The 57177-nt window shown below is 56.2% G+C and carries 50 protein-coding genes and 3 pseudogenes (1 of these 53 only partly in view); 29 read left to right on the forward strand and 24 right to left on the reverse strand.

Features of this window, described 5'->3' with window-relative positions; genetic code table 11:
* The 4 genes from BLX89_RS22440 to BLX89_RS22455 all read left to right on the forward strand — a co-directional run.
* Nucleotides 1-307: integrase core domain-containing protein (locus BLX89_RS22440; protein ID WP_245292914.1), on the forward strand; the 307-nt coding region annotated here is incomplete at both ends.
* 2413 nt (nucleotides 308-2720) lie between these two features.
* A complete protein-coding gene (locus tag BLX89_RS22445; RefSeq protein WP_075293196.1) occupies nucleotides 2721-3617 on the forward strand; it encodes an NAD(P)/FAD-dependent oxidoreductase in 897 nt (298 codons plus the stop codon).
* 131 nt (nucleotides 3618-3748) lie between these two features.
* Nucleotides 3749-4369: an NADH-quinone oxidoreductase subunit C gene (locus BLX89_RS22450; RefSeq protein ID WP_075293244.1), complete on the forward strand. Its 621-nt coding sequence runs from the start codon at nucleotides 3749-3751 to the stop codon at nucleotides 4367-4369.
* Nucleotides 4366-5556, forward strand: coding sequence for an NADH-quinone oxidoreductase subunit D (locus BLX89_RS22455; RefSeq protein ID WP_075293197.1), 1191 nt, complete (start codon nucleotides 4366-4368; stop codon nucleotides 5554-5556). The genes BLX89_RS22450 and BLX89_RS22455 overlap by 4 nt, the downstream gene beginning before the upstream one ends.
* Nucleotides 5557-5907: 351 nt before the next feature.
* Here BLX89_RS22455 and BLX89_RS25525 read toward each other — a convergent pair whose 3' ends face one another.
* Together BLX89_RS25525 and BLX89_RS22465 are read right to left on the reverse strand one after the other, a co-directional pair.
* Nucleotides 5908-6135: a DUF6894 family protein gene (locus BLX89_RS25525; RefSeq protein ID WP_075293198.1), complete on the reverse strand. Its 228-nt coding sequence runs from the start codon at nucleotides 6133-6135 to the stop codon at nucleotides 5908-5910.
* Between the two features lie 115 nt (nucleotides 6136-6250).
* Nucleotides 6251-6775, reverse strand: a complete 525-nt coding sequence (locus tag BLX89_RS22465) for a DUF892 family protein (protein WP_342587615.1) — start codon at nucleotides 6773-6775, stop codon at nucleotides 6251-6253.
* A 470-nt stretch (nucleotides 6776-7245) separates the two neighbouring features.
* Between BLX89_RS22465 and BLX89_RS25530 the strand changes: the two are divergent.
* A pseudogene (locus BLX89_RS25530) lies at nucleotides 7246-7443 on the forward strand (hypothetical protein); the annotation flags it as partial.
* Between the two features lie 32 nt (nucleotides 7444-7475).
* On the opposite strand, the pseudogene BLX89_RS22475 reads toward BLX89_RS25530, so the two are convergent.
* The 3 genes and pseudogenes from BLX89_RS22475 to BLX89_RS22490 all read right to left on the reverse strand — a co-directional run bounded on the left by BLX89_RS22475 (nucleotide 7476) and on the right by BLX89_RS22490 (nucleotide 10068).
* A pseudogene (locus BLX89_RS22475) lies at nucleotides 7476-8601 on the reverse strand (IS3 family transposase).
* A gap of 217 nt (nucleotides 8602-8818) precedes the next feature.
* Nucleotides 8819-9052 (reverse strand): annotated as a pseudogene (locus tag BLX89_RS25535) (hypothetical protein); the annotation flags it as partial.
* 191 nt (nucleotides 9053-9243) lie between these two features.
* Complete coding sequence (locus tag BLX89_RS22490; RefSeq protein WP_075293201.1) at nucleotides 9244-10068, reverse strand: manganese catalase family protein; 825 nt, start codon at nucleotides 10066-10068, stop codon at nucleotides 9244-9246.
* 244 nt (nucleotides 10069-10312) lie between these two features.
* On the opposite strand from BLX89_RS22490, the gene BLX89_RS22495 reads away from it, so the two are divergent.
* Nucleotides 10313-11119, forward strand: a complete 807-nt coding sequence (locus BLX89_RS22495; protein ID WP_075293202.1) for a DUF2243 domain-containing protein — start codon at nucleotides 10313-10315, stop codon at nucleotides 11117-11119.
* Nucleotides 11120-11154: 35 nt separating this feature from the next.
* Here the strand turns inward: BLX89_RS22495 and BLX89_RS22500 are convergent, their stop codons facing one another.
* Nucleotides 11155-11367 carry a hypothetical protein gene (locus BLX89_RS22500; RefSeq protein ID WP_075293203.1) on the reverse strand — a complete coding sequence of 71 codons (213 nt, stop codon included), beginning with the start codon at nucleotides 11365-11367 and terminating at the stop codon, nucleotides 11155-11157.
* A gap of 461 nt (nucleotides 11368-11828) precedes the next feature.
* On the opposite strand from BLX89_RS22500, the gene malQ reads away from it, so the two are divergent.
* The 4 genes from malQ to BLX89_RS25425 all read left to right on the forward strand — a co-directional run bounded on the left by malQ (nucleotide 11829) and on the right by BLX89_RS25425 (nucleotide 16131).
* Nucleotides 11829-13679 carry a 4-alpha-glucanotransferase gene (gene malQ, locus BLX89_RS22505; protein WP_075293204.1) on the forward strand — a complete coding sequence of 617 codons (1851 nt, stop codon included), beginning with the start codon at nucleotides 11829-11831 and terminating at the stop codon, nucleotides 13677-13679.
* A 197-nt stretch (nucleotides 13680-13876) separates the two neighbouring features.
* Nucleotides 13877-14638 carry a histidine phosphatase family protein gene (locus BLX89_RS22510; RefSeq protein WP_075293205.1) on the forward strand — a complete coding sequence of 254 codons (762 nt, stop codon included), beginning with the start codon at nucleotides 13877-13879 and terminating at the stop codon, nucleotides 14636-14638.
* Complete coding sequence (locus BLX89_RS22515; RefSeq protein ID WP_075293206.1) at nucleotides 14635-15513, forward strand: NAD(P)H-hydrate dehydratase; 879 nt, start codon at nucleotides 14635-14637, stop codon at nucleotides 15511-15513. Before BLX89_RS22510 ends, BLX89_RS22515 begins: the two co-directional genes overlap by 4 nt.
* Nucleotides 15514-15894: 381 nt before the next feature.
* Nucleotides 15895-16131, forward strand: a complete 237-nt coding sequence (locus BLX89_RS25425) for a DUF1801 domain-containing protein (protein WP_342587616.1) — start codon at nucleotides 15895-15897, stop codon at nucleotides 16129-16131.
* Nucleotides 16132-16441: 310 nt separating this feature from the next.
* Here BLX89_RS25425 and BLX89_RS22525 read toward each other — a convergent pair whose 3' ends face one another.
* The 3 genes from BLX89_RS22525 to BLX89_RS22535 form a co-directional block, all read right to left on the reverse strand.
* Nucleotides 16442-17134: a patatin-like phospholipase family protein gene (locus BLX89_RS22525; protein WP_342587617.1), complete on the reverse strand. Its 693-nt coding sequence runs from the start codon at nucleotides 17132-17134 to the stop codon at nucleotides 16442-16444.
* A complete protein-coding gene (locus BLX89_RS22530; RefSeq protein ID WP_075293208.1) occupies nucleotides 17068-17451 on the reverse strand; it encodes a patatin-like phospholipase family protein in 384 nt (127 codons plus the stop codon). Before BLX89_RS22530 ends, BLX89_RS22525 begins: the two co-directional genes overlap by 67 nt.
* Nucleotides 17452-17703: 252 nt before the next feature.
* Nucleotides 17704-18234 (reverse strand): DUF4142 domain-containing protein, encoded by a 531-nt coding sequence (locus BLX89_RS22535; protein ID WP_075293209.1) that lies wholly within the window; start codon nucleotides 18232-18234, stop codon nucleotides 17704-17706.
* Between the two features lie 849 nt (nucleotides 18235-19083).
* Here BLX89_RS22535 and BLX89_RS22540 point away from each other — a divergent pair.
* Nucleotides 19084-21033 (forward strand): PBP1A family penicillin-binding protein, encoded by a 1950-nt coding sequence (locus tag BLX89_RS22540; RefSeq protein WP_143523732.1) that lies wholly within the window; start codon nucleotides 19084-19086, stop codon nucleotides 21031-21033.
* Between the two features lie 227 nt (nucleotides 21034-21260).
* Entirely contained in the window at nucleotides 21261-22352 is a 1092-nt protein-coding gene (locus tag BLX89_RS22545) for a cache domain-containing protein (RefSeq protein ID WP_075293211.1), read from the forward strand.
* A gap of 2 nt (nucleotides 22353-22354) precedes the next feature.
* Here BLX89_RS22545 and BLX89_RS22550 read toward each other — a convergent pair whose 3' ends face one another.
* The 3 genes from BLX89_RS22550 to BLX89_RS22560 all read right to left on the reverse strand — a co-directional run bounded on the left by BLX89_RS22550 (nucleotide 22355) and on the right by BLX89_RS22560 (nucleotide 26713).
* Nucleotides 22355-24328 carry a glycosyltransferase gene (locus BLX89_RS22550; RefSeq protein ID WP_075293212.1) on the reverse strand — a complete coding sequence of 658 codons (1974 nt, stop codon included), beginning with the start codon at nucleotides 24326-24328 and terminating at the stop codon, nucleotides 22355-22357.
* 1 nt (nucleotide 24329) lies between these two features.
* The gene (locus tag BLX89_RS22555) at nucleotides 24330-25523 is read right to left on the reverse strand and encodes an HlyD family secretion protein (protein ID WP_075293213.1); all 1194 of its coding nucleotides are present in this window, start codon (nucleotides 25521-25523) and stop codon (nucleotides 24330-24332) included.
* Between the two features lie 248 nt (nucleotides 25524-25771).
* Nucleotides 25772-26713, reverse strand: a complete 942-nt coding sequence (locus BLX89_RS22560) for a GlxA family transcriptional regulator (protein ID WP_075293214.1) — start codon at nucleotides 26711-26713, stop codon at nucleotides 25772-25774.
* A 123-nt stretch (nucleotides 26714-26836) separates the two neighbouring features.
* Here BLX89_RS22560 and BLX89_RS22565 point away from each other — a divergent pair, with 123 nt between their 5' ends.
* The 3 genes from BLX89_RS22565 to BLX89_RS22575 all read left to right on the forward strand — a co-directional run bounded on the left by BLX89_RS22565 (nucleotide 26837) and on the right by BLX89_RS22575 (nucleotide 29109).
* Nucleotides 26837-27631: an SDR family NAD(P)-dependent oxidoreductase gene (locus BLX89_RS22565; protein WP_075293215.1), complete on the forward strand. Its 795-nt coding sequence runs from the start codon at nucleotides 26837-26839 to the stop codon at nucleotides 27629-27631.
* Between the two features lie 38 nt (nucleotides 27632-27669).
* Nucleotides 27670-28434: an SDR family oxidoreductase gene (locus BLX89_RS22570; protein WP_075293216.1), complete on the forward strand. Its 765-nt coding sequence runs from the start codon at nucleotides 27670-27672 to the stop codon at nucleotides 28432-28434.
* A gap of 210 nt (nucleotides 28435-28644) precedes the next feature.
* Entirely contained in the window at nucleotides 28645-29109 is a 465-nt protein-coding gene (locus BLX89_RS22575; protein WP_075293245.1) for an MgtC/SapB family protein, read from the forward strand.
* Nucleotides 29110-29173: 64 nt separating this feature from the next.
* Here BLX89_RS22575 and BLX89_RS22580 read toward each other — a convergent pair whose 3' ends face one another.
* Genes BLX89_RS22580 through BLX89_RS22590 form a run of 3 tightly spaced genes read right to left on the reverse strand, consistent with a single transcriptional unit; the run spans nucleotide 29174 to nucleotide 31526 of the window.
* The gene (locus tag BLX89_RS22580; RefSeq protein ID WP_075293217.1) at nucleotides 29174-30514 is read right to left on the reverse strand and encodes a sensor histidine kinase; all 1341 of its coding nucleotides are present in this window, start codon (nucleotides 30512-30514) and stop codon (nucleotides 29174-29176) included.
* Nucleotides 30511-31176, reverse strand: coding sequence for a response regulator transcription factor (locus BLX89_RS22585; RefSeq protein ID WP_075293218.1), 666 nt, complete (start codon nucleotides 31174-31176; stop codon nucleotides 30511-30513). Before BLX89_RS22585 ends, BLX89_RS22580 begins: the two co-directional genes overlap by 4 nt.
* Complete coding sequence (locus BLX89_RS22590; protein ID WP_075293219.1) at nucleotides 31176-31526, reverse strand: PepSY domain-containing protein; 351 nt, start codon at nucleotides 31524-31526, stop codon at nucleotides 31176-31178. Before BLX89_RS22590 ends, BLX89_RS22585 begins: the two co-directional genes overlap by 1 nt.
* A 158-nt stretch (nucleotides 31527-31684) precedes the next feature.
* Here BLX89_RS22590 and BLX89_RS25390 point away from each other — a divergent pair, with 158 nt between their 5' ends.
* The 3 genes from BLX89_RS25390 (at nucleotide 31685) to BLX89_RS22605 (ending at nucleotide 34872) form a co-directional block, all read left to right on the forward strand.
* On the forward strand, nucleotides 31685-32674 hold the full coding sequence (locus BLX89_RS25390) for a calcium-binding protein (protein ID WP_075293220.1): 990 nt from the start codon (nucleotides 31685-31687) through the stop codon (nucleotides 32672-32674).
* 132 nt (nucleotides 32675-32806) lie between these two features.
* Nucleotides 32807-33229, forward strand: coding sequence for a fused DSP-PTPase phosphatase/NAD kinase-like protein (locus tag BLX89_RS22600; protein WP_075293221.1), 423 nt, complete (start codon nucleotides 32807-32809; stop codon nucleotides 33227-33229).
* Nucleotides 33230-33723: 494 nt separating this feature from the next.
* The gene (locus BLX89_RS22605) at nucleotides 33724-34872 is read left to right on the forward strand and encodes an HPP family protein (RefSeq protein ID WP_075293222.1); all 1149 of its coding nucleotides are present in this window, start codon (nucleotides 33724-33726) and stop codon (nucleotides 34870-34872) included.
* A gap of 515 nt (nucleotides 34873-35387) precedes the next feature.
* Here the strand turns inward: BLX89_RS22605 and sdhD are convergent.
* From sdhD to BLX89_RS22625, 4 genes are all read right to left on the reverse strand, one after another.
* The gene (gene sdhD / locus BLX89_RS22610) at nucleotides 35388-35765 is read right to left on the reverse strand and encodes a succinate dehydrogenase, hydrophobic membrane anchor protein (RefSeq protein ID WP_158025996.1); all 378 of its coding nucleotides are present in this window, start codon (nucleotides 35763-35765) and stop codon (nucleotides 35388-35390) included.
* Nucleotides 35766-36928: 1163 nt separating this feature from the next.
* Nucleotides 36929-37954 carry a Gfo/Idh/MocA family protein gene (locus BLX89_RS22615; RefSeq protein ID WP_075293224.1) on the reverse strand — a complete coding sequence of 342 codons (1026 nt, stop codon included), beginning with the start codon at nucleotides 37952-37954 and terminating at the stop codon, nucleotides 36929-36931.
* Nucleotides 37951-38940 (reverse strand): MDR/zinc-dependent alcohol dehydrogenase-like family protein, encoded by a 990-nt coding sequence (locus tag BLX89_RS22620; protein ID WP_075293225.1) that lies wholly within the window; start codon nucleotides 38938-38940, stop codon nucleotides 37951-37953. Before BLX89_RS22620 ends, BLX89_RS22615 begins: the two co-directional genes overlap by 4 nt.
* Before the next feature lie 133 nt (nucleotides 38941-39073).
* Entirely contained in the window at nucleotides 39074-39631 is a 558-nt protein-coding gene (locus BLX89_RS22625) for a DUF1003 domain-containing protein (RefSeq protein WP_075293226.1), read from the reverse strand.
* A 171-nt stretch (nucleotides 39632-39802) separates the two neighbouring features.
* On the opposite strand from BLX89_RS22625, the gene BLX89_RS22630 reads away from it, so the two are divergent.
* The 11 genes from BLX89_RS22630 to BLX89_RS22685 all read left to right on the forward strand — a co-directional run bounded on the left by BLX89_RS22630 (nucleotide 39803) and on the right by BLX89_RS22685 (nucleotide 53820).
* Nucleotides 39803-40909 carry an NAD-dependent epimerase/dehydratase family protein gene (locus BLX89_RS22630; RefSeq protein ID WP_075293227.1) on the forward strand — a complete coding sequence of 369 codons (1107 nt, stop codon included), beginning with the start codon at nucleotides 39803-39805 and terminating at the stop codon, nucleotides 40907-40909.
* Nucleotides 40906-42948 carry an NAD-dependent epimerase/dehydratase family protein gene (locus BLX89_RS22635; RefSeq protein ID WP_075293228.1) on the forward strand — a complete coding sequence of 681 codons (2043 nt, stop codon included), beginning with the start codon at nucleotides 40906-40908 and terminating at the stop codon, nucleotides 42946-42948. The genes BLX89_RS22630 and BLX89_RS22635 overlap by 4 nt, the downstream gene beginning before the upstream one ends.
* Nucleotides 42945-44054: a glycosyltransferase family 4 protein gene (locus BLX89_RS22640; RefSeq protein WP_245292913.1), complete on the forward strand. Its 1110-nt coding sequence runs from the start codon at nucleotides 42945-42947 to the stop codon at nucleotides 44052-44054. Before BLX89_RS22635 ends, BLX89_RS22640 begins: the two co-directional genes overlap by 4 nt.
* Before the next feature lie 2 nt (nucleotides 44055-44056).
* A complete protein-coding gene (locus BLX89_RS22645; protein ID WP_075293247.1) occupies nucleotides 44057-45187 on the forward strand; it encodes a CgeB family protein in 1131 nt (376 codons plus the stop codon).
* Nucleotides 45184-46275 (forward strand): CgeB family protein, encoded by a 1092-nt coding sequence (locus tag BLX89_RS22650; RefSeq protein WP_075293229.1) that lies wholly within the window; start codon nucleotides 45184-45186, stop codon nucleotides 46273-46275. The genes BLX89_RS22645 and BLX89_RS22650 overlap by 4 nt, the downstream gene beginning before the upstream one ends.
* Nucleotides 46272-47387 (forward strand): CgeB family protein, encoded by a 1116-nt coding sequence (locus BLX89_RS22655; RefSeq protein ID WP_075293230.1) that lies wholly within the window; start codon nucleotides 46272-46274, stop codon nucleotides 47385-47387. Before BLX89_RS22650 ends, BLX89_RS22655 begins: the two co-directional genes overlap by 4 nt.
* Before the next feature lie 11 nt (nucleotides 47388-47398).
* Nucleotides 47399-48439, forward strand: a complete 1041-nt coding sequence (locus tag BLX89_RS22660; RefSeq protein ID WP_083637867.1) for a UDP-glucuronic acid decarboxylase family protein — start codon at nucleotides 47399-47401, stop codon at nucleotides 48437-48439.
* A 1-nt stretch (nucleotide 48440) separates the two neighbouring features.
* Complete coding sequence (locus tag BLX89_RS22665; RefSeq protein ID WP_075293231.1) at nucleotides 48441-49244, forward strand: TIGR04290 family methyltransferase; 804 nt, start codon at nucleotides 48441-48443, stop codon at nucleotides 49242-49244.
* 451 nt (nucleotides 49245-49695) lie between these two features.
* Complete coding sequence (locus BLX89_RS22675; RefSeq protein WP_075293233.1) at nucleotides 49696-50355, forward strand: ABC transporter ATP-binding protein; 660 nt, start codon at nucleotides 49696-49698, stop codon at nucleotides 50353-50355.
* A complete protein-coding gene (locus BLX89_RS22680) occupies nucleotides 50352-52760 on the forward strand; it encodes an ABC transporter permease (protein ID WP_075293234.1) in 2409 nt (802 codons plus the stop codon). Before BLX89_RS22675 ends, BLX89_RS22680 begins: the two co-directional genes overlap by 4 nt.
* On the forward strand, nucleotides 52750-53820 hold the full coding sequence (locus BLX89_RS22685; RefSeq protein WP_075293235.1) for a lipocalin-like domain-containing protein: 1071 nt from the start codon (nucleotides 52750-52752) through the stop codon (nucleotides 53818-53820). The genes BLX89_RS22680 and BLX89_RS22685 overlap by 11 nt, the downstream gene beginning before the upstream one ends.
* A gap of 86 nt (nucleotides 53821-53906) precedes the next feature.
* Here the strand turns inward: BLX89_RS22685 and BLX89_RS22690 are convergent, their stop codons facing one another.
* The 5 genes from BLX89_RS22690 to chrA all read right to left on the reverse strand — a co-directional run.
* Entirely contained in the window at nucleotides 53907-54152 is a 246-nt protein-coding gene (locus BLX89_RS22690) for a DUF982 domain-containing protein (RefSeq protein ID WP_075293236.1), read from the reverse strand.
* Nucleotides 54153-54578: 426 nt separating this feature from the next.
* On the reverse strand, nucleotides 54579-55583 hold the full coding sequence (locus tag BLX89_RS22695) for a DUF3618 domain-containing protein (protein ID WP_075293237.1): 1005 nt from the start codon (nucleotides 55581-55583) through the stop codon (nucleotides 54579-54581).
* Nucleotides 55583-55999 (reverse strand): phage holin family protein, encoded by a 417-nt coding sequence (locus tag BLX89_RS22700; protein WP_075293238.1) that lies wholly within the window; start codon nucleotides 55997-55999, stop codon nucleotides 55583-55585. The genes BLX89_RS22695 and BLX89_RS22700 overlap by 1 nt, the downstream gene beginning before the upstream one ends.
* Nucleotides 55992-56549, reverse strand: coding sequence for a nutrient deprivation-induced protein (locus tag BLX89_RS22705; RefSeq protein ID WP_075293239.1), 558 nt, complete (start codon nucleotides 56547-56549; stop codon nucleotides 55992-55994). Before BLX89_RS22705 ends, BLX89_RS22700 begins: the two co-directional genes overlap by 8 nt.
* A gap of 142 nt (nucleotides 56550-56691) precedes the next feature.
* On the reverse strand, nucleotides 56692-57177 hold the end of the coding sequence (chrA, locus tag BLX89_RS22710; protein ID WP_075293248.1) for a chromate efflux transporter. The gene runs 921 nt beyond the window's last position; only the last 486 of its 1407 coding nucleotides appear in the window; its start codon lies off the right edge, out of view; its stop codon occupies nucleotides 56692-56694.

Here is a 57177-nt window from a genome sequence, read left to right on the forward strand (position 1 = left end):
AAATCCACACCGTGCTGACCGACAACGGCACTCATTTCACCGACCCAACCGGCGATGGCTGGACGCCTGATGACATCAAAGCCATGCGCAAGGACAACGTGCCCTTTCGTTGCCATTCTTTCGAGATGGCTTGCGCTGATCTTGATATCGCGCATCGTTTGACCAAACCCCGCCATCCCTGGACCAACGGTCAGGTCGAGCGAATGAACCGCACCATCAAGGATGCGACCGTCAAACGCTTCCACTACGACGACCATGATCAGCTACGCAGGCATTTGACCGACTTTATCGATGCCTACAATTTCGGNCGGAGAAGATCAATGTGAAGCATGAATACGCGAAGCTCAAGAAACAGGCGCTCCGTGTGCAAAATGTGGCGAATGGGGGTCTAGAGCGCGTCCGTTTTACTCGCGTCATATCCGCACGATTTGAGATTGTTGGCGCATTCTTGTCCGACCAAATCAACAATCGGGGATGGAATCAGAATTCAGCAGCCAGGAATCCTCAACGCGATCCCGCGTTCAATTTCAGCACTGGACGTAGCGCGTTAGATGTTCTTGCCAGTGCTGCTGTGGTGGGATTGGCTACGTTTGGCACTTACACACTTGCACGTCGGCGAGGTAAAATATCCGGGAACTTTAGAGCGATCGGCTTGTTGAAAAGGCTCACCTCCGAGGTGAGCGCTGGAGGGTTCGCCAGCGCAGCAGCTAGGTCTCCGGCGAGGCCTAGCTGCTTTCTATAGGTGGTGGGTAAGCGACTGTTAATAAAGCAACCAGCGCCTAAGCGTTCCCCTCGGAATCGACAGCCTTTTGGTCTGCAAAAGAAAAATACCCGTCGACGTCATTGCTGGGCGAGCACGGTGTCTCCCGATCGATGTCATTCCTACGGGTGCGGCTTGTATTATTCCGTCAGGTTATTAGCACTTCACTCACAGCATCGTTTTCCATCTCCGGCATCATGGCACTGTTTGCGAACTCGAATGTAGCAATCAAAGCTACAGCTGACGCTACAGGCGTGTGAACCCAGATCTAAGTCTGACTTGTCATTTTCCGTCGTATATCGAGAAATCCGTCAACATGTTCTTAGGCAAGGGGTTGGGTCGTTGTTGTGTGACGGCTCGGGTTTTCCGCCTAACTATACGCTTAACTCTCGTTTCACGCCGACGGCGAGGGTTTTGTAAGGCACCGTCTACAGGGTATTGGTTCAATTGAAACGAGGACCCCTCAAATAATAGGATTAACGCGACGGCATATTTAGAAGACTTTGCTATGTGCTGTGGCTCGAATCAGCTCCCGCCGTCTGACATTGGTTCGTCGCTACAGCATCCGGTGCCCCGCCGGGAAAACAGCCACCCTGCGTTGTCCCCGCGCAGGGTGGCTCTTATCGGCAAGTCACATCGGCGGCTGGCGAGTAGCTTAGTCAGGCTTGTTTTGCCGCTCGCGCTCCAGCCTCAACGCTCGCAGTCGATCAGTTTTCTCCTTCGCGGTACGAGCGTCCCTTTCTGCCTGTTGCATAGCAGCAGCCTTCGATGTTTCAAAATCGCCTAGCGGAGATGCACCGCGTTTGCGGGTGGTCTGAGTGTTTTGCATGCACTGAAAGATAGAGCCTGCCTAAATGGCGGCTAGATCGGTTCACGATGGCGGCATAAGTTGGTACGCTACAAGACGGGAAGCAAATGGACTGGCACGGTAAAAGCCGGAACTAATGCCGCACACGTGACAATGCGCAGGCACGACACCTATTCTCAGGGCTGACTTTCGCTAGATCGCCGGTGCAGCATGTGGATTGGCGACGCTGAGCTTCTCAGACTGAGGAGCCATTTGACACAGGATCTTTTGCGCCGAGATGTATTAGCTGACCGGTTTCTTCTTTGCTTTACCCTTTACTCCGCCTCTTCACACGCTTCACCCTCGGCGACTTCATGAGGTTTGAGGCCCTTTATTGGCCAGCCTTTGGGATGCACCGACGGCCCGTCTACCGGGTGGTAATAAGAAGGAATTCGATCTCGCCGCTCGGGCCGGCTCGAATACAAACGGCTGCGGATTGTTCGACATGCGATGTTAGCATTAGCTTCGCGTGCATGCTTTAAGCGCGCAAAATGGGATTGTTGCGACTTTATCCAAAGAGCATGCGCCACACGTCGATTCCTGGCAAGAGCAGCACGAATGTCCACCTCATGAAGTGAGGCCAATAGCTTCATGATCCCCGGATATGTCGGCGCGGTGCGCCTCTCATAGAACCGAGCAATTTGCCTTGAAACTGACACGAGCCACTATTCTATTTTTTGCGTACTACTATTTCCTTTTCGGGCCCTTACCGTGTGCACGCGCCCTTGCCTTGATCCGCGGTGCTTTTGCCCGGCCGGCAGAAACGGGGACGTCGGATCGGTCAGCGCGCCTGCCCCCGACACTTAATTGACGACTCATACAGCGCGCGCAGTGTCCTAGCCCCTACCGCGAGGCGCGAGCCATTCGCGCGGTGCGGAAAGGGGCTATCTGGTTCTTGTCTGGCTTTCCGATTTTTGCCGCCGGTCTCCTCGCCACCGCATGGCTCATGACTACGCACTCCACGTGGTAAACCTGGGCGCATCTGACTCGAAACGTTTGCCCCAATCCTTTTTGACAATGGGAACACCCCGCGAGAGTGATTGTTACCGGTCCCATCATCCGAGAAGTTTAACGGACGGACATCAGTTGTACTATCCAGGTCGTACCCAAAGAATGGATTGCGTTGTTATCGGCGGCGGACCAGCCGGGTTATCGGCCGCAATCTACCTGGCGCGGTATCGCTTATCCGTGACTGTGTTCGATGACGGAACGGGGAGAGCTGCAACCATTCCAATAACGCATAACTATGCCGGTTTTCCTGGTGGCGTCAGCGGTGCCGAACTGCTTACGCGGATGGGTCTGCAGGCGATGACCTACGGCGCCGAAATCCGGTACGAGACCGTCGAGGCCTTGGCTCGCGAAGGCGATGGATTTACCGTGTCATATGGCGACGTCAACGTGCTGGCTCGAACTGTGCTGATCGCGACTGGAGTGAAAAACCACCGCCCCGACATGCCCGAAAATCTACATGATGAAGCGGTCCACCGAGGCCTCATCCGTTACTGCCCAGTGTGCGATGGCTTTGAGGTTACGGACAAGCGCGTAGCGGTTATTGGACAGGGCGGTAAAGCGTTCATGGAAGCCGTATTTCTCAGAAGTTTTACGCGCCATGTAACGTTACTTTCACCCGGATACCACGATCTAGCGCCGGAACAACTGGCCCGCCTGCGAGAATTAGGAATACGCGTTGATACAGGGACTTTGGATTTCAAAGTTGAAGAAGACCTCATATGCATACGGACGCTCAAGAACTCACCTTGTTTCGATGCGGTTTATCCCGCGTTGGGGTCGAATGTTCGGTCGAAACTTGCGTCAAGTGTCGGGGCAAAGCTCTCGCCGGAGGGATGCATCTGTGTCGATGATCATCAGAGAACGGATGTGCGAGGTCTTTATGCCGCAGGAGACGTGGTGATCGGTCTCGACCAGATAAGTCACGCCATTGGACAGGCTGGCGTTGCCGCAACCGCGATCAGGAACGATCTATGTGAGGTCTCACCGCTCTTGCGTTGAATCGAGCCAATAGGATTCGGCGCGTCGGGACATTGATTTCTCTTCTGCGGTTCAAGGTTGAAGCAAACACAATTCAACCAGGGAACAAAATGTTCGTTGCCTTGTTCGCACATCTTCACGAGGGGCACGACATGAGCAATCTGCAGAAGCTGTTGCAGGAACTACAAGCCGACTACTCGCAACTATTCCGATCCAGTTCCATCCGGTTTGGCGAGTTGACGGTAGTGACCGACGTTGATCACATCATCCCGCTCTTGAAAAATCTGCGCGATGATGAGCGCTTTCGTTTCATTTGTCTGCTGGATGTTTGCGGAGTCGATTGGCCCGAGAGAAAAATGCGTTTTGAGGTCGCCTACCATCTTCTGTCACCGTATCGTAACGAGCGCATACGGTTAAAGCTGCAAACAGATGAGGAGACCGCTGTTCCGTCCGCTTGTGAGGTCTTCCCGGCAGCCGACTGGTTCGAGCGCGAAGCTTGGGACATGTACGGAATACTCTTTACTGGGCACCCGGACCTCAGGCGAATCCTCACCGATTATGGGTTTGACGGTCATCCTCTGCGGAAGGACTTCCCATTAACTGGCTATGTTGAGGTCCGATACGATGACGCGCAGAAGCGCGTTGTCTACGAACCAGTAGAGCTCAAACAAGAGTACCGTCATTTTGACTTTCTTTCGCCTTGGGAGGGGACGGCAGCGTTGCTGCCAGGCGATGAAAAATCAGACGAGCCGTCCGGCCGAGGTGCGGTGTGATGGAGCATCAGATCCGGAATTTCAACATCAACTTTGGCCCTCAACATCCGGCCGCGCACGGCGTTCTACGTCTGGTCCTGGAACTCAATGGCGAACTTGTTGAACGGGTCGATCCCCACATAGGTCTGCTTCACCGGGGCACGGAAAAATTAATCGAGGCGAAAACTTACTTACAAGCTTTGCCATATTTCGACCGGCTCGACTATGTCGCTCCGATGTGCCAGGAGCACGGATACTGCCTCGCGGTTGAGAAGCTATTGCAGCTCGAGGTTCCCAAACGCGGTCAATTAATACGCGTCTTATACGCTGAAATTAGCCGCCTGCTTTCTCACCTGCTCAATGTCACGACCCAGGCGATGGATGTCGGTGCTCTTACACCCCCTTTATGGGGCTTTGAAGAGCGGGAAAAACTCATGGTTTTTTACGAGCGAGCGTCCGGCTCCAGGATGCACGCAGCTTACTTTCGCCCCGGCGGCGTTCACCAGGATGTCCCAGAGCAACTGCTTCAGGATATCGCGCGCTGGTGCGAGACATTCCCAAAGGTGCTCGATGACATTGATAACCTGATTACGGAAAACCGCATCTTCAAGCAACGCAATGTAGATATCGGTGTCATCTCTTTGGCGGACGCCTGGGCGAGAGGTTTCTCCGGTGTTCTTATCCGAGGCTCAGGAGCCGCGTGGGATCTGAGGCGCGCTCAACCCTATGAATGCTACTCAGAGCTCGAATTCGATATCCCTGTCGGAAAAAACGGCGATTGCTATGATCGTTACGTAATACGCATGATTGAGATGCGGCAGTCGATCAATATAATGCAGCAGTGTCTCGAACGCCTGCTGTCAACAGAGAAAATTGGTCCAGTATCTGCGCTCAACGGGAAAGTTGTCCCACCAAAACGGGGAGAGATGAAACGCTCGATGGAGGCCCTGATCCATCATTTCAAACTGTATACGGAAGGATTTCACGTTCCAGAAGGAGAGGCGTATGCCGCGGTGGAGGCTCCCAAAGGCGAGTTTGGCGTCTATTTGATCGCGGACGGCACCAATAGCCCTTACCGATGCAAAATAAGAGCGCCAGGTTTCGCTCACCTGCAAGCGATGGATTTCATGACGAGAGGACACCAGCTTGCGGACGTGTCTGCAATTTTGGGCTCCCTTGACATCGTATTTGGCGAAGTTGACCGATAGAACGCCGTCCGTCTGCAAGAGAAATTGAGGAACAAATGCAAAATAAAAGTGTTGTCACCAAATTCGTCACCTAGAGTACCACATTTAGGCTTAGCGATGTCGGCGGGCGAGAGGGCGGTCGATTTCCACCCTGATAACGGGTGATTGGAAAAGAGTGTGATCGCGTTTGTGAATGACGGTTACATTGATTGCGGCGTTACCAGCTAACCCGCAAGCCTAGCTGCGAAGCCTCCTTCGATGTTACAGTACGCTGAAGCTACTTCTCATCCGATCGACATTTCGCCCGATATTGGCTCTTTTGCTGAGATACTTTGACAGCGCGCTTAGGTTTCTCCTCGATTGAAGCATTCCTCACCAAACCGCCGCGATGACAGACACTTGAAAAATGGTTCGGCCGCTTATGTCCTGTGCTTTGACACTAAGTCCGAACGTGTCTGAAGTTGTGGGGCAGGCGATAAGATCTTTAACCAGAATCTGTTTCGCTTCTTCCAGCACTTGGCTTTCGCTCGCGACGTATCGTCCGATCCTGTCGTGGTGGTAACAATAGCCATCGCTTCGATGGAAATAAACGAATGGCATCACTGTTCCAGTGAATCTCGGAAGGAGCGGCGCCTGCGTGGACCGAACCAGAGGAGAAGAACGACTGCTACGATAGGCGCCGCGCCGCCAGTTAGGAACAACAGGTCCGTCAGTGTCATTCCGTTAGACCTTTGCAGTTTCGCCGGCAGATCTCAGCGAGAGGAACTTCAAGGTAACATCCGACGGGTGTTGTTCGATCCAGGCGCCCATCTTTTTCCTTTTCGTCGAGATTGGCGCGGAGCGCAGTGGACGATGCCGAAAAGCCACCTTGTTCGGCGACAGTGAGAAGTGATCTGGAAGCAGCGATCTCGACCTGCTCGAATGCGAAGTTCGCAAACGAGTATTTCAAGATTTCGTCGGCGGCCACGGTTTGCCCCGTTGCCGCCGTCGCGCTAGTCAGTGACAGTGCCACATCTTTGAGGGCCGAGCGATCTTCTGCGAAGTCGCTGAGCAGTTGATTCAATCGCGCGATTTGGGTTTCGGTCTTGTGAATGTGCTGGTCGAGCCTGGTAGCGTCTTCCGGGTAATTCTCTATTCTGCTGACCTGAGGCTTTATGATCGAAAGGGCGTGGTTTTCTATCGCGTGCGCATTCTTCAACCCGGTAACGAAAATCGAGCGTACAGTACCTTCCGCGTTCATCACAGCTCCTTGCATTTATGAGCTTGCCCAACCGGGCTGCCTAAGCGAGGTTCCCGGTATCGCGAAATTATCTGAATGAGCGAAGTATTTTTTGGATGTTGTTTATGCTCGAGACACGCGCTTCGATTTCATAGCACTCGCGCATGGCAGCGGAGCTGTTCCCTAAACGATGTCGCCCCACGCGGCTCAGCTCCCATTGCCTAATACCAACACTGCTAACCTCAATCTTGCCCAGTGAATTTCAATCAGCGCCAGAGATTGCTCTGCTCGTCGGAGGGCGTTGGTTTCGTTTCCGCGTATGGTGCTTCTCCTTTTACTGCTCACATGGTGATCGCACCGAAAAGTCTGCGAACGGAGCCTTCATTGAAGTTTCGAAGCCCGGCCTTAATAACGGGAACATTGGAAGTGAACCTTGGTTGGGTACCGCGCCAGGGCAAACCGCCTTCGCCTAGGTTATTCAGGAGAATTGCATGAAATTCTATGTGTGCGCTTCCGCGACTGCAGTCGCTTTAACGCTTGCGGGGTGCTCGGCAACCGAGTTGCAGCCAATTCCGGGCAGCATCACCTAAAATGGCCAGCCGCGGACCAAACTGACTAAATCTCCAGTCGGAAGCACTTTTGAGCACCGGTTTCGTGACCCTCGTGGGGACCAGTATGTCGAGACCTATGAATAGCCCCGAGTTTCGTAGACACCCTCGGGTTAGATTTTCTGCTGCTTCTCGAACTCGATGGGTGACAGCATCCCGTTCCTGGCGTGCTTGCGTTTCGGGTTGTAGAACATCTCGATGTAATCGAACACGTCCTGGCGAGCTTCATCGCGTGAACGGTAGACGTTGCGGCGTATCCGCTCTCGCTTCAGAAGATTGAAGAAGCGCTCGGCCACCGCGTTGTCATGGCAGTTGCCGCGTCGGCTCATCGAGTGAACCAGATTGTGGTGCTTGAGGAACGAGGCCCAGTCCATGCTGGTGAACTGCGAACCCTGGTCCGAGTGGATCAGCACCTTGTTCTTCGGCTTGCGCCTCCACACAGCCATGAGCAGAGCCTGCAACACGACGTCGGTGGTTTGGCGGCTCTGCATTGCCAGCCGATCACCCGGCGGGAATAGAGATCGATGACGACGGCGAGATACGCAAAGCCCTCGCAGGTCCGGATATAGGTGATGTCTGTGACCCACGCCGTGTCCGGAGCCTCGACGTCAAACTGCCGGTCGAGCGAGTTATCGACGACGACGGAAGGCCTGCCGCCGTAGATGCCGGGGCGGCGTTTGTAGCCAATCTGCGCCTTGATCCCGGCAAGGCGTGTCAGACGTGCGACCCTGTTCGGACAGCACATCTCGCCCTGGTCGAGAAGGTCGTCGTGCAGCTTTCGATAGCCGTAGACCTTGCCGCTCTCCTCCCACGCTTTCAGGAGAAGATCGGTCTGCCGTTTGTCCTCGCTGGCTCGTCTGCTCAGCGGGTTCTTCAGCCAGGTGTAAAATCCACTCGGATGAACCCGCAAAAGGCGGCACATCGTCCGCACCGAAAACTGCAAGCGATGCAGAGCAATGAACGCGTACTTCACTTTGCATCCCTGGCGAAATACGCGGCCGCTTTTTTTAGGATGTCTCGCTCCTCGGTGACGCGAGCCAATTCCCTCTTCAGCCGCCTGATCTCCTCGGCCTCGTCGCTGCCCTTGGCGTTCGGCGCAGCAAACTTCTTCTTCCATTCGTAGAGCGAATGCTGGCTGACGCCGAGACGCTGCGACACCTCCGCAACCGGATAGCCTCGCTCCGTGATCTGGCGCACCGCGTCACGCTTAAATTCTTCGCTGAAATTCGATTTGCTCATGATGCTCTTCTTGCCTCAAAATTAGGAAAGAAGGTGTCTACAAATCTTGGGGCTATTCACTATCAAATGCAGGCTGACAGATCGATCCGCCTTATTTCTCGACACCGGACCGATCTGTTTATCGGGTTAGGAGACGGGCGCGACCGATAGCGAGCGAGGCAGCTACGCCGTGCCGTGACCAATAGCCACGGCACGTTACCGATTCTCTGACCGATCTTCAGATGTAGCGATTGGAGCAAGGGTTCTCAGACCGACCCCTATGCACAACATGAGGCGACAACGAGGTGCCGGCTACGACTTCAAGCCGAGGACGCTTGGCGAATCCAGGGTGGGGATAGTCTATCGGACCGGTCCCAGCTTGAATACACGCGTGCTGGAATGCTTCTCGCGCTTTCTCAAGCAAAACCGGATCATCCAGCGCATTTGTGCAAAGCTGGAATGCACGATGATACGCCGAGCGTCGCTCAGGCTAATCGATGAGAAGCGCCATGAGTGCAGCATAAGGGCCATGGATAGTCTGCCGACCTGCCATTGGCAAATGAACAACCAGAGGATCCCAACCCTTCATCTCGCTCTCCCTTCGGAACGGAATTGTTATCAGTAGGCCGCGGCTGGACAAAGAGCTGTATAGCCGTGGTTTGATCAAATCTGCTCGGACTGAGGGCCACTGTTTGGCTTCGCCGGCCCGAGTACTGGCACTTGCCCCATCGGCATACTTGCGCCGGTCTGGAACTCGCCTTTCCCATCAATGGAAGGTCCTGTTGACCAGCGACCAGCGACAGGATCACTGCCGTCCTGTTGGAAACCGAGATAGGCATAGCTGAACCTCTGGTTCTCTAGTTCCTGTGGGAAGCTGTTAGGGATTGGGAAAGCACCCGTTGGACCGCCGAGCTCTTCAAGCGCGGCCAGCCATTGGTTCTGATGCATGGTATCGCGCGCGATTAGAAAAGAGAGCATCTCTTTCATGCCGGTGTCTTTGGTCATGTTGTAAAGACGCGTTGCAAGAACGCGACCCGTTGATTCTGCCGCGACATTCGCCGTCATATCTGCAGCGATGTTACCACTGGCGTAAACATGCGACATGTCGAGCGGAACTCCGTCGGAATCCACCGGCATCGCCGAAAGGCCAGAAGAGAGATGGTTCTTCATATTGAGCCCCCCGAGAACGGCGCTTGCAACGGGATCGCTTGCCACTTTCTCTTTGATGGAGACTGGAGCGCCTTCGAGGTTCAGAGCAACGGCGGTGGCAAGCATCTCGATATGGCCGAGTTCTTCAGTCGCCGTGTTCATGAGCAGGTCCCGGAACTTGGGATTACCGCGCGCACCACAGGCCTGGAAGAAATATTGCATAGCAACACGAATTTCGCCTTCAACTCCGCCGATGGCCTGCTGGAGAGCCCGCGCAAAAAGTGGGTCCGGCGTTTCTACCCGCACTGGGAACTGCAACTTGCTATCTGTGTAGAACATCGTTTCCTCCGCCTCTTGTGGCGGCCGGCGAACAAGCGGTTCGCGCAATTGTTCCTAAACAGTCTCACAAAATCTCGACCTGACGCTGACGGCTGATCGCCCGTTCGCTCATACCTGTTTTCTTACATCGCCCCGTGGTGGTCTCAGTTCAGGCAGGGTTGGAGAGAGCATCGAACGACTGCGCTTCGTGCGCGGAACATCTTTCCTACGCTGCAGTTAGCCGTCGTTGGAAAGGGCGAGCGCGATGTCTGCAACAAAAGCAAAAAGAGACCCGAGCCGCGTCTTCAGTCGCACCTTCGACTGGGCCGGTCATGCGCTGGGCTTCAGCATTGGTGGCTTCTTCGACGGCATAATTTTGCATCAAATCCTCCAATGGCACCACCTGCTCAGTGGTATTGAGGAGGCGCAGCAGGACATTCGCGTTCTTGTGCTGTGGGATGGGATTTTTCACGGACTGATGTACATAATTGCCGGTGTCGGCCTCTGGTTACTATGGCGAGCTCGCAAAGAATTTCCGGCTAGTGGGGCAGATCGACGGCTATGTGCCAATTCGCTCATCGCTTTTGGTACTTGGCACATTTTAGATGGGATATTATCTCACTGGATTTTGGGCATCCATCGCATTCGTATGGACGTGAATAACCCTCTTTTCTGGGACTTGCTCTGGTTTGTGTTGTTTGGCGCCTTGCCCTTCATTTGCGGATGGGCAGTACGGCGAACGCGCACAAGCGGCAGATCTAGTATGCTGAGTTCTCCCCTAGCTTTAGTCATGGCTACAGCGCTCTCCGGCCCCCTGGCGGCACTGCCGCCACAGGATCAACAACAGGTGATAGTGCTTTTCAAGCCTGGAATCACCGTAACTCAGGCCGTAGCTGCAATTGAAGCAGTTGATGCCAATATAATCGGTTCTGATGTTTCAGGACAGTTATGGATTATAGAGGGAACGAAAGGCCTGGAGGCATTCCGACTTTATCGTCATGGCGCGCTCTTGGTCACCAATTCAGTGTTGCCTCTCGGATGCATTAGCTGGACGAGCATTCAATCAAGCTAATATCGACTGAACCACAGTAAGAACGTGCCCACCCACTACAGCTGTGACCGCGATACTGCCGTGCTCATACTCATGTTCCCTGCAGTTTGGTCGCGGAACAGCTCCTCAGTCTCATGATCAAAACTCAGATTTATGCCGTGCCGCGACATTCGCCGCTCCATGATCTCCGCCATAGCTGCAAGGAACGCGTCAATGCCATGTTCGTCCTCAAAATCAGTGCATGCACTTTCAAGGTCTTTAAGGGTCATCTTCGCGCCTCTTGTGTGGGTTTAAGCGCCCAACGGGAATTAGCTCGACTTGTTCCTGGAAAAAGCTGCTGCTCCAACGACCGGGCTATGCCAACGCCAAGTCAACTTTGCACCTTCTTCCAACCTGCATCATCATTCGAGCGAGAGCCATCTACGTAAAGTGTAGGCAATGTCACCTTAGGATGTCTTGATGCACTCGAAAATGTCCGGATCAAAGGAACTTCAGCGAACGTGCTTAGTTCTCAGACAATCTCGAATCCTTGGAGATCGTCATGATGTTTCAATGCCGTACATGGTGACAAACCTTTCGGACGAGTTTGAATGCTCCCCGATATCTTTGGCAATTAAAGAGATCTTCTCGCTGAGGTCATTCATCCGCGACTTTGTCGTCTTCGCCCATCACCTGCGGCATTGAATTCCATCAGAACTGAATTTCGAAGATTCTACAAATGTGAGGCTTCATGAATTCGCACCTCGATCGACTGGCCAAAACGTATGGGATCAGCCTGACGAGGCCAAGCCCGGATAACGGGGAGGTGCCGATTTCCGATGATGTAAAACGTAAACTTCTTCGCGCGCTCGGCGTTGCGGATGATGGAAAGGCACAAGAAGCCACTCGAAGAAGCCCGAAAAACCGGCCATCCGGAAAGCCGATTCCACACACATTTGTCCCAGAATTTCTGAGGACTGAGCGGGTATGGGGCATCAGTCTTCAGCTCTATGAATTGCGGTCCGAACGAAACTGGGGAATTGGAGACTTCGATGACCTCGTTGAAATGATACGCTTTGCGGCCTCGCTCGGCGCCGATTTCGTCGGGCTCAACCCGCTGCACGCATCGTTTCTAGCCGACCCCGATCGTTGTAGTCCGTATGAGCCGTCAAACCGCCAGATGCTCAATCCTCTCTACATCGCGGTCGAAAAAGTCGCTGGCTTTCAAAGCAATCCCGGACTTGAAGCCAGGGTTAACAAGCTTCGACTAACCGACTACGTCGATTACGTTCGGGTGGCTGCGACTAAACTAGCAGTTTTGCGGGAACTGTGGGCGAGCGGGCGATCCTCATTAGATGGTGTCGGAGCCGGGCAAGACTTTAGTGCGTTCGTCCAGGACGGTGGTGAAGTATTACGCCGGCACGCGGTGTTCGAAGTCCTGTCAGCGGTTATGGGCGAACAGGGTAACGGCACTGGCTGGAAATCCTGGCCCATCGGTTATCAGAGGCCGGAAACCGCGGAGGTTGCCGCATTCGCTGAGGAACATGCACGCGAGATCGAGTTTCACATGTGGCTGCAGTGGCTTTGCCATCGGCAATTGACCCGCGCAGTTAGAACTGCAAAGGAAGTCGGCATGCGGCTTGGCCTCTATCTTGATCTGGCCGTCGGGGAAGCAATTGACGGTTCGGCTACATGGAGTGAGCGGAACGCCTACATTTCCGATGCAACGGTCGGCAGCCCCCCCGATCCCTTTGCGCCAGACGGGCAGGACTGGCATCTGGCAGCATTTCACCCGGCAGTGATCGCCTCGGGCGGCGATGCGCCGTATCTGCGGATGGTAACTGCTGCGATGCAATATGCAGGTGCCATCAGGATCGACCATGTAGCGGCTCTGCGCCGCCTGTTTCTCGTGCCGCTTGGCAGTGCGCCCAAAGAAGGCGCTTATGTCAACTACCCACAATGCGACTTGCTGCGCATCCTGGCCACTGCATCGTTAAAATTCAGGTGCTTGGTCATCGGGGAAGATTTGGGACTACTTCCGGAAGGGTTACAGGAGGATCTGATGGAAGCCCAAGTTCTCTCTTACCGAATTCTGTCTTATGAGCGGGAGGACGATGGCTTCAAACCCGCGGACGCCTATCCCCGACTTTCACTCGCATGTATCTCAACACATGATCATCAGACGCTGGCCGGTTGGTGGCGGGGCGCAGACATCAAAGCCAGATTGCAGCATGGCATTGTCCCTCATGACATGACACAGACACATGTCGAAAAACGTCGGTACGAGCGTGAGGAACTGAAGGTTGCCCTGGAGGAGGCGGGCACAGATCCCCCAAAGCGTTTACCTTCGGCGGCTGGAGGCGACGACAAATTGAAGGATTTGGTCGTCAGCGCCCATCGCTTCATTGCAAAAACCGCGTCCATGCTCGTTGCTGTCCGGCTGGCCGACATGACAGGTGAGAAGCAGCCCACGAATATCCCAGGCACGAGCGGTACTTACCCGAACTGGAAGCCGAAGCTCACTGTTGCGATAGAGCAGTTCGAAAATTTGCCGCAGCTTCTGCAGATCGCTGCGGCAATGCAGGAGGAGCGGCCCCGCTAGGTTGGTGCCCCGTCAGTGTTTCCGTCCGGCGTACAGAACTCCACGCGATAGAAGGATAGCCGTCCCCCATGTCAGGTCACGGGACTGGAACCATCTCGATTCATTTTGGTTTTCCTTACCTTTGGCGCAGGCTGTTGAGATCAACAAGTACCTGCCCCGTTCGCCCGAAGTGTTGAAACACAGAAAATGCGAAAGAGATGAAGATTAACTGGCCGAAACAGCTTTGGATTGTGCGCCACGGGGAAAGCGCTGGGAACGTTGCCCGGGACGCGGCCGATCTTGCAGGGCACGCCCGCATAGATATTGCCGAACGCGATGTGGATGTCCCACTGAGCGCGCTTGGCCAACAGCAGGCTGACGCATTGGCGGCATGGTTCTCCGCCTTGCCCTTGTCAGAACAACCCAATATTTTATTGGCCTCACCATATCAACGAGCGGTGCGAACTGCCGACACCATAGCTGAGAAGCTGTCAGCCAAGTCGCAGCTTTCCACTAGGGTCGATGAGCGCCTGCGCGAGAAAGAGTTTGGTATTCTGGATCGGCTGACGCGGCGAGGGATTGAAGAACTGCATCCGGATCAGGCGGAATTCCGGCGGATTTTGGGGAAATTCTATCATCGGCCACCAGCCGGAGAGAGTTGGTGCGATGTAATTTTACGGCTGCGGAGCATGCTCGACACAGTCAGCCTGCATTACTCCGGTCAACGCGTTTTGATCGTAGCGCACCAAGTCGTCGTCTTATGCATGCGCTACATCATCGAAGACCTTTCAGAGGATCAGATTCTGAATATCGATCGACAGGGCGACGTGGCGAATTGTGGCATCACCGAATACGTTGAAAGCTCCAACAAGGATGTGGGTGGTGGTTTGCGTCTGAAGAGATACAATTTCGTTGCTCCATTGATTGATGCTGGAACGCCAGTGACTAAACAAAAAGATGCGAATCTGGCTGCGCGATGACGGCAATTACACCTATTGACGCACACCTTCTTGCAAACTTGCCGCTGCCGCTCCCTGCCGAAGGCGGTAAAGAAGAGCGCGGTCGAGTATGTCTTGTCGGTGGCAGCAGAGAGGTACCCGGAGCGATCCTTCTGGGCGCCCTGGGGGCTCTGCGTGCCGGTGCTGGCAAGCTGCAGATTGCGACTGTGGAGAGCCGCGCTGCCGCTTTGGCGATAGCAATGCCAGAGGCATTGGTTATCGGATTTCCGGAGACCTCGGCCGGTGGGTTAGATTCCAGGCGTTTCGCCTCTATGGCCTCAAGATGGTCTAGCTCGCATGCGGTGCTCGTAGGACCGGGAATGGTGGAAGAGTGCGACAGTCATGAAATCCTCAAATGTATCCTCGATAATTGCGGCGAAGCAGTCATTGTCGTCGATGCCGGTGCCCTCCCGCAGATCACGGATCTCGGCGTGAGGCTGCATCGGCTTGCCGGCCGTGTCATCATTACGCCCCACTCCGGCGAGATGGCGAACTTACTCGGGGTACAAAAGGAGGTCGTAGAGGCTGATCCCACGTCAGCGGCTTTGTCACTGACGGAAAAATTCGGTTTGGTTGTCATCATGAAAGGCAGCAAGACGGTTGTTACAGCGCCCGAGGGAATGTGGCGGTATGAAGGTGGCGGTGTCGGATTAGCAACTTCCGGCTCTGGAGATGTCCTAGCCGGCGTTGTAGCCGGACTGGCAGCGCGTGGAGCCAAGCCGGTTGTCGCCGCCATTTGGGGCGTTTTTCTTCACGGCGAGGCAGGGTGCCAATTGTCGATAAAAGTGGGCCCCCTTGGTTTTTTGGCTCGTGAAATTCCGGACCTTGTTCCAAAGCTGATGAGCGAAGTAAGGTAGCCAAGGCGCGCTCGATCCGGCTCCTTTCGGCGTGCTGGAAGCAGCGGCTGTTTGATTTCTTCGGAGAGCCTTAAGCGGTGCTTTCCTGGGATCGACCAAGCTCGATTGCGCACCCCAAGAAGCCGTTAGGACACGGAGCGCAAAAGTGCGGTAGAAGATGACATTGTCTACGACGGTGGTAGAACTGTTACTCTCAGACTGAAGGGAATTTCATGGGCACAGCAAAACTATTGTCGGGCGGCAACCGACAAATCTCTAAAGGCGAAGGTGATGGTCCGGTTCAGGCTTACATCGAGGCTATACCAGGTTGGAAGCATGGGATAGAAGGCAGCTTGACGACTTAATCAGGTCTGTAGTTCCCGATATCCAAAAAGCCGTAAAATGGAACACCCCTTCTACGGTGTCCCTGGCAAGGGCTGGATCGTGGCCTTTCACTGCTTCGATAGATACGTCAAAGTGACCTTTTTCAAGGGTACGTCGCTGTCCCCGCCACCGCCAGTTGCCTCTAAGCAAGATGAGGTCCGGTACGTACACGTTCATGAACATGAAGAATTTAATGAAGAGTTGCTGAGAGACTGGCTTACGCAAGCAGCGTGTTTGCCGGGTGTAAAACTATAGCTTGAAAACCCCTACCTTTGTCGGCTGTCGATCCCGGACATTATAAGGATTCGGGGAGCTCTGTCGCGCGCTGCCAGCCGACAGCAGTCTTCAGCCGTTTGTTCGTTATAGATAATTCCAAGGCACAAGCTCATCGATGCACATGCCGGTGGCCTTTGAAGATGGCGGTGCGTCGCATCGGCGTTGAACGGTGTCCCAACCACGTCGCGGAACTGAGAAATTGATCAGTGTGTTTGCCAAGCTGGCTCTGGGTTATCTGTCCGCGCCGGAAGAGGTGAAACTTCGACTTTCAATCACACACGGAGTGATTCTAACCGTGACAACCAAACTTGTACGGCTTCATTGTCGTGGGAAGACAATCAGTCATATCATCTGGTGTCTGTAGCCAGGCAAGTGCGCTCGCCGCGTCGGTTTCACCCGCTCCTCTACGGATTTTCACTGACGACGACGAAAACTCCAACATTTTTCCACCGACTTCGCCGTACCCGTTATAGGCGATATGTAACAGGGACACCCCCGGCTTCCATTTGGAGCATTTCATTTCTGCCATATCGAGCGAACGTTTGCTCTGCGCCGACAGGAGGAGGTCTTGCGTCCGTTGAAGAGCTTCATCGATACTCGAGGGGCTGTTTCCTCGTGCGGAGACCAAGTCAAATGCTAAGCATCTCACAGCGCGGCCGGGGGGCTCCTGGAACAATGGCAAAACGGGTAGATTTGCCGCAAGCCCTCCGTCAACCATGTGACGTTCATCGATTAGCTCAGGCTTAAACAGAACCGGAAAGGCGGACGAAGCCATTAGATGGTCGACGGTGATTGTCATTTTGGAGGAGTCGTAGACCTGCTCTTGGCCAGTGGCGACATCCACTGCATTAACGATCAATCGAACCTCTCCGACGTTGAGAAGTTCAAAGTCCACGAGTTCTAAGAGTACCTTCCTCAAGCCGGATCGCTCGAATAGTGATGGGGACGGGGCTCCATGTAGTCGTCGCCACCAAGCAGCCACTGATGGTCCAAACAGCGCTGGCCGCCCATGCAGCAGTGTGTCAAGTGACGTGACCGCTTTCGATCCATCCCAATAAGGTACCATGTCTGCAACAGCGAGAAATCAGTCGCGATCTCCCAGAACCTATCCAACTGTACGAGGCGGTCCGCCAACTTGCTTCCGGCGATGATTGCCCCGACGATCGCGCCTATTGAAGTTCCAGCTATCCGGGCGGGCTGAACATTTTCCTTATGAAGAACGCTGTAGACGCCGGCATGATACGCACCCAAGGCATTTCCGCCCGACAGACATAGCCATATCTCGCCCGCATCTTCCATTCCCGTTCCTCGCCGAGATTGAGCACCCGTTCTGACAATTACCGTTTTTCTGTCCGGAAAATTCGTATCGGCGGGTTACCTGAGCTGCTGCAAGTTTTGTCATTCGGTCTCCGGGACAACGACCGGCAAGGGCCAAGCTTTCCACAGTTTACTGGAAGACCCTGTAGAAAGGGTAGGGCCGAGCGTAAGCCCGACCCTACCGTGCTGCATCGGCGCGGCGCCGGTCCATCCGCGGTCGCCACGACTGCAGTTTTACTTGCCGTCCAGGTCTTGCGCCATTTTGTAATGGTGCTGAAGCGCTGGCAGAGTCTTTGCTGCCCATGCCTTCAGATCGGCATTTTCGCCCTCTTCGGCGTAGCGTTTGAACAGATCGACTGCATCTTCGTGGGCTTCCACCTGGTCATCGATATACTCTCCATTGAAGTCGACACCCTCGAGTTTTGCAAGATCCTCGACATCTTCCTTGTAGTCGTCAGTCAAAGTGGCAACGGGGGTGCCTTTAACTTTTCCGCTTGTGATAAGCGCTTTCAGCTCGGTCGAGGTCTTCTCATGGTCGACGATCATCTGCTGAGCAAAGGCTTTGACGGCGGCATCGCCTTTTTCTAAAGCTAGTTTGCTGGATTCGATTTCGTAGACATCACTGGCCGAAGCCTTGAGGACGAAATCCTCTGTTTCCGGTGCAACGCCCAGCGCCGAGTTGACGCCCGTTGCCTCGCCAGCCGACTGGGCAAAGGCTGCACTTGCGGTGAGAACTAGAGCTGTTGCCAGTGCGATCTTCTTCATAATTGTATCTCCTTGATTGGAGCCCGGTAACAATCGAATGACCATATAGTTCCGAGCAAGATTGTGTTTGTTGGAACGAACCAAGCCGTCATCTGGGAGCGGACGCGTGACTACGAGAGCTTGCTCGCTCACGCTTCTAGAAACGAAACACGTACTGAGAGCTACGACGTTAGAAGCCAATGCGACCGAATGGCTGCGCTCATCACCGTCTGACTACCTTGTTCGAGACCCTGCAGTAGTGTTTGCGTCTCTTCGCTGGGAACCCGGCGTCTATGTACACTGTCGACATTTTGCGGCAGCGAGTTTGCGACATTCAACGTTCAAACCTTCCAGTAACAAGATAACTGGGTCCGGCAATCGTTCGCGGAACGGAGAAGAAGGGGACGTTCATTATCATGAGAGAAACTCGATACCGTCGTCGCTTCAAACGCTTTCTTCTTCGACCTCTTTTCCTACGTCAGCAGCGCTCTAGTTTCCGCGAGTATCCTCAATGGAGTACCAGCCATTTCTCCGCCTGCGTCCAATAGTTCAGATGGCTCAGCCGCTCATGTTCCCCCGGAAGCCGTACCAGTTGCCACGGATGAGGCGGCAGCTTACGAAACCCAGCTCAGTGATCAGGTTGAAAGCTCCAGGTTCTCCGAGACTCGGGCGGCTCTGGCAGCACTTTTCCTGGCGCTGCGAAAGGACGCCGCGGTTACCGTCAATAGAGCAGATGCCCTATTGAGGTTGTTTATAGTCAAGACAAAATCCCGCCTGATAAAGGAGCAGAATCGGGATAAACCGGTACCGACCGATCGTGAACCGCTAAGGGCCCTTCTCTGGGACAGTCTGCGGAAGCGAGCAATTGCAATGGCCGGCACCACAGCCTATGCGATCGGACGGAGTAGACGTTTCAAGTTGCGCACTCCCGGTAGAATAGTTGCCGCGTCCGCTATGGCAGGTCTAATCGTCACGCTCGCCATTCTGACCTGGGCACTCAAGGATGTTCCATGGGGACAGATTGCCGACGGATCGCTCAAGCCTATAATCGTTCTGGAAACAGCCAGCGGCACACCGCTTGTTCGCCAAGGGCCGTATCAAGGCCCTTATGCCTCCTATGAACAGTTCCCCGGCATACTTATCGACGCCGTCCTGTCCATCGAAGACCGGCGCTTTATGGAGCATATGGGCGTTGATCCGCAGGGCATCTTTCGAGCGCTGTTCAGGAACATCCAGGCAGGCTCGGTCGTCCAAGGCGGCAGTACCATTACCCAGCAGCTCATCAAGCTCCAATATCTGGACAGCGACCGCACCCTGAAGCGGAAAATTCAGGAACTTGTGATTGCCTTCTGGCTCGAATGGAAGCTGGGTAAGGAGGAAATCCTCGCGCGCTACCTCAACAGTGCCTATCTTGGCGCCGGAGCGACCGGTATGCCTGCGGCAGCGCGCATCTACTTCAACAAGGACATAAAAAACCTCAGCCTACCTGAGGCGGCGCTACTGGCAGGAATGCTAAAAGCGCCGAGCCAGTGGAACCCGATTGTCAACCGGGAGGGTGCCAGGCAGCGGACTGAGGTTGTTCTCAATGCAATGGTCGACAACGGAAAGATCACGCCGTCCCGAGCGGAGGCTGCCAAATCCGCTTTCGCAAAGGTCAATCCCACTACACCGACGCCACGCTCAGGAAGTTGGTTTGCGGACTGGGTAACACCCCAGGCCAGCGAAGTCGCAGGCTCATCCCCCGGTTCGACCACGGTTCGAACCACGCTTGTGCCGCGACTTCAGCAGATCGGGGAAAAGCTTATAGCAGATACCTTGAAAAAATCAGGAAAGAGCGCGGGTGTATCTCAAGCCGCGCTCGTCGCCATGACGCCTGAGGGCGCGGTTGTCGCCATGGTCGGTGGGCGAGACTACAAGGCTAGCCAGTTCAATCGTGCCGTGACGGCAATGCGTCAACCCGGCTCTACTTTCAAGGTCTTCGTCTTTTACGCAGCGCTGAAAGCGGGACTGACCCTGTCAGATCGCGTCCTGGATGCGCCGCTGGACATCGACGGCTGGTCTCCGGAAAACTCGGGCGGCGGCTATCGGGGCTGGGTGACTTTGGCTGAGGCATTTGCTCGATCTCTGAACGCCGCGAGTGTCGCGCTTGCGCAGGAAGTGGGGTTGGACAACGTCATTGCGGCGGCTCGTGAACTTGGGATCGACGCCGACCTCGCCAATACGCCCTCTCTCGCGCTCGGCACATCGGAGGTTAATCTGCTCGATCTAACAGCCGCCTATGCGTCTGTTCGGCTCGGGAGAGCGCCTGTTGAGCCTTGGGGCATTATCGACTTCAAGGCCGCCGATCAGACCGAAGCGTTTCGCGTTGGACCGCAGAGCCCTCAGCCCGTCGATCTGTCCCCTTTCCAGGCAGACCTTATAGCACTGCTTCAGCTTGTCGTTGAGAGGGGTACGGGACGCGGGGCTGATCCAGGTGTGTTTGCGGCGGGCAAAACGGGCACCAGCCAAAACAACCGTGATGCCTGGTTTGTTGGCTTCACGGAGCCCCTGGTTGTTGGTGTATGGGTTGGCAACGATGACGAGGCGCCGATGAAGGGAGTCACGGGAGGCGCAATGCCCGCCCACATCTGGCGCAACTTCATGCGTCAAGCGCTGAGCGACGCAGATCTGGACACAGTGGCAAATGGCTCAGCTGCTGTCGATGACAGCACCTCCCGCTCGTGCAATGTGAGCGCCTGCTCCCGCGCATACAGATCGTTCCGCCCGTCCGACTGCACCTATCAGCCATACTCGGGAGAACGGCGCATCTGCGAGAGGTGAACATCCTGCAGACTGCTCCCCTAGGTTCGCGTCACACACCGGACAAAGCCATGCGCCGCCCCGGCGGAGGCTCGATCAGTCGGGTCACGTTTCAATAAGAGGCGTTTGTGAGATAATTTTAACCGAACTTCACGGACGTTGCGAAACGGCGTGCAGACGTGTTGAGTGTGACGCCGCATCTCCTACATTCCTGAGTTGGTGTGCCAACAAACAGGACTTTCACAATCATGAGATCTCCGACGCTATCGACATTGACCGCCATGTTTGTCTTGGCAAGCATGTTCATCGGGCTGAGCATGGCGTATCTGGTACTCAATGAGCGCGTTGCTACTTTTCAGGAAGGGGCGCTTAGGCTTGCCGTTCAGACTCGTCTTGCAGGCTTGCAGACGGCTTTTTCACAAGCACTTTACCGGGAGTGGAACAACCTGGGTCCGTTGGCGGAGCGCCTGAAATCCAAAGACCCGAAGGATCTTCAAGATGAGTTAACTGCACTTGTCGGGAGTGGGGAGGTAATCTCCTGGGCCGGCTACGCCTCAAGCGACGGGATAGTTGCCGTCGCTTCCAACGGTTTGCTAGTGGGCCAAAGCGTCAAAGCACGCCCGTGGTTTCAACGGGGCCTTGAGGGCGATTTCGCCGGTGACGCACACGAGGCCGTTCTCCTTGCGTCAAAACTTCCCGCGTCCCCAACGGGCGAGCCATTAAGGTTCCTTGATTTCGCTACCCCCATCAAAGATGCTTATGGCAAGACAACAGGGGTACTTGGTGTTCATCTGAATTTGGACTGGGCCAAAGAGACGATCGTTGGAATCGCAAAGGCGTTGGAAATTGATGTGTTCGTCGTTAGTCCGAACGGAACGGTCGTGATTTCTTCAGTTCAAGGCGATTTCAATAACCTGGATTTGGCCAGTTTCCGGCGCGCGCGCGCCGGTGCCCTCGGGGCCGGTGTGGAGCGTTGGCCTGACAGCAAGACATACTTCTCGGCAACCTTGACGGAACTCACCTATTCTGATCTTCCCAAGTTTGGCTGGGGCATTATCGGCCGGATAGGAGCCGACGCGGCGATTCAACCTGCAAAGACTTTCTCAACAGGTTTGATCGCGAATCTCGTCACCTTCGGTGCGCTGCTGCTTCTGCTTACACTTGTGTTTGTCGTGATCTTCGTCCGACCGTTCAATCGGCTCGCCGAGAACGCGCGTGCCATTGCCGCGGGTGAGGATGTGTATCCCTTCGAGAGCGATCGGACTCGGGAACTCAGTATTGTAAGTGCCGCGCTGGCTAAGCTTCAGTGTCAAGTTGGCAGCGGCAGCGACAAAAAGTAAGCTTAGGTTTTTACGACGCGTTTGGCGGCATCTTGCAATATCGCGGACAGACGAGTGGCGGTGACGCTTGGCACATTGCCGCCAGCGTAGAGCCTTTGTAACAGCATTTGGTACTGTTGGGGTTCGGGCGACAGGCCTATAACCGCGCCATCGGACGTGATTTCGAAAACCGTTGCTTCGACTTCACCAACATCGCGAATCTTGATGGTCAGTTTCTGAGCAGTGTTCAGGCTGTAACCTCGAACGCGCGCGGTCTCCTGCGTAAGGTCTGTCAGCCAGATCCGATGAAGATCGCCGTTCACCGTGATTGTCGTTCTTTCCGGCTTGTCCGCGAAGTGTCTTTCCACGCGGGGAAGCTCGATGCACACCGCAATCGTGACGGACAGAATGATGAGATTGTAGATCGTCCAAAAGAGGATGACGACTTTACCATCGCCAGCATCGTTATACGCGAACCGATCAAAAAAAAGCCCAAGAGCAAGTCCGGCAACGTTCAGAAAGGCCAGGACCAGGAATGGCCGCATAAGTCGCCACTGCACGATGACCTTCGTTCTGTCGCCACCTTTCGCAGTCACGGAAAAAGGATGTCCTTTGGGTTTAATAAGACCGACGACTGCAGCTCGCGTGATCGGAATGGCGCCGAGCAGCTGGCTAACGTCGTTGACGATCGGGATAATTAGACCGGACGATACGAAGTTGAGACTGAACAGGACCCAAAGGAAATACACGCCGAAATAAGAAACGACATCGGCAACGCTGGCATCGACCACCGTGATGTTGAAGAACCAATACAGGAGCGGGAATGTCATCGCCGACAGGCGGAAGCTGAAGGAGGTCAGCCAGAAGAGAACAGAATCGAGCACGCTCCAACGATCGCGCAGGCGCAGGCCATTTGATTGCAGCGGACCCAACCGACCGCGGGCGATTTGCATCAATCCGAGACACCAGCGGGCACGCTGGGTGACATATTCTTTCAGTCCTTCAGGCGCCAGGCCCTCGGTCAAAGGCTCATTGAGATACACCGTTCTGTAGCCGACCTCTTGCAGCGCCAGTGTAAGCATAAAGTCCTCGGTAATACTGTCTGTAGGGAATCCGCCAATTGCCTGGACAGCCCGAAACCGGATGACCGATGATGTTCCGCAGCAAAATGCGATACCCCATGCATCGCGGCTTGGCTGCAGATGATCAAAAAAGAAGCGCTGCTCGTCGGGATAGGACCGACTGAGTCCAAGGTTGTGTTGGATCGGGTCCGGATTGAAGAAATGCTGCGGTGTCTGCACAAGACCGACGTCGTTGTCGTGGAAGAGAGCAAGGGCACGGGGTATGAAATCCTTGTGAGGAACGAAGTCCGCATCCAGCACTGCGATGAAGTCTGGCGAGTCAATATCGTTTTCAAGCAGACGTAGCGCATGATTAATATTGCCAGCTTTCGATCCCTTGTTGTCGGGTCGGCGTACGTAGCGGACAGACTGCGTGGCACAAAAATCTTGAAGCCAGTCCCGCCGTCCATCGTCCAGAACCAGAACCTGGCAGTTCGGATGGTTGGTCACCTTTGCACCCGTGATCGTTCTCTCCAAGACGCTTTGATCCTCATTGTAGGTCGCGATCATAATTGCAACGGATGGAGGTGGTACGGACTCCCACCAATTCTTGAAGAGATCGACTTCCTCGCTTCGTGATGAGGTGCGACTGAGGATGGCAAATGCGCTCAACGAGGATGCAACAGCCGCGGCTTCCAGAGCGAAAAAGCTCCAGCTGAAGATGCAATCAAACGTGAGGCCGACAGGGGCTAGGGTCTCGGTCCCGCGCCACCAGATGTAGCGGATTGAAAGAAGTGCCGCGATCGAGAACAAGACGGCGCGATGCCAGGACACGCGCGCATCGAGAAAGTTCGGCAGCACAAGGGTCACGCCGAATGCACATGCGAGCATCACGAAACTCGACTGCAACTCGCTGAGGTAGAAGCCGCTCGACATGTCAGCTCCAAAGACGACGGAGGCTATCGAACGGCTTACCATCAAAGAAAACGCGGCCTGATCTACCAATAAGGCATCGCAGTTCTGAAATTTCTCTCAGTGCCGGAACATCCAGAAGAACATCGTAACGCTGAAGATGCTGCTCGCTTGGAGCCACAGCAAGATTTTGATAGACCGTCGCCGCACCCGAACCTGCCAATCTTGCGACAGTCCCTTCCATTACCCGATTATCACCACTCAATCTGAATGTCGCTGACGTTCCAACACGCAACGTGTTGTAGAGGCTCTCTGAAACGGAGAGCGTTACGACAGCTGTATCGCAATCAAGAAGTCGCGCGATTTCCTGCCCTCGTACGACTGTTTCCCCGGAGGCGGAAAGATACTCCCATACCACACCATCAACATTGGCCGTCAGGGCTTCCGATGAAAGCGAGTTTACGCGCAGCCGTTCTTCGTCGATCCGCCGATCCAACGCCTCACGCACCGAAGTCTTAGAGGCGATCTGCGCTTCCAGTTCGAGCCGTTGAACCTCAAGTTCCGAAATTCGCTGCTCGGAGTACGGGGCGTCATTGTAGCCGTCGCCCAGGAATACCCCAGAGTTGGCTGCCCGGAGGGCGGTGGCTATTTCCGTCGCTTTGGCCCTGGCGCTATGGAGTTCCTGCAGGGCGACATCCCTGAGCGACCGTGTCTGCTCGGCGCTTTCGGCCGTAGCGGCTCCCCGCGTGCTTAGCCGACTGGCGCGACTAAGCGCAGATTCTGAGAATGCGAACCTTGCCTCGGCTGCGGCCACAAGAGCGTTTGCCGAGCGCTCCTGGGCCAGAAGCTGATTTTTGCGTTGCGTTAAGTAGGCAGAGGCACGCTCACTCTGAACTTTAATGGCTTCGGTTAACGATGCTGTGAGCCTTACGAGGCGTTCAATCTCAGCAGACGTCTGGTCTCGCTCGAACACCAGGTCGGAAAGTCGAACCGAATCCGCGATAGCATCGTTGATCGATCCTAGAGGGTCGTTTCGGGCTATTCTTCCTCCCAATGTACGCGGAACCAACTCGATCCGCCCAGCGATGGGAGCGCGGATCGTGGTGAGTTGCGCGTTGATCGATGCGTTACCACTGGCGCCCTGAAGTTGTTCGCCGATGATCAAATACAGACCGGCGATAACGATTAGCGAGCCGACGATCAATTTGAATAACTTCATACACACTACCCCATCCGAATCGGATGGAATGTAACCCTACCGGAACGATTCAGTTCGCCTACAACCCTAAGGAACGTTAACAAACAGATAAGGCAAAGCGTTTGTTGTGCAGAAACGGAACGGTTGGCTGATGGGGAGCACGTGAAACCCCCTCATCAATCCCGAACTATTCACTGTCCTTGCAGGGGCCCGAATATTGATAACAGCGCGATGTTGGTCCCGCTCAAGACATTCGTTTCGGCCCTACATCAAGCACCCCTCGCAAGTCGGCGGATCGTCTGCGGCGGCTGTCCATACTGGCGCATGAACGCATCGCGCATGCGCCGAAGATCGACGAAGCCGCACTCTTGCGCAATCTTCTCCATGGGATGACGGGTCTCCTCGATCATCAGGCGAGCGGCCTCAAGGCGTATCTGCTCGACGGCCTTGGCAGGCGTCTGGCCCGTTTCGGCATGGAAAGCGCGGCTAAACTGACGGGGCGAGAGCGCTGCAATCTCGGCCAGTTCCTCCACGGTCAACGGGTTGGCGAGGTGGGTTTTCGCATGGATCAATGTCTTTTGAATGCGGTCGCTGCTGGGCGCGAGCTGAAGCAGTTCGGAATGCTGCGACTGGCCGCCGGCGCGGCGATGATGCATTACCAGCCGCCGGGCGATGGCGCTTGCCACGTCACGTCCCAGATCTTTCTCGATCAATGCCACGGCGAGGTCCAGGCCCGCGGTCAAGCCGGCCGATGTCCAGACCGGTCCCTCGTTGATGAAGATGCGGTCGTCCTCAACCCGCACATTTGGAAAGGCCCTGCGCATCTCCCTGGCATAGGACCAGTGCGTGGTGGCGCGCCGTCCGTCGAGAAAGCCCATCTGCCCTAGCAGAAACGATCCGGTGCAGAGCCCCGCGACCCGTCGCGATCCCTTGGCCTTCGCGCGCAACGTCGCGAGCGTCGTCTCATCCTGCTGCGGAGGGGGTACGAGGCCCGCAAGTAGAAGGAGCGTGTCCACGTGTCCTACGTCTTTGAGTTTTGTCGTCGGGACGGCAAAACCGCTCGATGACATGACAGGTCCGCCTTCGACCGAGGTGATCGAAAGGGCGTAATAAGTCTCATCCCGCAACACATTGGCCAGCTCGAAGGCGGCCTGCACGCCGAGCGCCAGAAACTGGAAGCCCGGCGTCAGCACCATGGAAACGTGAGGCATTCAGCCCTCCAGGTTCTATGTCTGAAAAACGTAGTTTATACGTCATATCGGACAAAAGCCATTCGGTCCATAACATCCTTGTCGAAAGCGATGGCGTTTTGCCCGCGAACAAGGAATAGACAAATGACCACCAAGGGAACTGCTCTCATCACCGGCGCCTCCACTGGCATCGGCGCAATCTACGCCGATCGCCTTGCCGCGCGCGGTTACGATCTGATCCTCGTTGCCCGCAACAAGGACAAGCTTCAGTCGCTTGCCTCGGGGATCTCGGACAAGACGAACCGTGCGGTCGAAGTGCTTGCCGCCGATCTGGGCGATGCTGCCGACCTTGCCGCCGTCGAGAAGGTGCTGCGCGAAGACGCCAGCATCACGGCTCTGGTCAACAATGCTGGTATCGGCACCCACACGACGCTGCTGGAGAGCGATGTCGACCGCATGGAGGCTATGGTGCGCCTCAACGTCACGGCATTGATGCGTCTGACCTACGCGGCAGTGCCCGGCTTCGTGGCACGTGGCGGCGGCACGGTGATCAATATCGCCTCGATCGTTGCGGTTGCGCCAGAACTACTCAACGGCGTCTATGGCGGGACAAAGGCTTTCGTTCAGGCGTTCACCACGTCTCTCAACCACGAACTTGCAGACCGTGGCATTCGGGCTCAGGCTGTGCTGCCTGGCGCGACACGCACCGATTTCTGGGCTCTCGGCGGCCTGCCGGTCGAGCATCTTCCCACCGAAATCGTAATGCAGGCGGAAGACATGGTCGACGCGGCGCTTGCCGGGCTCGATCAGGGCGAGACCAGCACCATCCCCGCGCTCCGGGATATCGAGTTGTGGAACGCCTATGAGGCGGCGCGTCTCGCCCTCGGCCCGCAGCTCTCCGCCACCCGGCCAGCTCTGCGCTTCACAACCGCACCCTAACGACATTCCAACCCTCTCCAGAATGAAAGACTGATCCCATGAAAATGACTGGCAACACCATCTTCATCACCGGCGGCACGAGCGGCATCGGGCGAGGCCTTGCGGAAGCATTGCATCGCCTTGGTAACAAGGTGATCATCTCCGGACGGCGCACTGCACTGCTCGACGAAGTGACAGCGTCCAACCCCGGCATGGCGGCCATCACGCTCGATGTTTCGAGCCTCGACAGCATCCAGTCCGCCGCGCGGGAACTGATCGAAAACCATCCCGATCTCAACGTGGTCTTCAACAATGCCGGCTTCATGCCCTTTGACGATGTCTCCGGACCGGTTGACGACGCCGTCATGCAGGACCTGATCGCCACCAACTTGCTTGGACCCATCCGTGTGACCTCGGCGCTGATCGACCATTTGAAGACGAAGCCCGAGGCGACCGTTCTGTATACGAGCAGCGTGCTTGCCTTTGTCCCGATTGCTAGTAACGCGATCTATTCGGCGACCAAAGCGGCACTTCACTCCTTTGCTTTGTCGCAGCGTTTTCAACTGCGTGACACCAGCGTGCGCGTGCAGGAAATCGCCCCTCCGTGGGTGGACACCGATCTGATCTACAAAAGCGGCGACCCGCGCGCCATGCCGCTACCGGATTTTATTGAGCAGACGCTCGTTGCGCTCGCCACAGACGATCCGGAAGTGATCATCGAATCCGTTAAGCTACTGCGTGATAATCCCGGAGCCAACGAACATGCTCTGTTTGAAGCCTTCAACATGAACCTGGTCGAGAGGCCAATTCCTGTGCCTCATTAGCATAAATAATAACGCAAGTGATTTGATGAGCATCAGTCAACATGGCAAGACAATCACATGGCTCATCGAAACAGCACATAAAGGCCCGTACCGGAGTTGGGAGAGGCCTGCGGGCAAGCATCGCTTCCGGCAGGGTACGCTAAGCTTGCTCGCCTTGAAGGCCAGCCGCCGGGTTCTAAATCCTTTGTCGCAATGGCTATAGGTGACGGCATGATAGAAAACTGGGCTTCAGCAACCTTCGACAAAGACATTCTCTTGCATTTCATTGCGCTCATGACGGCGTACACTCTCGCTCTGCCAATAGCCTGGGATCGCGAGAAAAACGAACGTAGCGCCGGCCTTCGAACTTTTCCGTTGGTTGCAATCGCAGCATGCGGGTTCATCCAGGCCGCAGAGACAGTGACTGCGGACAATCCAGAAGCAACAGCCCGGATCGTAGAGGGCTTAATCAATGGTGTAGGCTTTATTGGGGGTGGTGCGATCCTCGTTGGAAAGGCAAGCGTGCGGGGCACTGCAACCGCCGCAAGCTTATGGGCTACCGGCGCAATCGGGGCAGCTGTCGGTCTTGGGGCTTACGACACGGCGATTGTATTGTCCATTGCGACATTTGCCACCTTGAGATTGATGGCATCGTTCAAGTCATCCGAACGCGATGACGTCCAGAAAGAAGGCTGACATTCCGGATTCGAGCCGGCAACGATCTGCCGAGGAGTGTTCGAACAACTGATGTTTGGGCGCCTTATTGGGCCCGCGGCAAGGCGATTGAGACTGCGAGACCCGGACCTAAGTTTTTGAGTCTGATGCTGCCGCGGGCTGAGAGGACGATGCTTTCACTGATCGACAGGCCAAGTCCGGCGCCCCCGCTCGTCGTGTCCAGGCGTCCCCCGCGCCGCAACACGTAAGGCAGCTGCTCCTCGGGAATGCCCGGACCATCATCGCGGATGTCGATTTCCACCAATGTGCCGGAAGCGGTTGCCCAAACCGACACCTCCCGCCGACCATAGCGGGCCGCATTCTCCGTCAGATTGCCGATCAGTTCGGCCAGATCGTCCGGATCGATCTTGACCTTCAGGTTTTCGGGAACATCGACGATCCACGCCATCATCTGTCCGGTCGGAGTGCGCTGGACGACGGCGACGACGCTTGCGATCACCTTCTTGAGATCGGAGGTGGCGCGATGTCCGGAGCCGGCAATCCTGGCCCGCGCCATTTCGTGATCTACCAGCCGCCGCATTGCCTTGATGACGCTGCCGATATCCCCTGCCATGTCGTGCTGGCCGAGAGTCTTCAGCCGCTCCACATCGCCCGCGAGAATCTGTAGCGGCGTCTTGAAGCCGTGCGCCAACTCAGCCGCACGCTCCCTTGCCCGCAACAGCTGTTCCTCCCGGTATTGCAGGAGACCGTCGACTTCGGCGGTCAACGGCTGAACTTCATCCGGAAAGCCGCTGCCCAGGCGATCGGCCTCGCCGCTACGGATGCGGGCAATGCGGCGACGCAGTTCGTCGAGCGGTTTCGTGCCGACGACGATTTGCGCAACGCTGGCCGCAAACAACAACAGCGCCAGCAGGGCGAGGTAAGGCAGCAGGTCCTTGCGGAACGCCCATGTCGCCGTGTCTATGATGGAGCGATCGACTGCGACGGTTGCCGTTACCGGCAGGTTGCCCAGCCGCGCATCGGTGACGATGTTGCGGGAAACCGCGATCAGGTCGCTGCCATCAGCTTTTTCCAGATGAAGCTGCTGTACGCCCACCGCCGTCTGCCGGGGAACGGCAAGTGAGGTGTCCCATAGCGAGCGGGAAAACCGCTGCCCTTGTGGCGTGTCGATCTGCCAGTAAAGACCGGACAGCGGCGTTTCAAAGCGCGGATCGGCAGGTGGCCGGACAACATCGATGACCGCTCCGTCGCGACGCCCCAGGCCGGCGATCACCTGATCGAGGTGAACGACAAGCTCATCGACAACACGCCGCTCCACATGACGTTCGAACAGCAGCGAGAGACCGAAGAAGGCAAGCAGCAGCGCGAGGCCGACGGAAGCGGCACCGGCGAGCGCTAGACGCAAGCGCAACGAGCGCCGGGTCATGCGCTCTCGTGACCGATCAGATAGCCGAAACCCCGGCGGGTGGTGATGACGGAGGGGCCTAGCTTCTTTCGAAGCCGGGTTATCAGCGCCTCGAGCGCATTTGCCTCGCGGGAAAAATCGTCGCCGTAAACATGGTCCAGCAATTCGCTCGCCGGCACGACGCGATCGCGGTGATGAGCGAGATAGCTGACCAGCCTGTATTCGAACGGGGTCAGGGATTGCGGCATTCCGCCCAGGCTGACGCGCATGCTGCGCGTATCGATGAGTACCGGCCCGACCTCGATGGTCGCGGCCCCATGGCCGACGGAGCGGCGTATAAGCGCCCTTACCCGCGCCAGAAGCTCCTCGAACTGGAACGGCTTTGGCAGATAGTCATCCGCGCCCGCATCGATGCCTTCCACACGCTCAGCCCAGCTTCCCCGCGCCGTCAACACCAGCACGGGCATATGCCGGCCATTGCCGCGCCATTGCTTGAGAACCGTGATGCCATTCATGCGCGGTAGGCCGAGATCAAGAACGACAAGGCTGTAGTCCTCCGTATCGCCCTTGAACCAAGCCGTCTCTCCGTCATGGACAAGTTCGACCGCATAGCCTGAAGAGGCCAGCACCGAGCGGATATCCTCGGCAATCCTGAGATCGTCCTCAACCACCAACAGGCGCACTAGTCTTCCTCGCTTCCGATGATGTCCTTGGTCAAAGCATCGACCTCGATTTCGACGATCTGCCCCGATGGCTGGATGATCTCGATCTCATAGATATAACGCCCGTCATCGACTTCAAATTCGATCTCGATGATATCACCGGCAATCTTTTCGCGCACCGCTGCCACGATTTCCTCCAGCGGACGGATCTTGCCCTGCTTAAGAGCATCGCGTGCCTCATATTGTTCGCGCGCGTCATCGGCATCGACCACGTCCTGCGTCGTATCGCTCGACGCATGCACCGGCATCAGGGCAAAACCTGCGGCGAGAAGACAGATGATCACGCGGTTTGAACGTTTTTCCTTGGACATGCCGCTTCATACCCCCGCCAATCTGACAATTGCCTGACGACCGGCGTCAGGTTGCTGAAAGCCTCTGGCCGCCATTGTCGCCGTCATCAGCGGGACACCGGGCTCAAACCCACCCGCCTCACCACGAAACAACGCAAAACGGCAAAAGGAGTGAAGCAATGGCACGATTGAGGGGCAGCAAGTCCGCCGATCTTTTGAAGGGCACGAACTACGCCGACGACATCTATGGCAATGCCGGAAACGACAAGCTCTACGGCTACGGCGGTAACGACGAAATCGAAGGCGGCGACGGCAACGACTATATCAATGGCGGCAGTGGCCACGACGACCTGCAAGGTGGGAAGGGCAACGATACCCTGAGCGGCGGCAGCGGCAATGACGAAATGGAAGGCGGCAGCGGCAAGGACCTGTTCGTCTACAGCTCCGGTCGTGACGAGATCGACGACTTCAGCGTCCGCGACGACAAGATCAGCCTCGACAAGTCGCTGGGCATCGACAGCTTCTCGGAGCTGATGAGCAAGGCAAAGCTTTTCGATGAAGGCGAAGACATTCTCTTCAACTTCGGCAATGGCAACACCCTCACCCTTGAGGATGTGAACGCAAAAAGTCTGAAAGCCGAGCATTTCGGTTTCAAGAGCAGTTCCGAAGCGGTGGTTCTGCCGACATCCAAGAACGACAAGCTTGTCGGCACAGCTGGCAACGACAAGCTGGATGGTGGTAGCGGCAATGACAAGGTCTATGGTCATGACGGCAATGATACCCTGAAGGGCGGGACCGGGAACGATGACCTGAAAGGCGGCGCCGGCAACGACAAGCTTTACGGCGGCAGCGGCAACGACGACCTCGAAGGCGGCTCCGGAAACGACCGGCTGGATGGCGGTGCCGGCCGCAACGAGCTGGAAGGCGGCAGCGGTTCCGATACCTTTGTCTTTTCGACCGGAATCACCGAGATCGAAGATTTCGGCGCTGGAACGGACAAGGTGGAAATTTCGAAATCGCTGGGCGTTTCGAACTTCTCAGACATGATGAAGCTCGCGGCGGCGTTTGACGGCGGCGAGGACGTGCGGATCGATTTCGGCAGCGCAACGCTGACCTTCGAAGATACGTCCATTCACGAATTGAAATCTTCGGACTTCTTCTTCGTCTGAAAATCGCCACGCTTGACGGCAAAGCATTGACCCGCTTGCCCGGCCCGCACCAGCTAAAATCTGTGCGGGCTTCTTGCCCTGTGGCGCCGTCCGCAGGGTGTTATCTTCCATGGCCAAATTGCGGAGTTTCCGGTGCTTTCGGTCCTCAGACTGCTTCTACTGTCTCTCGTTCTCGTGCCCACGATCGTCGCGGCCCATATGGGCGTTCAGCAGTTCACGGGAAACTTCCATGAAGTCATTCCCGGCGAACTCTATCGCTCCGCCCAGCCGGGCGGACGCGATATCGAGGCTTATGCCGCGCGGTTCGGCATCCGCACGATCATCAACCTTCGCGATGAAAAGCGCGGCGCGTGGTATCGGGAGGAAGCCGATGCTGCCCGTGCTGCAGGCATCGCGCTCATCGATTTTCCAATCAGTTCGGACGCAAAACTCGATGTTGGGCAGGCCCAGGCGCTTGCCGAGATCATGAAGCGGGCACGGAAACCGCTTCTGATCCATTGCGAACACGGAGCCAACCGGACCGGGCTCGCCGCCGCGATCTATGTCGTCGAATAATGTCACTAATGAATACGAGAAGACACCGGGCCACGATGTGATCCAATCGGCATCAGATTGACAAACCGAAACTCCTACGTGCGATGATGAGAAAAAGGCTACCTTGAACAAAATTGCCGACTCGCACTCCCATCTGATGGTTGGAGCGGGGGTTTATCGCCGTTAGTTTAGATAGGGAGCCCATATGTCTTCCGCGTCCGGAATATGTGGACGCTTTTTGAAACCAGAGCGCGTAAATTGCGTAACCCTCAGGTTTTAGTAATTCGATACTGTCTGACCCAGACGCCTGTCTCATGGGTACTAAATCGGCCCAGACACGATCATAACGGCAAGGCCACACAGGCCATTTGAGGTTGGGATTTGTCATCAAGTCTGCAACCCCTAGGCTGGATTAGCCACGATGCAGTCGAATAACGGTCCGGCCATCGTATTGATGGTTGAAATTTTGATTCTTTGCTGAAAATTTGCGCTTTTAATCGCTCGGGAACCTCGAATTGCATTTCTTACGTTCACTCGGACCAGCAGCCACTGGCACTGCGCCAAAAGAAGGCGTGCGCGCAGGCCTCGGGGCATTCATTGCGCTTTCTCTGATCGGGTTTTTCGTGCTGTCTCCAGGCATTGATCTTGAAAAAGGCCTCTATTTGGTCGCTCCACTTGGAGCAAGCGCCGTCCTCCTGTTTGCTGTTCCAAATAGTCCACTCGCTCAGCCATGGTCTGCGATCGTCGGCAATACGGTCGCAGCGCTCGGAGGCGTGGCGGTCTCGCTATACGTTCAAGAACCGACTCTGCGGATCGCTGTCGCTGTCGCTGTCACGATTTTTGTGACGTATCTGCTGCGAGCGGTGCACCCGCCAGCGGGCGCAGTCGCTATGACCGCGGCCATGAGTCCGGAGGCGGTCGAACAGCTCGGGTTCTGGTTTGCGCTTGCACCAATAGCCACGGGCACGACAAGCCTTGTTTTGGTTGCGATGGTCTACGCCAGGTTGACAGGTCGGCACTATCCATCTCGTCAATTTGACCAGCCCAATAGGCATGGCACGACCGACAAGATCGCAATTGAAAGGCTGGGACTTTCAGACGGAGAGCTAACGATTATCCTTCAACGCTATAGACAGTCATTCAATCTCGGCGTTGAGGACTTGGCACGCCTTATCGGGGCCGCGGAGCTCCAAGCTGCATCACAGCGGACCGGCGCTCCGACTGCAGGCACGATCATGTCCGCAAACCTGATTACTGTGACGGCGGACACAGCCTTGGGAGAGGTTGCGGATCTCTTCAGGCGTCATCGATTTACTTCGCTACCCGTCGTCGACGAAAAGCAGCAGTTCCTGGGTATTATCTTCCAGATGCATCTCATCACTCGAGCGAGGGACGATGCACTTCGCCTTGATCGAGGCCTTATGTCCGCTCTGCGCAGGTTAATAGACCCAGCAAGAGATAAGCCAGTACGAGCAATCGACATTATGAGTGTGACGGTACCTCGCGCCATTGCGAGCACACCGCTTGGTGCGTTGTTGCCATTGATGGGCGACACAGATGTCGATGCTGTTCCCATTCTGGAATATGGGAAGCTTATCGGTATCGTCACCAGAACCGACCTGATCGCCACATTGGCCCGGGGGATCGCTCGATCAAAAATCTGATGCGATCATGAGTGCGACCCTCTGCTCGGAACCACAGGTACTATCAACATCGGCCGTGAGTTGCCTTGCCGGCCGTCCCTCTTGAGGATATCGTATCGGTGAAATGAACCCATCTCGCTGAAACATCGAAGCGCTTCAGCCTCGACCGCTTGGAGGCCGAACTTGTGTTCAAATTCTGCTGGCAACAAATGGCCAAGGGCTGAAGACCCGGATGGTGTTGTTAATAGGCTTCATGAACGTGGGTATCAATTTCCGCGCGACTCGGCTGTGCTGTTAAAGCCGTCGCACGAGCAGGTGTTCTGGAATAGGTCCTCAGCCCAACCTGTGTTGTTAATGGACGTTCTAGCTTGTGTGGTTGTCAGTTTTGGGCACGCAAATTTCGGTGGCTATCCAGATTCACTTTCAACGATTGCTAACATCGGCATCAATTTCTGTGCCGTCGCGCCCCACGAAGGTGCAGAATGCTGGTGAGGCATGCCTCCTGCTCGGATTCTTTTGGTCCAGAGATCAAAACGCTATATGTTCGCGAACATAATCTTGATTACAGCGCAAGATGAGACGACCGCTATGCCCCAGCTAAAAATCCAATTGAGACCCAAGAAAGAGTATTTCTTCCAAGGCGTATGGATGTAGTCTTCAATGATGACACGCATTCCGGAAGCCATATGTGAAGCGTTCAAAAGAAGTGCGGCGATAAGGGCGGGCGCCACCCATAGAGAACTTATGACGTCGAGGAACGCATTGTAAGAAGAGTTCATCACCGGGATCAGAAATACGAGCAGGTAAGGCAATATTACCATCAGAGCCATACCCGTCATTCGTTCCTTAAGGAACTCTCGAGTCCCGGACTTGGCACTTCCGAGTGCCCTGACTTTCCCGAGAGGTGTCGTCATGCCTAAGTCCTCCATCCACTCTTACGATTAATCAAGCTTCTTTGAGTTCCCTGGTGCTTGGCCCTGCGTTCCGGCGCGGGTTCATGTTTACAGTCGTCAATGGCGTTAGCATCCGATCAGAAACAACGCTTTGTCTTGCGGACATAACCGCCACCGAATGCCTTGTCGCTTTCCGGGCTCTCATTCCGATCCTCAATTGAGGTCACGCCAAACTGCAAAATCAAGTGCGGGTTCCCGTTAATTGAACGATCTGCTTCGACTCACTTCGCTTCAGCCTGCGCAAAGCAATTCTTGTCGACAGTTGACCGCACACCGAAAAACTCGTCGGAACAAAAGTGAGACCCGCTTGTTCGTTGGGCACTTCTACAAGGAGTGCGATGAAGCCTAACGCTCTGAGCGGTCGGTGCAACAATCGCGCTGTCCTCGTTCGACCATGACGTTATTCGCAGGTAGGCCTAGCCTAGGAGCCTCTTGAGGTCTCGAGGTGAAGACGGCGGAGACACGACAAACCTGCCCACTGCGACTACGTCCACGAGGAACGAGATGCTCGACCAACGAAAGAGCCTCACAGTAAAGGCTCTCTAACTTTCCGCGCGCCGCGTTATTCGGATTGGAAGAGGCAATGAAACGACTAGGCCTTATTATATCGCTCGTGATCATCTTCGTGCTCGTCATAACTGTTATTGTCGCAAAGCCATTCATCGCGTCAGTAAACGACGAGGTCGGAGTTTCCTCCCCCCACGCAATCGACCAATGATGTAGTAGCAACCCGTCAGCGGATTACCGTTCGGCTCTGTCGAGCGCTGGGCAACTTTGTGTTGAGCTTTCGGCTAGCTGTTACAACAACGACCGTTCAGCTGCACAGGTATCTTGATCCGACGTGTTGCTGTGCTTCCGCAAGCGCGTTTACCTCTGCGAGTGTTCCGGCCTCATGCCGTGTAAAAGGGGAGCGGTGCACATTAGTAGGTAGCTGAGGCCAGGCTCATCCACGAGGCAATCTGGTTTGATGCCTTGCTGTTTTAGCCGCAGGATGTGATTCGCGTGTTGAGTCGTCTCCAGCAGTCTTCACGCTGTGAAGATAGGATGCAGTTGGCGGGTGTCTCAGCCAAATATAGCTATCCAGAGACATCCGACTATCGATATGCTGGAGAACGGTCAGCTAATCAGCGTCCATAAATCCTGTCCATCGCCTCTGCCACGTCGATCAACTTTTTGCATTCAGGATCGAACCCCCGGCTGGTTGCCAGCTTCCGCACCCAAGCTGCTGCGCCGCGTCCGCCCCAATCCTCTGGCGGCTGCTGAAGGGGCTGGCGCGCGGTGCCCTGAAAGCGTTCTGTTGTAAAGTCGTAGAATGAGCCGCTGACATTAGCCATCGAGATTCCGCCCTTTGTGCCATAGAAGCTGGCGTCAATGACAGCGTCACGCCCGGCGTGAAGGCGCCATGAACATGCGATGCGAATAGCCGTCCCGCAATCGGTCGTCAGCGTGGCGATGGCATAATCTTCAACAGCGTGATCTTCCTGAAGCAGGGGCCGACCGTCGGCGAGAAGCCGTCCCTCAACGGTGGTAACACGTGGGAAATCCAGCGACCAGAGCGCCATGTCTATCAGATGTACGCCGAGATCCATAAGGCAGCCGCCGCCGGAAAGTTGTTTATCGTAAAACCATGGCTTGTCCGGCCCGTAGGCATTGTGAAATGTCAGGTCGGCGCCAAACACGTCCCCTAGTTCACCGTTCCGAATGTGTTCACGAATGAGCTGCATGCCGGCGGTGTGACGGTAGGATAGATCGACGCCCAAAAGCCGGTCAGCCGCCTCGGCTGCCTCGATCACGGTCTTCACCTCTCCCGCGTCGCGGCCGAGGGGTTTCTGGCAGAACACAGCAACGCCGGCTTTTAGGGCCGTAATAGATTGACGCGCGTGTTGGGCACTGGGCGTTGCGATTACCAAGCCGTCGAGTTCATGTTCCAGCACGGCATCGATCGTCTCGAGTAAAGCCGTATCGGGAGCGAGTTTCAAGGCTTCGGCTCGCATGACGCTGGATGGGTCGGCAACAGCGATAGCCTGAGCGAGCCCTGTGTCTAGTATGGCCTTCATCCGGTGACGGCCTATCCAGCCTACACCCAGAAAGCCGAGCCTCAGCGGTCGAGTTGCGAGAGGCAGGTCTGTGACCGTGATCATCTCGTTCATGGGAAGATCACCAGTGCCTTGAGGAACTGGCCGGGGCGATCCCTAGTGGCATCGAGCGCCTGATCGAGTTGGTCGAGGCGAAAGCTGTGGGTGTACAGCGATGTCGGGTCGAGTTTTCCCGACGAGACGGCATCGACTGCTTCCTGCATTCCGCGCACATATACCTGCGGATCGCGTTCATGGGCATTGATCACGTCAAGGCCACGCCAGTTCCAAAGCTGCATGTTGACTTGTCGCGGCCCATCCTGATGGTAGCCGGCGACGATCAGTCTTCCTCGCTCAGCGGTTAGCTCTCCCGCAAGATCCAGGGGCCATTGCTGGCCGACGGCTTCAATAACTTTTTCGCAGAAGCGGCCATCGGTGAGGCGGCGAACCTCTTCGATGATCCGCCAGTGGTCGTCCATCTCGATTGTCTCGGCGGCGCCCATACGTTTTGCAACCTCGAGGGAAAACGGCCGGCGAGAAATAGCGATCACCCTTGCGCCGGCTTTGGAGCAAAGCTGCGTCAGCAAGGCACCTAGAAAACCGATGCCGATGATGGCAACAGTTTGGCCGGCTCCGATGCCGCTGCGGCAGAAGATATTCATGGCACAGCCAAGCGGTTCGGCGGGAAAAGGCTTTCCATCGAGACTAGGCGGCAGCCGCACAACCATGTCCTCCTCCACGATGTCGTGGGTCGCATAGGCATGATAGGAGAGGGCGGCCACACGGTCGCCGGGTTTGAGGCGGGTCACCTCCCGCCCGACGGCGTCGATGTAACCCCATCCCTCGTGCCCCAAGCCGCCCGGTTCCGTCGGAAACGTCATCCAGTCCGGTCCGGCCCAGGGGCTAAGGTTGGATGCGCAGACGCCGCAGCCTTCCAGCCGGATACGAACCTGATGCGGTCCGGGTTCGTGAAGGGGATAGGTATCGACGGAGATTGAACCTGCGCCGGTAACGGTGGCAGCCGTCATCTCTTTGATTGGTGCCGTGGTGGACATATCCATTCTGGTCTCCTGCTTCGCGACTTGCCGAGCGTGGACAGGCACTGCCGTCCGTCGAGTGGCCCGCCTAACCGTGAGCAGCGTCATCGGTTCCTGAAGAAGTCAAAGATGTTGTCATTGAAGAAGATGCTTAAGTTCATGTTTCCGTTTTCTGGCGCTCGATTTCTTCCAACACCGCTTCGGGCGAGATGCTGCGCTTTATCTCTCCAAGCTCTTCACTCCCCATGGCGTTTTTGACGCCAAGCTTGTCCGCGATCGCGGATACCATGCCGATAAGCTTTGTCGTCTCGTGCTCGTTGAGCAGTGCGATCTGCAGGCTGAGATCGGCACGCTTATCGTCCTCTGCCGCCATGCGGTTTTGGCTGATGAGCACGAAGGTGGTGATGAAAATGGCTTCAACCGACGCGGCCATCGCAAGGACCACGAGGGTTGGGTCCCATGCCGGGAGAAAGGAAAGCCAGCCTTTGTTGATGGCAATCCAAAGCCCAAACAGGACGGCGTGCAGATAAACAAATGTCATGCTGCCGGCAAAGCGCGTGACAGCCAGGCTCACCCTTTCCTGCAATTCGAGGTTTCTTTCCTCTTCCGACCGTCGGCTGGTGAGCGTCGAGATGTTGTGATCGAGAATCTTCGGGATCGTTTCTGCCGCGGCGGTCTCTTGTTTCTTGCGATTGCGACGCGTCTTGTTTGCCATGACTTCCTCCAAAATGACGCGCCCAAACCGTTGTCACCAAGCGATGTTCCCTGAAGGGAAGAAGTCATTGATGAAGTCAAAGATGACAAAGATGTCATTGATGAAGGAACTTTTGCGTTTCGCGACTGTTCGGCGGGCCATCTTCAACCCTTCCACGAACGAGAAACTCAAATGGAATCGGTACTTGTAACGGGCGGATGCGGCTTCATTGGCCGCCATGTGACGGAAGAATTGCTCGAACGCGGATATAAGGTTCGCATCCTCGACGCCTTCATCGATCAGGTTCACGGCGACACCGAGGCAGAAGTACCGCAGGGTGCCGAGATCGTTCGGGGCGATATTCGCGACAAGCAGGTGGTTTTTGCTGCGGTCGAGGGCATGGATGCGGTCATCCACCTTGCTGCGGAAGTCGGGGTAGGGCAGTCCATGTACGAGATCTCCCGCTATGTCGGTGTCAATGATCTCGGAACTGCCGTTCTTTTAGAGGCATTGATCGGCGGCCCCGCTCGCCGCATCGTCGTCGCCTCTTCGATGAGCGTTTATGGAGAGGGCCGCTACCAGACCGCTACCAACGAGCAGGTCGGGCAGGCCCGGCGCCGGGCCGACCGCATCAAGATGGGGCAGTGGAATCTCCAAAGCGCAGATGGAAAGCCTTTGCTGCCGATTGCGACGGATGAGGAAAAGCCGGTCGATCTCGCCTCCATCTATGCGCTGACAAAATACGCTCAGGAAAAACAGGTGCTGATCTTCGGGGAAGCCTATGGCGTCGATGCCGTGGCACTCAGGCTCTTCAACGTCTTCGGCGCGGGGCAAGCGCTTTCCAATCCTTATACCGGCGTGCTCGCCAACTTCGCATCGCGCCTGGCGAATGGTCAGCCGCCGATGATCTTCGAAGACGGCGAGCAGCGTCGTGACTTCGTGCATGTCCGGGATGTGGCCCAAGCCTTTTGCCTGGCGCTGGAAAAGCCGAAGGCCGCGGGTCACGTCATCAATATCGGCAGTGGGCAGGCCTACACGATCACACAGGTTGCAACTCTTCTCGCCGAGGCGATGGGCGTACCGCATATCCGGCCGGATATCATGAACAAGGCGCGCTCCGGCGATATCCGCAACTGCTTTGCCAACATCGACAAGGCACGCGAGCTTCTCGGTTTCGAGCCGAAGCACAGGCTGGAGCATTCGCTGACACCTTTTGCCGAGTGGGTTCGCCAGACCGGGGCGGTTGATCGCGCTGCCGAGATGAAGCAGCAGCTTGAGGCGCGAGGGCTTGTGTCATGAGGGAGCCTCAAATTCCCCACTCTGAAGCCGCCACCAGCAAAAGCTATGGTTTCGTAGAGTGGTTCAGGCCGGGTGACTACGACAGAACGGAGCGGATCTTGCCGGATATCCTGGCGAGTGGCGCGAGTTACCTGCGTACCCATCTTTCCTGGGCCGAGTACCTGGCGCCCGGGGGCGAGGCATGGTTCGACTGGCTGATTCCGCGCCTCGCCCGGGATATCGAGATCCTGCCGTGCGTTCACTACACGCCGCCATCCTTGTCACGCACAGGACGCTCTTCCGGCCCGCCAGTTGAACTGAAGGCGTACGCCGACTTCGTCGATCACATTCTCACGCGATACGGTAGTCACTTCAGCCATATCGAGCTTTGGAACGAGCCTAACAATCTTCTCGACTGGGACTGGCGCGAAGACAGCGATTTCCTGTTGTTTTGCGAGATGGTGGGCGGTGCCGCCTACTGGGCAAAACACCGGGGCTGGAAACCGGTGCTGGGAGGCCCATGCCCCTTTGATCCCTATTGGGTGAACCTGATGGGCGAGCGCGGTATTCTAAATGTCGTCGATGCGGTTGGCTTCCATGGGTTCCCCGGAACCTGGGACAGCGAGGAAGGGGCTTGGGGTGGCTGGGACATGCATCTCGGCGAAATGCGCCGCATCATCGATCGATACAATTCCGATGCCCAAATATGGATTACCGAGACAGGTTACTCCACCTGGCGCAATGATGAGATGGAGCAGGCCCGACGTTTCGTAAACGCGCTGAATGTGCCGGCTGACCGAATGTACTGGTATTCATGGTGCGACGTGCCTCCGGATGTGCCCGTGCAGGAAGGCTTATGGTTCGACCCCCGCCATTACCACCTGGGGGCTGCGACCCATGACAGCCAATCGAAGCTGCTGGCGCGGCTGCTGATGGAAGGCGGAGCTAAACGTCTTGAAGAGGTGACTCGCCTTGCGGTGCCAAACCTTTCTTGCAAGGCTGCGCCGATCGTGGTGACGGGAGGCAGCGGCTTTATCGGCTCCAACCTGGCCGAGAGTTTCCTGAGGGATGGCGAAGATGTCATCGTGCTCGACAATCTCGGCCGTCCTGGCGTCGATAAGAATCTTGCGTGGCTTATGGAGCGTTATGGCAAACGCGTACATGCCGCCCTTGCAGACGTGCGTGATCTCCGAAGCATCGAAGCGGCATTCACCGACGCCAAAGCAGTTTTTCACTTCGCGGCGCAGACAGCAGTCACGACCAGTCTCGGGCATCCGATCGATGATTTCGAAGCCAATGCCCGTGGCACGCTCAACGTCCTCGAAGCCGTGCGCAAGTCTGGCAAGAATGCGCCTGTCATCTTTGCCAGCACCAACAAGGTCTACGGCTCGCTCGAGAACATGGAGATGCTCGAAATCGATGACCGCTACATTCCCGCGGATGAGGTCATACGGGCTAATGGTGTCGGCGAAAGCCGGCCACTGGATTTCTGTACCCCCTATGGCTGCTCCAAGGGTGTCGCAGACCAATATGTGCTCGACTACGCAAAGTCGTTTGGGCTGCCGACGGCCGTACTTCGTATGAGCTGCGTTTATGGGCCACGCCAGTTCGGCACGGAAGATCAGGGATGGGTTGCGCATTTTCTAATCCGTGCGCTGTCCAGCGAGCCGATCAGCATTTACGGCAACGGCAAGCAGGTGCGCGACGTCCTCCATGTCAGCGATGCCGTCGCGGCCTATCGCAGCGTGCTGGAGAACATTCACCAGGCAAAGGGACAGGCATTCAATCTCGGTGGTGGCCCGCGGAATGCGGTCAGCGTCTTGGCGGTCCTGCGCGAGATCGAAAAGCTCATTGGCAGAAGCATCGATCTTCGCTTCGACGACTGGAGGCCGGGAGACCAATATTACTTCGTCGCCGACACGGGCAAGCTGCACGGCAGCTTCGGGTGGCAGGCGCAGGTGCGCTGGCGCGAAGGCATCCGCCATCTTGCAGAATGGCTCGTGGCGAACCGGTTCAGCGGCGATGGGACGCTCAGCGGAAAGCGCAAGGTGTCGGCATGAACGCGCCACCACGTGCCCCGCGCGTTATTCTGATGACTGTCGACGCCGTCGGTGGGGTTTGGCGCTATGCCATGGACCTTGCTGCAGGTCTGCGAGCACAAGGATCTAAGATCGTTTTTGCCGGCTTTGGGCCCAAACCGTCCGATCAGCAGATGCGCGAAGCAGAATCTGTAGGACGTGTCGTTTGGTTGCGCGCGCCACTTGATTGGATGGTCAAAGAGGAAGCCGCGGTGGCTTACGTGCCCAAACTCATCGCCGATCTAGCCGGGCGGGAAGGGGCAGACATCCTTCATCTCAATCTCCCTTCACAGGCCGCAGGGTTGGAAACATCCTTGCCGGTTGTCGTCGTCTCTCATTCCTGCGTCGTGACCTGGTTTGCATCCGTACGCTGCCAAGCCGTCGCCGAGGAATGGAAGTGGCAGGCGGAGCTTAACCGGAGGGGTTTGGACCGCGCGAATGTCGTGTTGGTACCGAGCCGCAGTCACGGGGACCTACTCGAAGAGGTCTATGGTCGCATCCAAGAACTGGCTGTCGTTTACAATGCCAGTCAGGTCGTTGATCCACAGCTGCAGAAGCAAGAGATTGTCTTTGCCGCCGCCCGCTGGTGGGATGACGGGAAGAATGGCGCGGTTCTTGATGCCGCTGCGCAGCATGTCGATTGGCCGGTGATGATGGCTGGCCCTCTCGGCGGTCCCGGCGAGCAGAGTCTGCAAATAAGCCATGCGCTGGCACTGGGCGAACTCGACCATCTCGACACGATGATGCAGCTCGCACAGGCGGCGATTTTCGCTTCCCCATCGCTCTACGAGCCCTTCGGTCTTGCAGCTCTGGAAGCAGCACGCAGCCGATGCGCCCTCGTGCTCTCGGATATCCCGACTTATCGCGAACTTTGGGATGGTGCGGCGCTGTTTGCAGACCCTCGTGATCCGGTTGCCTTTGCCGATGCGATAAACCGCTTCTCACATGACGCGTCTCTGCGCGCTGCGTTCGCTAATCGGGCGCTGGAAGTATCCCGACGGTTCAACTTGACGACGCAGACGGAGGGGATGGTCCGCCATTACCACCGGCTTCTTTCGTTGAAACAGACGCTAAATGCTGCGGAGTGATGATGAAGTTCGTATTCTATACCCATTCGCTGGTTTCCGACTGGAACCACGGCAACGCCCATTTCTTACGCGGCGTCATGCGCGATCTTATCCGACGAGGGCATGATGCGCTTGCATTGGAGCCGGAAGGGGCCTGGAGCAGGATCAACCTGCTCAAGGATCAGGGGCTGCGCGTCGTAGAGCGTTTTCAAGAGACCTTCCCACAGCTCGTGTCCAGAACATATGGTGGCGCTTTCGATCATGAACAGGCCGTAGCCGACGCCGATGTGGTCGTCGTGCATGAATGGACGGAGCCTGCGGTTATTGAACGGCTGGGGCGGGCACGGCGGAACGGCGGCGCTTTCACGCTTTTGTTCCACGACACCCACCATCGCGCAGTTTCATCTGCAGATGATATCGGTGGCCTGGAACTAACCAACTACGACGGTGTTCTTGCATTCGGCGAAACGCTTCGCCAGCGCTATCTCGAAGCCGGCTGGGGCAAGTCTGTTTTCACTTGGCACGAGGCCGCCGATGATGCGCTTTTTCACCCCATCGCTGACGAGCAGAAAACCGGCGATTTGATCTGGGTCGGCAACTGGGGTGATGACGAGCGCTCTCGTGAAATCGTCGAGTTTCTGGTGGAACCGTCGCGCAAGCTTGGGTTGAAGACCTCGGTGCGGGGTGTTCGCTATCCCGAACATGCTTTGGAGGCCTTGCGGCGGGCGAAAATCTCCTATGGCGGTTGGATCGCCAACGCTGACGTGCCAAATGCTTTCGCACAGCACAGGGTCACGGTGCATGTGCCGCGTAGGCCCTATGTTGAAGCTCTGCCTGGCATTCCGACCATCCGTGTTTTCGAGGCGCTAGCCTGCGGCATTCCCCTGATCTCGGCACCGTGGGACGACGCGGAAGGGTTGTTCCGACCCGGCGTGGATTATCTCGTTGCCCAGACAGGTGGTGACATGGTGCGCTGCCTGAGGGACGTACTGGCCGACGATGGTCTATCGCGCACCCTGGTTTCCTCCGGGCTCGAAACCATCCTAGCCCGGCACACGTGTCGGCATCGCGTCAAGGAGCTTCTTTCCATTCTTTCCCTGTGTGGAACGCGTCGTGTCACGGAAAAACTCGCTGCGAAGGAGGCTGCAGAATGAAAATCGCCTTTTACGGTTCAAGCCTCGTCTCCGCCTACTGGAACGGTGCCGCTACATATTATCGCGGCCTCTTGCGCGCCTTAGCGGCGAGGGGCTATGACATCACATTTTACGAACCCGACGTCTACGACCGCCAGCAAAACCGCGATATCGACCCGCCTGAATGGTGCAAGGTCGTGGTTTATGAGGGGACTATCGATGCTTTGAAAGTTGCGGCAGAGGAGGCCGCGAAAGCCGATATCGTCGTCAAAGCCAGCGGTGTGGGGTTCGAAGACGATCTACTGCTCGACCAAGTGCTTCGCAATGCGGCTGCCCATGCCGTTACGATTTTCTGGGATGTCGATGCTCCGGCCACCCTTGCCGAGATCAAATCTGCTCCTGATCATCCTCTGAGGCGCGCGCTCCACACTCTTGATCTGGTTTTGACCTATGGCGGCGGAGCGCCGGTGATCGATGCTTATCGCGGGCTCGGCGCTCGCGAATGCATTCCCGTCTATAATGCGCTTGATCCTGAAACGCATCATCCCGTCCCTGCGGACCGGCGGTTTCAAGCAGATCTCGGGTTCCTCGGCAATCGCTTGCCGGACAGGGAAACACGTGTCGATCAATTCTTCCTGGAACCGGCCGGCCGTATGCCGGGGCAGCTTTTTTTGCTTGGCGGCTCCGGCTGGCAGGGAAAGCCAATGACGCCGAATATAAATTTCATCGGCCACGTCTCGACCCGCGACCATAATGCCTTCAACGTTTCGCCTAAGGCCGTTCTCAACATCTCGCGGGCAAGCATGGCCGAAAACGGGTTCTCGCCGGCAACGCGGGTCTTTGAGGCCGCTGGTGCCGGTGCCTGCCTGATAACCGACTACTGGGAGGGCATCGATCTCTTTGTGAAACCGGATGAGGAAGTACTGGTCGCACGCGATGGTCAGGACGTCGTAGATATTCTCGCCGGCCTCGGTGAAGTCAAAGCCAGGGAGATTGGCAGCCGCGCGCTGGCACGTGTACTGGCCGAACATACCTATGATCACAGGGCGGAAGCGGTCGATGCCCTCTTTCGATCGCGCGTACGCGCCCGAATGGAGGCGGCCGAATGAAACGTCCCCTCGATATTGTCGTCTTCGGATTGTCGCTCTCTTCCTCCTGGGGCAACGGGCACGCCACCACATTTCGGGCACTATTGCGCGGCTTGGCTGCGCATGGCCATCGTGTCCTTTTCCTGGAGCGGGATGTTCCTTGGTATGCGAGCAAGCGTGATCTGCCGGCCCCTGATTTCTGTTCGCTTGTCTACTATGACAACGTCGATGAGGTGCTCGAAGCCCATTCGGCGCGCCTGCGCGATGCCGATGCCGTGGTTATTGGATCCTACGTCCCTTCCGGTATTGAACTAATCGACAAGCTTGCCGCTCTAAGGCTGAAGCGCTTTTGCTTTTACGATATCGATACGCCCGTCACGATGGCGAAACTCGACCGCGGAGACGAGGACTATCTAGCACGGCGTCAAATTCCGCTGTTTGATTCCTATTTTTCATTTTCCGGCGGTGCCGTTCTCAGCAGATTGGAGCGTGAATACGGAGCGCGGCATGCGGAGGCACTGTATTGCTCGGTTGATGCCGAACGGTACGTCGGCACCGGGGAGGCGCTACAGTGGGACTTCGGTTATCTCGGCACGTACAGCCCGGATCGGCAGCCGACACTTGAACGCCTGCTGATCGCGCCGGCTCAGCAATTGCCGGACCGCCGCTTCGTGGTCGCAGGACCGCAATATCCCGACACCATCGAGTGGCCCGAGAATGTCGAGCGCATCGATCATCTGCCCCCGGCCGAGCATGCGAGCTTCTACAGCAGGCAAAGGTTCACACTGAACGTCACCCGGGCGGACATGATTGCGGCCGGATGGTCTCCTAGCGTACGGCTTTTCGAGGCGGCCGCGTGTGCCACCGCAATCATTAGCGACGAATGGCAAGGTCTGGATGAGCTTTTCCCTCGGGGCCAAGCCATATTCATTGCTCTCGAGACCTGCGACGTTGTCGAACTCCTGAGTAACACAGACGAAGCCAGACGGCGCGCGGTGGCGTCCGCCGCCCGCGACATCGTGCTGGAAAATCACACGGGCGAGGCGCGTGCGCGTGCGTTCGCAGAACAGCTTTCAGAACTGCCGATCCACCCTATGCCGAGGCAAAGATCGCTTCGGTCCGTCCCAGCTTGAGGAGTTACAGGATGCTGCAAAGGACCAGAAACGAAAATAGCAAGGTCGTTCTCGTCGCCGGGGGGGCCGGCTTCGTGGGCTCCCATCTCTGTGATGCGCTCCTTGCCGGTGGTAATCGCGTCATCTGCGTTGACAGTTACCTCACGGGCTCACCGACTAACGTGCGCCCGCTTCTGAACCATCCTTCTTTCCGGCTGATCGAAGCGGATATCTGCGATTTGCATGACATCGACGAGAGGATCGATCAGGTCTACAATCTCGCCTGCGCAGCATCCCCCCCGCAGTACCAGGCCGATCCAGTTCACACAATGATGACATGCGTGGCGGGAACAGGAAATCTGCTGACGATCGCGGAGCAACATGGTGCGCGCTTCCTGCAGGCTTCCACGAGTGAAGTGTATGGCGATCCGGCGGAACATCCGCAAAGAGAGGACTATCGCGGCAACGTCAGCTGCACAGGTCCCCGTGCCTGTTACGATGAAGGAAAACGTGCGGCAGAAGCTTTGTGTTTCGATATGATCCGTGCCGAACGGGTGGATACCCGCGTTGCTCGGATCTTCAATACCTATGGTCCCCGCATGCAGCCTGATGACGGCCGCATCATTTCCAATCTCCTCGTGCAGGCCATATCGGGTCGCCCTCTCACCATCTATGGAACCGGAGAGCAGACCCGCTCCTTCTGCTTCGTCAGCGATCTTGTTGCGGGCTTGATGGCGCTGATGAATGTCGATCCCAACCCGGGTGTGCCTGTCAATGTCGGCAATCCCGGAGAGTTCACAATCGGCGAACTCGCGGCAATGGTTCTCACGATGGTGCCTACGCAATCGAAGATCATCTATCGCCCATTGCCGATGGATGATCCACAACGCCGCAAGCCGGACATCTCCCGCGCTCGTGCGCTGCTGGGTTGGGAACCTCGGGTTCCACTTGCAGAGGGATTGCGGATGACGGCCGACTGGTTTGCAGCAACCCTCCATCACCCTCCGTTGCGGGTGGAGCATCCTGTACGGCATACACGCTCAAATCAGCCTGATCTTCATCAGGGGGCGTGATATGAGCAATGGCGAACCTTTGTCACGCGGTCTACTTGAAGCCAAAATTCGCGCGCTTGGACCCTGGTTTCACAACATGGAGATCTCCGGTGTTAAAACCGCACCGGACCACTTTCTAGGTGACTATCCGAATTTCAAATGGCAGGGCTTTCGTGACATACTGCCAGACGATCTCGAGGGGCAAAGCGTGCTGGATGTGGGGTGTAATGCAGGCTTTTTTTCCCTTGAAATGAAAAAGCGCAATGCCAGGCGTGTGCTTGGCGTCGATTCAGATCCTCGCTACCTCGAGCAGGCGCGGTTTGCCGCGAAACAATCGGGGCTGGACATCGAGTTTCGCCAACTCTCCGTCTATGAGGTGGGCGCGCTGAAAGAGAAGTTTGACCTCGTCATTTTCATGGGCGTGCTCTACCACTTGCGCCATCCACTTCTGGCGCTCGATTTGCTTTACGAACACGTGGTTGGCGATATGATGCTGTTTCAGTGCCTGCAGCGTGGCGACGAGCGCATACCGCTGCTCGCAGAAGACTACGGGTTTGAAGAGTGGGCGGTATTCGATCAGACTGAATTTCCTAAACTGTTCTTTGTTGAGGAGCGATACGCCTCGGACCCGACCAACTGGTTCATTCCAAACAAGGCGGCAGTCGAGGCAATGCTACGAAGTTCCGGCTTCTCGATAATCGCCAATCCCGAAAGGGAGGTTTATCTCTGCCAACGCGGCTTGCCACACTTCATGGTGCAAACGCCCCCGGAGATTGTGTGCGCCTCAATCGATGACCAGCCTAGCGCCTATCCTCATACATCTTAAAGCGTTAGGAGTGCTTGGGCTACTAAACAGTTTAGTTGCAAGGTCCGAACGGACGTCATTCGACGTCGTTCGGACCTCGAATAAAGAGCACACCGACCAGGCCTACAAGGACTATCGCTTGCAATATGAACATTGGCCATTCATTTGACATTGCAGCAATCGCTATTTCGAGACGCAATGGTCTCCGGTTCGAGTGCCTGTATTAGGTGCGGCATGCTGCCTCGTTTCCGTTGTGGCACGGAAGTCGGTGCTTGACAGACACCGCGTGCAGCATGCCGTTCGGTGAGATAATGCAGCTGGGACATCTGCCAATAGGCGAACAAGCATTTTCTGCAGGGTACCGGCTGGCATCAGCCTCTACCAGGAGGAACACGCGCTTGCTGAATAAGTTGATCCGGTTCAGGGTGGCGAGCATAGGTACCCTCTTCGTCTGCATGAGGAAGTACGCAAGATGATCCTCAGTCTGTCAAACGTCCGGAAGACTTACTCGACCACCGAAGGCACGATTGAAATTTTAAAGGGCGTTGATCTTGTTTTACCTGAGGGGAAAAGCGTTGCGCTCACCGGTGAATCCGGAAGCGGCAAAAGTACGTTGCTCCACTTAGCTGGTGGACTCGATCACCCGGACAGCGGTTCTCTGCTTATGTCAGGTCAAGAGCTTTCAACTTTCAGTGAACGCGAGCGCGCAAACTATCGCCGATACCAAGTCGGTCTCGTATTCCAGCAGTTCAATTTGATCCCCTCGTTGGACGTCGCGGCTAACATCTCGTTTCATGCAAAGCTCGCAGATAGACATGATCCGGATTGGGAGCGGACATTGATAGAGCGCCTTGGGTTGAGGTCCTATCTTACCAGGTATCCTGAGCAGCTTTCAGGCGGGCAACAGCAGCGTGTCGCGATCGGCCGCACATTGGCCGCCCGTCCGCCACTGATTCTTGCCGACGAACCGACCGGCAATCTCGACGAGGCGACAGGCGATGCGGTTCTCGATCTCATGCTCTCGATGGCCAAGGATGCCGGGTCCGCACTTCTTCTTGTGACCCATTCTTCCCGGTTGGCAGATCGCCTTGATCGAAAGGTCCTCCTACAGGGCGGCAGGATTGTCGAATGAATTTTACTGCATTTGAAGCCCTGTTGTCACACTGGAGACGTAGGCCGTTGCAATTGCTGACCCTGGTGACAGGGATTGCTCTAGCCACAGCCCTCTGGTCGGGCGTTCAAGCCATCAACGCGGAAGCGCGGGCCAGCTATCAAAGGGCCGCGTCGGTTCTGGAGCAAGGGGCGCTCCGACAAGTCGTTGCCAAGAACGGCAATGGAATTTCGATCAAAACATACGCCAAACTTCGGAGGGGAGGCTGGGACGTCTCACCCGTCATAGAGGGCCTATACCGCTTCGGACCTGTGCGGATCAAACTGATCGGCATCGAGCCTCTAACCATGCCGCAAGAGGGGCAAATCGGTAGCATCACAACCGCGGCCGACCTCCCAGATTTTCTTTCTGAACGCGGACAGCTTGTGGTTTCAGCGGACACGGCGTTAAAGCTCCGAGGCCGCACTGACATGACAATCAAGGTGTCTGATCAGGTCCCAGAGGACGCGGCAATCCTGGACATATCTGCCGCCGACCGTCTTTTGAGAGTCAAAGGCAAGATCAGCAGGCTAGTTGTTGCACCCGAGCAAAGAGCGGACGTGGCGCCTGTAGAGCGGATCAGTCCTGACGTTTTGGTCCAGGAGAGCGCCGATAGGCCCGATGTCAGTCGTTTGACAGACAGCTTCCACCTCAATCTCACCGCGTTCGGCCACCTCTCGTTCCTTGTCGGACTTATTATTGTGTACTCTGCAGCTGGTCTAACGTTCGAACAGCGGCGAGGGACCTTCCGAACGTTGCGCTCACTCGGGATTTCGCTGCCGGCCTTAACTACGATGCTCGTGATTGAACTCGTTACACTTGCTTTGCTGTCGGGGTTCCTTGGGATCATCCTTGGCTACTTCCTCGCCTCCACGCTCATGCCGGGTGTCGCGACATCGTTAAGAAGTGTCTACGGCGCGACTGTCTCCGGGGCCCTGTCCATTCGCTCGGAGTGGTGGGTCATAGGATTGCTGATCGCCCTGGTAGGTACCGCGATTTCATCAGCGCAAAGCCTCTGGCGTGTCTGGAAGCTGCCATTACTGGCTGCTGCCCAACCAAGGGCGTGGGTAAGAGCCTCGACAAAGAGTGTGTTACTGCAGTCGGCGGTTGGTTGCGTACTGCTCGCATTGGCAATGATCCTCGGCATCACCAGCGCGGGACTTGTTTCAGGCTTTGGAACCCTTGGGTGTCTTCTGCTTGGCGCAGCTCTATTGTTGCCGGGGGTTCTTGTCATCATATTGAGTTTGGCCGAGCCGATGTCCCGGGCGGCGCTCTCGCAGTGGTTCTGGGCGGACACCCGCCTACAGCTTCCCGGCTTGTCGCTTGCTTTGATGGCACTCCTTCTCGCCCTATCGGCAAATATCGGCGTCGGCACCATGGTTTCGAGCTTCCGGCTGACCTTCATTGGCTGGCTGGATCAGCGACTGGCTGCTGAACTCTACGTGACTGCCAAAGATGAGGACGAGGCTAAACGACTTCGAGAATGGCTTCCCCGATATTCGGCCGCCGTCCTGCCCATTTGGAGTGTCGAGGCAAATATCAGGGGCGAGCACATGCAGATCTTTGGAGTGGCAGATCATTCGACGTATCGGGACCACTGGCCGCTCATTGTTGCAGATCGCTATGCGTGGGATATGGTCGCATTGGGAAAAGGTGCTCTGATCAATGAACAGCTTTGGAGACGTGGCGATGCAGAACTCGGTGAGACGATCCCGATGCCTGGTGAGTGGGAGGCCACCGTTGTCGGTGTCTATTCGGACTACGGCAATCCGAGCGGGCAGGTTATCATAGGAATAGATCCACTTGTTGCGCACTACCCTGACGTCCCCAAGCTTCGCTACGGGATACGCGTTCCACCGGCGGAGGTTCCCAGTCTCAGGCAGCGGCTCGTTACAGAATTTGGTTTGAGTGAAGCAGCGATCATCGACCAGGCGACCCTGAAACAGCAGTCGAGAGCCGTCTTTGAGCAAACTTTCAGTGTGACCGGAGCGCTTAACGTCCTGACGCTCGCGATAGCGGGCTTCGCGGTGTTCTCAAGTCTACTTACGCTTTCCGGTATTCGCCTTCCACAACTCGCGCCATTGTGGGCAATGGGAATCAAAAGGCGCAATCTCGCATTATACGAAGTATTTCGCACATTAGCACTGTGGCTGGCGACCTTCATCACAGCTGTCCCTGTCGGTCTAAGCCTGGCGTGGGTACTGCTAGCGATTGTGAACGTCGAGGCATTCGGTTGGCGCCTGCCAATGACCATATTCCCACACGATTGGCTTTGGCTCGGAGCTGTTGCCCTCATCGCGGCGCTAATGTCCGTTTTCGTGCCGGTCTGGCGTCTTGCAACCATCAATCCAGCTGACTTGCTGAGAATTTTTGCCGATGAACGCTAAGGTGCTGCTCGCCATCGTGCTCGTCCTGACATTGACTGCGTCAATCGGCCATAGCCAGTCAAACGGCTTTGCCAGACTTGGCTCCAGTGCCCAGGGCTTTAAAATCCCCGAGCGAGGTCGCTCATTATCATTTCCCTCCGATCACGGCGCTCATCCGGACTATCGCATTGAATGGTGGTATGTGACGGCAAATCTCGAGGGCGAGGATGGTGCACGGTATGGGGCCCAGTGGACGCTGTTCCGATCAGCTTTGGCTCCTGGCGTCGCTTCAGGTTTCGCAGACCCCCAGATTTGGATAGGACACGCGGCCGTCACCACAAAAAGCAGACAGTATATCGCTGAGCGCCTGTCCCGGGGAGGCGTCGGCCAAGCGAACGTTGCGACTAACCCGTTTGAGGCCTGGATCGACGACTGGACAATGAAGAGCTTCGCGCGTGCGGGCGCTGACGAACTTGATGAACTTCTGCTCCGCGCAAACGGCCGAGATTTTCGCTACAGCCTAACGTTGAGGTCCAAAGGCCCTTTGGTGCTACAGGGAGATCGCGGATATTCATTGAAATCGGCAAGCGGGCAAGCTTCCTACTACTATTCGCAGCCCTTCTACCAGGCGAGCGGTGTAATCAAGGTGGAGGGGGTGGAGGTCGTCGTCAGCGGTCAAGCTTGGCTCGACAGAGAGTGGTCTTCCCAACCATTGGCTTCAAATCAGACCGGGTGGGACTGGTTTTCGCTCCACTTCGATAACGGGGAGAAGCTGATGTTGTTCAGGCTGCGCGACAACAAGGATGGCTTCATATCGGCGAATTGGATTGCCGACGACGGCAAAACAACGCTCATCTCACAAAACGACATTCATTTGGAGCCCGTACGACAGGCCGCCGTTGCCGGCCGAACCTTGCCCGTCGCGTGGCGTATCCAGATTCCGGCATATTCATTGGACATTACGACCCGGCCGTTGTTCGATCAGGCTTGGATGGCGACGAAAACGCCGTATTGGGAGGGCCCGATAGGCTTTTCCGGCACAGCGACGGGAGTTGGCTATTTGGAAATGACAGGGTACTAGTTTAGCGAACGCTGCATACGTAATCGGCCTAAACCTCTACCAGCAAAATCGGCAATCTCCATAAGGTCGACGATTAGGAATATGCGTCAGTTACGGAGAACTCCAGCTACGCGTGCAGCTTCCAAGAAAGCCTCAGAAGCCGCTTGTGAGCCCGCTTGGGTCTCGATTGTTTTCAAACAGGTTCGTTTTGCCCTTGCATAGTGGGCTCCACCTTTCGATGGCCACTTGGCCATCAAGCAGGCGAGGGCTTCTCGGCTGTTTCGAACGCTCAGAAAATGATTCCCGTTGTCAAAAGACACTTCCACTGGCCGGTCCCAGATTTCCACGATCATAGGTAGCTCCTGCTGTCGGTTCGTTCACATAATTCGATGCAAGCAGCCAAGTTCCAGACGTGGGACTTTAGTCCGGGATCGGTTGCGAGGCTACATCCCCGCGAAGAGCCGAACGCGCCTCAAAATATCTTTTGGCGGCCGCTACCGCTGCATCCCGAGTTGGGAAGGGGCCGGGCAGACTCACGACGTACTCGCCAAATTCAACCAAAGCAGTTTTCGAAATCGGATCATGAATAACTGTCATCACTGGCTCCATAGCTAACTCCTCGTCAGCATAGAATACCCGTCCGACGAGGACGCACTGTTCCCCCGGTAACCAAGGGCGGATGAGGCGACAACTTGTTCTCAGGAAATTTACGCCGGACTGATGAAGTCCTGAGCCGGCAATTTGCATTGCCGGGTCAGAAACGCGACGGAATTGTCGCCTTAAGCTTGGCCAGGGCCCCGATCTGATGAACCTTTCCTGAGGGCATCAACTTCCTCCACTACGCGGTCACGAAGGTCGTCGTGAGCAGCGGAAGCCGCGTCTACCACCCTTTCACTAAGGTTAGAGGCCACTTCCTTTGTCTTCTGCACGGCGTCGCGTGCTTCAGCCGAGACCATATCTTTTGTGTTGTCGGCCGCACCGCCAACAAGCTCGTCCTCAACCTCCGTAGGAGGGAGTGCCGCTCCAATCGCTGCCCCGACAGCAAACGCCAAGGCACCTCCAACGAGCGGCTGATCCCGGAAGTGGTTCAACATCATCTCGTTGAGCTTGTCCGTCTGTCCGCGTACAGAGCTAGCCGTCTCGGATGCATGGTCGGACATCGAATGAACGGCAGAACTGGCTGCTGTACCGATGCCGCTGACGGTATTCTTCGTCTTCTCCCATTTTTCTGAGAGCCACCCGGACGCTACGTCGAAAACAGCGCCTGTTTCATCCATGATCTCATCAATCTGCTTGCCACTAGCATCAGCAAATCCCCGGTACGTGGTACCGGCTTCATCGACGAAATGGCCAGCTCGTCGACCTGACTCATCGGTCAAAGCACGAAGCCGCTTCCCGGAATTGTCGGAAAATTGGCTATAGCGTGAGCCAAATTCGTCCACCGGAGGTCCAAGACGCCGAACCGGTCCGTCAGCTCGATAAAGTGGATATTCGGAAACCGGGGACGAGGCTGAACCTCCTTCTGTAGGCGTTGATCCTTTTGCCATCAACCATGCGAGGCTCACACCTATCAGAGCAACGGGTAAAGGGTTGTTCTTCAGCGCGTGCCCGAGATTATTTACATAATCCGCGCCGCCGCTCCCTTTTGCATATGCGATCACTTCATCGACAAGTTGACCCGGGGACATACGCTCTTGGATAGCATCGATCCGCTCACCGATCCGCTCTCGATCCCGATCAATCTCCCGCTGGAGATCGGCTGACGTTTTCTCGTTCGTTTCCATCAGATTTTTTCCTTTACAGTCTCGACGTCTCGACGCAGTGAAGTCGCAGTGCGATCCAGAGCTAGGTTTGATCCGCGCAACGCTGCAATCCCTCGCGAGACCAGACCCCACGCGATCAAAGCGATAACGACGCCAACAAAGAGGGAGGCAAGCGCGCTTGCGCTCGCCTCGTTGAAACCTTGCTCAACCAGAAAGGCCGCGATAGCGCCCACCAGAGCACCGAGAAGGACGCCGACCGCGCCAATAGCAAGAACAAGCCCAACGATCAGGATTTCAAAACCTCTCATCGCCTGCTTCAGCTTCTCGGAGGCTTCAGTTTTGGCGAGATCAATTTCTTTCCGAAGCAAACCGGTGACGTCGGATACCAGACCGCTAACTAATTCGGAGAGTGGGGCATTTTCGGAAGATTTAGCCACGTGAACGCCCCTCCGTCATGCTGGATTTATATGATGTTGGCGCGGATCTAGTGGAACTGGTGTTTGCTCGTTTCGCCGAAGCGGTCAAAAACCGGCTGGCGGTCAAGCCCGCCAGTGCCGCGATGCCAAGAAATGCCAGTGGCTGCTTACGCCCGAATTCCTCGGCCATGCTGGCAATTTCGCTGATGTCCTTGCCTTCTATCCGGTTGGCGAAGGTCTGAACACTTTGTCCGATCTGCGTAGCATACCGTCCAATGCTTGCCTCTTCGGACGCTTCGAGCTCAGATCCAACTTTCTGCAAAGCGGCTGCAACGCTCTCGACCTGCTTCGCAAAATATGCTGCTTTATCCGACGCCGCCTCTTTAACCTTCCCGGTAGCTGTCTCGACCCCAGTTTTGACTGCGTCAGACACGGAAGAAAAATCTTCAGTGACCTTTTCTTTCAATTCGGAAAAGGTCACCTGCGCGTCTGAAGACGAACCCGGCTGAGCGGACGATGGTTGTGACCCTGGATGTTCTCTGTCCGGGCGATCAAGGAATTCATTCTGCATTTAAACCTCCCATGATTGTTGAATTGCGGTGGGGCAAATTCGTGAACAACAGGGGGATGGGTTTGTTCCCGCACTGCAACTGCCGCAGCCCACCAGCAAATCCTCAACGTGTCTGGAAATTGGTCGGGGACAGGTGCTTGGATCAAGAAGCCTGAAAAAGGCTCCACGCGACCCCAAGGGCGGCACACGCCGGCAGCGCCGAGATCACTGACAGCTTAAGCCAAAAGATCGCCACGGCGGCAAGTATAGTAAGCACTAGCGATGGCCACACAATTGAGGCAATAACGGGTAGATCAATCGACCATACTCCTATCGAAAAAGTCGTGACGTTTTCGAAGAGAACGTGAAGCCCAAACCAAATCGCGAGGTTGAGGATGACACCAACCACGGCAGCTGTAATAGCCGACATAGCCCCACCGAGGGCGGCATTCCCGCGCATTTTCTCAATGAACGGCGCTCCTGCAAATATCCAAAGGAAACTCGGCAGGAACGTCACCCAGGTCGTGAGAATAGCCCCAATCGTGGCAGCGACTAAAGGTGACAGAGAGCCGGGGTCACGATAGCCAGCAAGGAAGCCGACAAACTGCGTGACCATGATCAGCGGTCCAGGAGTTGTTTCTGCCATGCC

Origin of the sequence: Pararhizobium arenae, from assembly GCF_001931685.1 — a bacterium.
In the GTDB taxonomy this organism is placed as follows: Bacteria; Pseudomonadota; Alphaproteobacteria; order Rhizobiales; family Rhizobiaceae; genus Pararhizobium; species Pararhizobium arenae.

What these genes read in the sequence shown, in the direction of transcription:
- BLX89_RS25425 (WP_342587616.1), top strand. Translation starts at nt 15,895, where the DNA reads ATGGAACACCCCTTCTACGGTGTCCCTGGCAAGGGCTGGATCGTGGCC.
- BLX89_RS22515 (WP_075293206.1), top strand. Translation starts at nt 14,635, where the DNA reads ATGACGGCAATTACACCTATTGACGCACACCTTCTTGCAAACTTGCCG.
- BLX89_RS22555 (WP_075293213.1), bottom strand. Translation starts at nt 25,523, where the DNA reads ATGAAGTTATTCAAATTGATCGTCGGCTCGCTAATCGTTATCGCCGGT.
- BLX89_RS22695 (WP_075293237.1), bottom strand. Translation starts at nt 55,583, where the DNA reads ATGGAAACGAACGAGAAAACGTCAGCCGATCTCCAGCGGGAGATTGAT.
- BLX89_RS22450 (WP_075293244.1), top strand. Translation starts at nt 3,749, where the DNA reads ATGAGCAATCTGCAGAAGCTGTTGCAGGAACTACAAGCCGACTACTCG.
- sdhD (WP_158025996.1), bottom strand. Translation starts at nt 35,765, where the DNA reads ATGACGACACCTCTCGGGAAAGTCAGGGCACTCGGAAGTGCCAAGTCC.
- BLX89_RS25525 (WP_075293198.1), bottom strand. Translation starts at nt 6,135, where the DNA reads ATGCCATTCGTTTATTTCCATCGAAGCGATGGCTATTGTTACCACCAC.
- BLX89_RS22500 (WP_075293203.1), bottom strand. Translation starts at nt 11,367, where the DNA reads ATGACCCTTAAAGACCTTGAAAGTGCATGCACTGATTTTGAGGACGAA.
- BLX89_RS22655 (WP_075293230.1), top strand. Translation starts at nt 46,272, where the DNA reads ATGAAACGTCCCCTCGATATTGTCGTCTTCGGATTGTCGCTCTCTTCC.
- BLX89_RS22590 (WP_075293219.1), bottom strand. Translation starts at nt 31,526, where the DNA reads ATGTCCAAGGAAAAACGTTCAAACCGCGTGATCATCTGTCTTCTCGCC.
- BLX89_RS25390 (WP_075293220.1), top strand. Translation starts at nt 31,685, where the DNA reads ATGGCACGATTGAGGGGCAGCAAGTCCGCCGATCTTTTGAAGGGCACG.
- BLX89_RS22560 (WP_075293214.1), bottom strand. Translation starts at nt 26,713, where the DNA reads ATGCCTCACGTTTCCATGGTGCTGACGCCGGGCTTCCAGTTTCTGGCG.
- BLX89_RS22465 (WP_342587615.1), bottom strand. Translation starts at nt 6,775, where the DNA reads ATGAACGCGGAAGGTACTGTACGCTCGATTTTCGTTACCGGGTTGAAG.
- BLX89_RS22495 (WP_075293202.1), top strand. Translation starts at nt 10,313, where the DNA reads ATGTCTGCAACAAAAGCAAAAAGAGACCCGAGCCGCGTCTTCAGTCGC.
- BLX89_RS22490 (WP_075293201.1), bottom strand. Translation starts at nt 10,068, where the DNA reads ATGTTCTACACAGATAGCAAGTTGCAGTTCCCAGTGCGGGTAGAAACG.
- BLX89_RS22445 (WP_075293196.1), top strand. Translation starts at nt 2,721, where the DNA reads ATGGATTGCGTTGTTATCGGCGGCGGACCAGCCGGGTTATCGGCCGCA.
- BLX89_RS22570 (WP_075293216.1), top strand. Translation starts at nt 27,670, where the DNA reads ATGAAAATGACTGGCAACACCATCTTCATCACCGGCGGCACGAGCGGC.
- BLX89_RS22535 (WP_075293209.1), bottom strand. Translation starts at nt 18,234, where the DNA reads ATGAAGAAGATCGCACTGGCAACAGCTCTAGTTCTCACCGCAAGTGCA.
- BLX89_RS22550 (WP_075293212.1), bottom strand. Translation starts at nt 24,328, where the DNA reads ATGTCGAGCGGCTTCTACCTCAGCGAGTTGCAGTCGAGTTTCGTGATG.
- BLX89_RS22690 (WP_075293236.1), bottom strand. Translation starts at nt 54,152, where the DNA reads ATGATCGTGGAAATCTGGGACCGGCCAGTGGAAGTGTCTTTTGACAAC.
- BLX89_RS22545 (WP_075293211.1), top strand. Translation starts at nt 21,261, where the DNA reads ATGAGATCTCCGACGCTATCGACATTGACCGCCATGTTTGTCTTGGCA.
- BLX89_RS22625 (WP_075293226.1), bottom strand. Translation starts at nt 39,631, where the DNA reads ATGGCAAACAAGACGCGTCGCAATCGCAAGAAACAAGAGACCGCCGCG.
- BLX89_RS22665 (WP_075293231.1), top strand. Translation starts at nt 48,441, where the DNA reads ATGAGCAATGGCGAACCTTTGTCACGCGGTCTACTTGAAGCCAAAATT.
- BLX89_RS22650 (WP_075293229.1), top strand. Translation starts at nt 45,184, where the DNA reads ATGAAAATCGCCTTTTACGGTTCAAGCCTCGTCTCCGCCTACTGGAAC.
- BLX89_RS22640 (WP_245292913.1), top strand. Translation starts at nt 42,945, where the DNA reads ATGAACGCGCCACCACGTGCCCCGCGCGTTATTCTGATGACTGTCGAC.
- BLX89_RS22630 (WP_075293227.1), top strand. Translation starts at nt 39,803, where the DNA reads ATGGAATCGGTACTTGTAACGGGCGGATGCGGCTTCATTGGCCGCCAT.
- BLX89_RS22680 (WP_075293234.1), top strand. Translation starts at nt 50,352, where the DNA reads ATGAATTTTACTGCATTTGAAGCCCTGTTGTCACACTGGAGACGTAGG.
- BLX89_RS22615 (WP_075293224.1), bottom strand. Translation starts at nt 37,954, where the DNA reads ATGAACGAGATGATCACGGTCACAGACCTGCCTCTCGCAACTCGACCG.
- BLX89_RS22540 (WP_143523732.1), top strand. Translation starts at nt 19,084, where the DNA reads ATGGCCGGCACCACAGCCTATGCGATCGGACGGAGTAGACGTTTCAAG.
- BLX89_RS22675 (WP_075293233.1), top strand. Translation starts at nt 49,696, where the DNA reads ATGATCCTCAGTCTGTCAAACGTCCGGAAGACTTACTCGACCACCGAA.
- BLX89_RS22660 (WP_083637867.1), top strand. Translation starts at nt 47,399, where the DNA reads ATGCTGCAAAGGACCAGAAACGAAAATAGCAAGGTCGTTCTCGTCGCC.
- BLX89_RS22580 (WP_075293217.1), bottom strand. Translation starts at nt 30,514, where the DNA reads ATGACCCGGCGCTCGTTGCGCTTGCGTCTAGCGCTCGCCGGTGCCGCT.
- BLX89_RS22705 (WP_075293239.1), bottom strand. Translation starts at nt 56,549, where the DNA reads ATGCAGAATGAATTCCTTGATCGCCCGGACAGAGAACATCCAGGGTCA.
- BLX89_RS22645 (WP_075293247.1), top strand. Translation starts at nt 44,057, where the DNA reads ATGAAGTTCGTATTCTATACCCATTCGCTGGTTTCCGACTGGAACCAC.
- malQ (WP_075293204.1), top strand. Translation starts at nt 11,829, where the DNA reads ATGAATTCGCACCTCGATCGACTGGCCAAAACGTATGGGATCAGCCTG.
- BLX89_RS22565 (WP_075293215.1), top strand. Translation starts at nt 26,837, where the DNA reads ATGACCACCAAGGGAACTGCTCTCATCACCGGCGCCTCCACTGGCATC.
- BLX89_RS22575 (WP_075293245.1), top strand. Translation starts at nt 28,645, where the DNA reads ATGATAGAAAACTGGGCTTCAGCAACCTTCGACAAAGACATTCTCTTG.
- BLX89_RS22530 (WP_075293208.1), bottom strand. Translation starts at nt 17,451, where the DNA reads ATGGAAGATGCGGGCGAGATATGGCTATGTCTGTCGGGCGGAAATGCC.
- BLX89_RS22635 (WP_075293228.1), top strand. Translation starts at nt 40,906, where the DNA reads ATGAGGGAGCCTCAAATTCCCCACTCTGAAGCCGCCACCAGCAAAAGC.
- BLX89_RS22510 (WP_075293205.1), top strand. Translation starts at nt 13,877, where the DNA reads ATGAAGATTAACTGGCCGAAACAGCTTTGGATTGTGCGCCACGGGGAA.
- BLX89_RS22685 (WP_075293235.1), top strand. Translation starts at nt 52,750, where the DNA reads ATGAACGCTAAGGTGCTGCTCGCCATCGTGCTCGTCCTGACATTGACT.
- BLX89_RS22620 (WP_075293225.1), bottom strand. Translation starts at nt 38,940, where the DNA reads ATGGATATGTCCACCACGGCACCAATCAAAGAGATGACGGCTGCCACC.